The sequence below is a fragment of the Planomonospora parontospora genome, assembly GCA_014647935.1.
Taxonomy (GTDB): domain Bacteria; phylum Actinomycetota; class Actinomycetes; order Streptosporangiales; family Streptosporangiaceae; genus Planomonospora; species Planomonospora parontospora.
Map to the genome: position 1 here is coordinate 565407 of BMQD01000001.1, position 56708 is coordinate 622114.

Annotated in this window: 54 protein-coding genes (2 of these 54 cut by a window edge); 21 read left to right on the forward strand and 33 right to left on the reverse strand. The window is 72.9% G+C overall.

Annotation, left to right across the window (positions count from 1 at the left end; genetic code table 11):
* The 5 genes from polA to coaE form a co-directional block, all read left to right on the forward strand.
* Positions 1 to 1489, forward strand: partial view of a DNA polymerase I gene (polA, locus tag IEZ07_RS02560; protein WP_191893261.1) — the 3' portion only. Its footprint begins 1241 nt before the window's first position; 1489 of the gene's 2730 nt are visible here — the last part of the coding sequence; the start codon falls outside the window, past its left edge; its stop codon occupies positions 1487 to 1489.
* A gap of 150 nt (positions 1490 to 1639) precedes the next feature.
* Complete coding sequence (locus IEZ07_RS02565) at positions 1640 to 2731, forward strand: polysaccharide deacetylase family protein (RefSeq protein WP_191893262.1); 1092 nt, start codon at positions 1640 to 1642, stop codon at positions 2729 to 2731.
* A gap of 235 nt (positions 2732 to 2966) precedes the next feature.
* Positions 2967 to 4451, forward strand: coding sequence for a 30S ribosomal protein S1 (rpsA, locus tag IEZ07_RS02570; protein ID WP_068894090.1), 1485 nt, complete (start codon positions 2967 to 2969; stop codon positions 4449 to 4451).
* Positions 4452 to 4750: 299 nt separating this feature from the next.
* Positions 4751 to 5200, forward strand: coding sequence for a GNAT family N-acetyltransferase (locus IEZ07_RS02575; RefSeq protein ID WP_191893402.1), 450 nt, complete (start codon positions 4751 to 4753; stop codon positions 5198 to 5200).
* A 109-nt stretch (positions 5201 to 5309) separates the two neighbouring features.
* A complete protein-coding gene (coaE, locus tag IEZ07_RS02580) occupies positions 5310 to 5927 on the forward strand; it encodes a dephospho-CoA kinase (protein ID WP_191893263.1) in 618 nt (205 codons plus the stop codon).
* Positions 5928 to 6046: 119 nt separating this feature from the next.
* On the opposite strand, the gene IEZ07_RS02585 is transcribed toward coaE, so the two are convergent.
* The 4 genes from IEZ07_RS02585 to IEZ07_RS02600 form a co-directional block, all read right to left on the reverse strand.
* Positions 6047 to 6259 (reverse strand): hypothetical protein, encoded by a 213-nt coding sequence (locus tag IEZ07_RS02585; RefSeq protein WP_191893264.1) that lies wholly within the window; start codon positions 6257 to 6259, stop codon positions 6047 to 6049.
* A 294-nt stretch (positions 6260 to 6553) separates the two neighbouring features.
* Entirely contained in the window at positions 6554 to 7327 is a 774-nt protein-coding gene (locus tag IEZ07_RS02590; RefSeq protein ID WP_191893265.1) for a sporulation protein, read from the reverse strand.
* 71 nt (positions 7328 to 7398) lie between these two features.
* Positions 7399 to 8679, reverse strand: a complete 1281-nt coding sequence (locus tag IEZ07_RS02595; protein WP_191893266.1) for an SPFH domain-containing protein — start codon at positions 8677 to 8679, stop codon at positions 7399 to 7401.
* Positions 8680 to 8683: 4 nt separating this feature from the next.
* Positions 8684 to 10396, reverse strand: coding sequence for an SPFH domain-containing protein (locus IEZ07_RS02600; protein WP_191893267.1), 1713 nt, complete (start codon positions 10394 to 10396; stop codon positions 8684 to 8686).
* A 158-nt stretch (positions 10397 to 10554) separates the two neighbouring features.
* Between IEZ07_RS02600 and uvrB the strand changes: the two genes are divergently transcribed.
* Positions 10555 to 12669 (forward strand): excinuclease ABC subunit UvrB, encoded by a 2115-nt coding sequence (gene uvrB / locus IEZ07_RS02605; RefSeq protein ID WP_191893268.1) that lies wholly within the window; start codon positions 10555 to 10557, stop codon positions 12667 to 12669.
* A 59-nt stretch (positions 12670 to 12728) separates the two neighbouring features.
* Here uvrB and IEZ07_RS02610 read toward each other — a convergent pair whose 3' ends face one another.
* The 4 genes from IEZ07_RS02610 to IEZ07_RS02625 form a co-directional block, all read right to left on the reverse strand.
* Positions 12729 to 13310 carry a Uma2 family endonuclease gene (locus IEZ07_RS02610; RefSeq protein ID WP_191893269.1) on the reverse strand — a complete coding sequence of 194 codons (582 nt, stop codon included), beginning with the start codon at positions 13308 to 13310 and terminating at the stop codon, positions 12729 to 12731.
* A gap of 69 nt (positions 13311 to 13379) precedes the next feature.
* Complete coding sequence (locus IEZ07_RS02615) at positions 13380 to 14000, reverse strand: hypothetical protein (RefSeq protein WP_191893270.1); 621 nt, start codon at positions 13998 to 14000, stop codon at positions 13380 to 13382.
* The gene (locus IEZ07_RS02620) at positions 13984 to 14649 is read right to left on the reverse strand and encodes a DUF4126 domain-containing protein (RefSeq protein ID WP_239319321.1); all 666 of its coding nucleotides are present in this window, start codon (positions 14647 to 14649) and stop codon (positions 13984 to 13986) included. The genes IEZ07_RS02615 and IEZ07_RS02620 overlap by 17 nt, the downstream gene beginning before the upstream one ends.
* Positions 14633 to 15337 carry an acyltransferase gene (locus IEZ07_RS02625; RefSeq protein WP_239319323.1) on the reverse strand — a complete coding sequence of 235 codons (705 nt, stop codon included), beginning with the start codon at positions 15335 to 15337 and terminating at the stop codon, positions 14633 to 14635. The genes IEZ07_RS02620 and IEZ07_RS02625 overlap by 17 nt, the downstream gene beginning before the upstream one ends.
* 154 nt (positions 15338 to 15491) lie before the next feature.
* On the opposite strand from IEZ07_RS02625, the gene pyrG reads away from it, so the two are divergent.
* The 11 genes from pyrG to der all read left to right on the forward strand — a co-directional run bounded on the left by pyrG (position 15492) and on the right by der (position 27353).
* The gene (gene pyrG / locus IEZ07_RS02630) at positions 15492 to 17162 is read left to right on the forward strand and encodes a CTP synthase (protein ID WP_191893271.1); all 1671 of its coding nucleotides are present in this window, start codon (positions 15492 to 15494) and stop codon (positions 17160 to 17162) included.
* The gene (locus tag IEZ07_RS02635) at positions 17159 to 17788 is read left to right on the forward strand and encodes an NUDIX domain-containing protein (protein ID WP_191893272.1); all 630 of its coding nucleotides are present in this window, start codon (positions 17159 to 17161) and stop codon (positions 17786 to 17788) included. The genes pyrG and IEZ07_RS02635 overlap by 4 nt, the downstream gene beginning before the upstream one ends.
* 30 nt (positions 17789 to 17818) lie before the next feature.
* Entirely contained in the window at positions 17819 to 18721 is a 903-nt protein-coding gene (locus IEZ07_RS02640; RefSeq protein ID WP_239319326.1) for a tyrosine recombinase, read from the forward strand.
* A 356-nt stretch (positions 18722 to 19077) separates the two neighbouring features.
* A complete protein-coding gene (locus IEZ07_RS02645; RefSeq protein WP_068894433.1) occupies positions 19078 to 20022 on the forward strand; it encodes a ParA family protein in 945 nt (314 codons plus the stop codon).
* A gap of 110 nt (positions 20023 to 20132) precedes the next feature.
* On the forward strand, positions 20133 to 20963 hold the full coding sequence (locus IEZ07_RS02650) for a segregation and condensation protein A (protein ID WP_189236572.1): 831 nt from the start codon (positions 20133 to 20135) through the stop codon (positions 20961 to 20963).
* Positions 20956 to 21516: an SMC-Scp complex subunit ScpB gene (scpB, locus tag IEZ07_RS02655; RefSeq protein ID WP_191893273.1), complete on the forward strand. Its 561-nt coding sequence runs from the start codon at positions 20956 to 20958 to the stop codon at positions 21514 to 21516. The genes IEZ07_RS02650 and scpB overlap by 8 nt, the downstream gene beginning before the upstream one ends.
* Before the next feature lie 815 nt (positions 21517 to 22331).
* Positions 22332 to 23300 carry a pseudouridine synthase gene (locus tag IEZ07_RS35410; protein ID WP_239319329.1) on the forward strand — a complete coding sequence of 323 codons (969 nt, stop codon included), beginning with the start codon at positions 22332 to 22334 and terminating at the stop codon, positions 23298 to 23300.
* Between the two features lie 76 nt (positions 23301 to 23376).
* Positions 23377 to 23736, forward strand: a complete 360-nt coding sequence (gene aroH, locus IEZ07_RS02665; RefSeq protein ID WP_191893275.1) for a chorismate mutase — start codon at positions 23377 to 23379, stop codon at positions 23734 to 23736.
* Positions 23737 to 23770: 34 nt separating this feature from the next.
* Entirely contained in the window at positions 23771 to 24913 is a 1143-nt protein-coding gene (locus IEZ07_RS02670) for a prephenate dehydrogenase (RefSeq protein ID WP_191893276.1), read from the forward strand.
* 356 nt (positions 24914 to 25269) lie between these two features.
* Positions 25270 to 25935: a (d)CMP kinase gene (gene cmk, locus IEZ07_RS02675; RefSeq protein WP_191893277.1), complete on the forward strand. Its 666-nt coding sequence runs from the start codon at positions 25270 to 25272 to the stop codon at positions 25933 to 25935.
* Entirely contained in the window at positions 25932 to 27353 is a 1422-nt protein-coding gene (der, locus tag IEZ07_RS02680; protein ID WP_084007917.1) for a ribosome biogenesis GTPase Der, read from the forward strand. The genes cmk and der overlap by 4 nt, the downstream gene beginning before the upstream one ends.
* A 139-nt stretch (positions 27354 to 27492) precedes the next feature.
* On the opposite strand, the gene IEZ07_RS02685 is transcribed toward der, so the two are convergent.
* The 19 genes from IEZ07_RS02685 to IEZ07_RS02775 all read right to left on the reverse strand — a co-directional run bounded on the left by IEZ07_RS02685 (position 27493) and on the right by IEZ07_RS02775 (position 47370).
* Positions 27493 to 29196 carry an MFS transporter gene (locus IEZ07_RS02685; protein ID WP_191893278.1) on the reverse strand — a complete coding sequence of 568 codons (1704 nt, stop codon included), beginning with the start codon at positions 29194 to 29196 and terminating at the stop codon, positions 27493 to 27495.
* Between the two features lie 4 nt (positions 29197 to 29200).
* The gene (locus IEZ07_RS02690; RefSeq protein ID WP_191893279.1) at positions 29201 to 29875 is read right to left on the reverse strand and encodes an LppX_LprAFG lipoprotein; all 675 of its coding nucleotides are present in this window, start codon (positions 29873 to 29875) and stop codon (positions 29201 to 29203) included.
* A gap of 158 nt (positions 29876 to 30033) precedes the next feature.
* Positions 30034 to 30525, reverse strand: a complete 492-nt coding sequence (locus IEZ07_RS02695; protein WP_239319332.1) for a MarR family winged helix-turn-helix transcriptional regulator — start codon at positions 30523 to 30525, stop codon at positions 30034 to 30036.
* A gap of 163 nt (positions 30526 to 30688) precedes the next feature.
* Positions 30689 to 31342 carry a 4'-phosphopantetheinyl transferase superfamily protein gene (locus tag IEZ07_RS02700; RefSeq protein WP_068894073.1) on the reverse strand — a complete coding sequence of 218 codons (654 nt, stop codon included), beginning with the start codon at positions 31340 to 31342 and terminating at the stop codon, positions 30689 to 30691.
* Positions 31343 to 31391: 49 nt separating this feature from the next.
* On the reverse strand, positions 31392 to 32117 hold the full coding sequence (locus IEZ07_RS02705) for a hypothetical protein (protein WP_191893280.1): 726 nt from the start codon (positions 32115 to 32117) through the stop codon (positions 31392 to 31394).
* Entirely contained in the window at positions 32117 to 33484 is a 1368-nt protein-coding gene (locus IEZ07_RS02710; protein WP_191893281.1) for an MCE family protein, read from the reverse strand. Before IEZ07_RS02710 ends, IEZ07_RS02705 begins: the two co-directional genes overlap by 1 nt.
* Entirely contained in the window at positions 33481 to 34542 is a 1062-nt protein-coding gene (locus tag IEZ07_RS02715) for an MlaD family protein (protein WP_191893282.1), read from the reverse strand. The genes IEZ07_RS02710 and IEZ07_RS02715 overlap by 4 nt, the downstream gene beginning before the upstream one ends.
* The gene (locus IEZ07_RS02720) at positions 34539 to 35687 is read right to left on the reverse strand and encodes an MCE family protein (RefSeq protein ID WP_239319338.1); all 1149 of its coding nucleotides are present in this window, start codon (positions 35685 to 35687) and stop codon (positions 34539 to 34541) included. The genes IEZ07_RS02715 and IEZ07_RS02720 overlap by 4 nt, the downstream gene beginning before the upstream one ends.
* Entirely contained in the window at positions 35684 to 36706 is a 1023-nt protein-coding gene (locus IEZ07_RS02725; RefSeq protein WP_239319341.1) for an MlaD family protein, read from the reverse strand. The genes IEZ07_RS02720 and IEZ07_RS02725 overlap by 4 nt, the downstream gene beginning before the upstream one ends.
* Positions 36706 to 37764: an MCE family protein gene (locus IEZ07_RS02730; protein WP_191893283.1), complete on the reverse strand. Its 1059-nt coding sequence runs from the start codon at positions 37762 to 37764 to the stop codon at positions 36706 to 36708. The genes IEZ07_RS02725 and IEZ07_RS02730 overlap by 1 nt, the downstream gene beginning before the upstream one ends.
* 3 nt (positions 37765 to 37767) lie before the next feature.
* Complete coding sequence (locus IEZ07_RS02735) at positions 37768 to 38784, reverse strand: MCE family protein (RefSeq protein WP_191893284.1); 1017 nt, start codon at positions 38782 to 38784, stop codon at positions 37768 to 37770.
* 6 nt (positions 38785 to 38790) lie between these two features.
* Complete coding sequence (locus IEZ07_RS02740) at positions 38791 to 39657, reverse strand: ABC transporter permease (RefSeq protein ID WP_191893285.1); 867 nt, start codon at positions 39655 to 39657, stop codon at positions 38791 to 38793.
* Entirely contained in the window at positions 39654 to 40592 is a 939-nt protein-coding gene (locus IEZ07_RS02745) for an MlaE family ABC transporter permease (protein ID WP_444980668.1), read from the reverse strand. The genes IEZ07_RS02740 and IEZ07_RS02745 overlap by 4 nt, the downstream gene beginning before the upstream one ends.
* Before the next feature lie 172 nt (positions 40593 to 40764).
* Positions 40765 to 42183: an aminopeptidase P family protein gene (locus IEZ07_RS02750; RefSeq protein WP_191893286.1), complete on the reverse strand. Its 1419-nt coding sequence runs from the start codon at positions 42181 to 42183 to the stop codon at positions 40765 to 40767.
* Between the two features lie 175 nt (positions 42184 to 42358).
* Positions 42359 to 43633 (reverse strand): ABC transporter substrate-binding protein, encoded by a 1275-nt coding sequence (locus IEZ07_RS02755; protein WP_191893287.1) that lies wholly within the window; start codon positions 43631 to 43633, stop codon positions 42359 to 42361.
* 1 nt (position 43634) lies between these two features.
* The gene (locus tag IEZ07_RS02760; RefSeq protein ID WP_239319344.1) at positions 43635 to 44750 is read right to left on the reverse strand and encodes a branched-chain amino acid ABC transporter permease; all 1116 of its coding nucleotides are present in this window, start codon (positions 44748 to 44750) and stop codon (positions 43635 to 43637) included.
* On the reverse strand, positions 44743 to 45633 hold the full coding sequence (locus tag IEZ07_RS02765; protein WP_191893288.1) for a branched-chain amino acid ABC transporter permease: 891 nt from the start codon (positions 45631 to 45633) through the stop codon (positions 44743 to 44745). Before IEZ07_RS02765 ends, IEZ07_RS02760 begins: the two co-directional genes overlap by 8 nt.
* Positions 45630 to 46424 carry an ABC transporter ATP-binding protein gene (locus IEZ07_RS02770; protein WP_191893289.1) on the reverse strand — a complete coding sequence of 265 codons (795 nt, stop codon included), beginning with the start codon at positions 46422 to 46424 and terminating at the stop codon, positions 45630 to 45632. Before IEZ07_RS02770 ends, IEZ07_RS02765 begins: the two co-directional genes overlap by 4 nt.
* A gap of 112 nt (positions 46425 to 46536) precedes the next feature.
* Positions 46537 to 47370, reverse strand: a complete 834-nt coding sequence (locus tag IEZ07_RS02775; protein ID WP_191893290.1) for an ABC transporter ATP-binding protein — start codon at positions 47368 to 47370, stop codon at positions 46537 to 46539.
* Between the two features lie 184 nt (positions 47371 to 47554).
* On the opposite strand from IEZ07_RS02775, the gene IEZ07_RS02780 reads away from it, so the two are divergent.
* Complete coding sequence (locus IEZ07_RS02780) at positions 47555 to 48754, forward strand: PucR family transcriptional regulator (RefSeq protein ID WP_191893291.1); 1200 nt, start codon at positions 47555 to 47557, stop codon at positions 48752 to 48754.
* 89 nt (positions 48755 to 48843) lie between these two features.
* The gene (locus IEZ07_RS02785) at positions 48844 to 49278 is read left to right on the forward strand and encodes a CBS domain-containing protein (protein WP_068894061.1); all 435 of its coding nucleotides are present in this window, start codon (positions 48844 to 48846) and stop codon (positions 49276 to 49278) included.
* A 76-nt stretch (positions 49279 to 49354) separates the two neighbouring features.
* Here the strand turns inward: IEZ07_RS02785 and IEZ07_RS02790 are convergent, their stop codons facing one another.
* The 5 genes from IEZ07_RS02790 to IEZ07_RS02810 all read right to left on the reverse strand — a co-directional run bounded on the left by IEZ07_RS02790 (position 49355) and on the right by IEZ07_RS02810 (position 54926).
* Positions 49355 to 50011, reverse strand: coding sequence for an ABC transporter ATP-binding protein (locus IEZ07_RS02790; protein ID WP_191893292.1), 657 nt, complete (start codon positions 50009 to 50011; stop codon positions 49355 to 49357).
* A gap of 119 nt (positions 50012 to 50130) precedes the next feature.
* On the reverse strand, positions 50131 to 51090 hold the full coding sequence (locus tag IEZ07_RS02795) for an ABC transporter ATP-binding protein (protein WP_191893293.1): 960 nt from the start codon (positions 51088 to 51090) through the stop codon (positions 50131 to 50133).
* Positions 51091 to 51221: 131 nt separating this feature from the next.
* Positions 51222 to 52028 (reverse strand): ABC transporter permease, encoded by an 807-nt coding sequence (locus IEZ07_RS02800; RefSeq protein WP_239319347.1) that lies wholly within the window; start codon positions 52026 to 52028, stop codon positions 51222 to 51224.
* A gap of 187 nt (positions 52029 to 52215) precedes the next feature.
* On the reverse strand, positions 52216 to 53370 hold the full coding sequence (locus IEZ07_RS02805; RefSeq protein WP_191893295.1) for an ABC transporter permease: 1155 nt from the start codon (positions 53368 to 53370) through the stop codon (positions 52216 to 52218).
* The gene (locus tag IEZ07_RS02810) at positions 53367 to 54926 is read right to left on the reverse strand and encodes an ABC transporter substrate-binding protein (RefSeq protein WP_191893296.1); all 1560 of its coding nucleotides are present in this window, start codon (positions 54924 to 54926) and stop codon (positions 53367 to 53369) included. Before IEZ07_RS02810 ends, IEZ07_RS02805 begins: the two co-directional genes overlap by 4 nt.
* A gap of 125 nt (positions 54927 to 55051) precedes the next feature.
* On the opposite strand from IEZ07_RS02810, the gene IEZ07_RS02815 reads away from it, so the two are divergent.
* Positions 55052 to 55306 carry a Smr/MutS family protein gene (locus tag IEZ07_RS02815; protein WP_191893297.1) on the forward strand — a complete coding sequence of 85 codons (255 nt, stop codon included), beginning with the start codon at positions 55052 to 55054 and terminating at the stop codon, positions 55304 to 55306.
* 154 nt (positions 55307 to 55460) lie between these two features.
* Entirely contained in the window at positions 55461 to 56270 is an 810-nt protein-coding gene (locus IEZ07_RS02820; RefSeq protein ID WP_191893298.1) for a hypothetical protein, read from the forward strand.
* Between the two features lie 123 nt (positions 56271 to 56393).
* Here the strand turns inward: IEZ07_RS02820 and IEZ07_RS02825 are convergent, their stop codons facing one another.
* A protein-coding gene (locus IEZ07_RS02825) for a DUF421 domain-containing protein (RefSeq protein ID WP_191893299.1) crosses the window boundary here: on the reverse strand, positions 56394 to 56708 show its 3' portion. It continues 234 nt past the right edge of the window; only the last 315 of its 549 coding nucleotides appear in the window; its start codon lies beyond the right edge, outside the window; it ends in the stop codon at positions 56394 to 56396.

The window sequence follows — 56708 nt, forward strand, 5'->3', positions numbered from 1 at the left end:
GGCGCAGGGGCTGGAGCTGCGCGGGCTGTCCTGCGACACGGCGCTGGCCGCCTACCTGGCGGCCCCGGGGCAGCGCTCGTTCGTCCTGGAGGACCTGGTCCGGGTCTACCTCGGCCGCGAGCTGAAGGGCGAGGCCCCGGCGGACGGGCAGACCTCCCTGTTCGACGACCAGGAGGCCGACGCGGCCCGCGACCTCGCGCTGAGGGCCTCGGCCGTGCGCGACCTCGCGGGCGCGCTGGAGGCGTTCCTGGAGCCGCGGGCGGCCACCGGCCTGCTGCGGGACGTGGAGCTGCCGCTGGTGACCGTCCTGGCGGAGATGGAGCGGACGGGCATCGCCGCCGACCGCGACCACCTCGGCGGGCTGGAGGAGGAGTTCCGGGCCGCGGTGAAGCAGGCCGTCGAGGCGGCCCACGCGTCGGTGGGCGAGCAGTTCAACCTGGGCTCGCCCAAGCAGCTCCAGGAGATCCTCTTCGTCAGGCTGGGGCTGCCCAAGACAAAGAAGATCAAGACCGGCTACAGCACCGACGCCGACCAGCTGGCCTGGCTGGCCGCGCAGACCGAGCACGAGCTTCCGACGATCATGCTGCGCCACCGGGACCAGGAGAAGCTGCGGGTCACAGTCGAGGGGCTGATCAAGGAGATCTCCGACGACGGGCGGATCCACACGACGTTCGAGCAGACGGTGGCGGCCACCGGGCGGCTGAGCTCCAAACAGCCCAACCTGCAGAACATCCCGATCCGCACCGCCGAGGGCCGCCGCATCCGGCAGGGGTTCACGGTCGGCTCCGGCTACGAGACGCTGCTGACCGCCGACTACAGCCAGATCGAGCTGCGCATCATGGCGCACCTGTCCGGCGACGAGGCGCTGATCGCCGCGTTCGAGTCGGGGCACGACTTCCACCAGGCGACCGCGGCGCGGGTCTTCGGCACCGAGCCGGAGAAGGTCACCGGCGAGATGCGCGCCAAGATCAAGGCGATGAACTACGGGCTGGCCTACGGCCTGTCCGACTTCGGGCTGTCCGCGCAGCTCGGCATCCCGGTGCCGGAGGCCAGAGGCCTCAAGGAGGAGTACTTCGAGGAGTTCGGCGGCATCCGCGACTTCCTCAACGCGATCGTCGCCCGGGCCCGGCAGGACGGCTACACCGAGACCATCCTCGGCCGCCGCCGCTACCTGCCCGACCTCAACAGCGACAACCGCCAGCGCCGCGACATGGCCGAGCGGATGGCGCTCAACGCGCCGATCCAGGGCTCGGCGGCGGACATCATCAAGATCGCGATGCTGCGGGTGGGCGCCGCGCTGCGCGAGGCGGGCCTGGATTCGCGGATGCTGCTCCAGGTCCACGACGAGCTCGTGTTCGAGGTCGCGCCGGGTGAGCTGGAGACCCTGCGCGAGCTGGTCCGGACCCGGATGAACACCGCCTACGAGCTGCGCGTCCCGCTCGAGGTGTCGGTGGGCGTCGGGCGCACGTGGCAGGACGCCGGCCACTGACCGCCGGGCCGGTGGTGGGGGTGCTGCGAGGGCGCTGTGAGGTGTGTCCGGGCTTGTCCTGGTCTGTTCTAGGGTTGGACGGCAGGCCGACACCTCGACGGGCACGGGAGTCTTGTGCGCAGTCCAACCCCCCCTCTCACGCGGTTCATCATGCTGGCCAACGTCGTGGTCGTGGTCATCGCCACCGGGGTCCTGTTCCTGCTGCCCGACCCGCCCGGGACCGCCGGGCCGTCCGCCCCGGCCTCCGCGCCGGGGCGGCAGGCGCAGGGCGCCGTCCCGACGCCGGCGCCCACCCCGGAGCCGGACCTGCCCCCGGCCGACCTGCCCCAGCCGATCACCGCCACCCCGGAGTTCGCCCGGCAGGTGAAGGCCAACGAGGCCGGGATGGTCCCCGTGATCATGTACCACCGGATCGTGAAGAAGCGGCGGGCCTCCATCGACCGCACCCCCGACCAGGTGCGCAGGGAGATGGAACGGCTGGCCAGGGACGGCTACGTGCCGGTCACCGCCCGGGAGTTCGCCACCGGGCGGATGGACATCCCCGCGGGCAGGCACCCGGTGGTGCTCACCTTCGACGACGGCCACCCCAGCCACTTCGCGCTGGACGACGCGGGCATGCCGGTGAAGGACACCGCGGTCGGGATCATCTACCAGGTGGCGAAGAAGTACCCCGGCTTCCGGCCGGTCGCCACCTTCTGGGTCAACCGGCAGCCGTTCGGGCTGCAGAGCCGGGCCGACCAGGCACGCGCCGTGCGGTGGCTGTCCTCCCGCGGGTTCGAGGTGGCCAACCACACCTGGAGCCACCCGTACCTGCCGGGCCTGGCGAAGAAGGGCATCGCCGAGCAGCTGGTCCGCGTCGAGCGGATGCTGAAGGCGCTCGGCGCCGGCCCCTCGGAGACGCTGGCGCTGCCGTTCGGGGCGATGCCGCGCAAGCGGTCCACCGTGCAGAAGGGCTCCTGGGACGGGACGGGGTTCGCCTTCAAGGCCGTCTTCCTGGCCGGCGCCCAGCCGTCGGTGTCGCCCTTCGCCAAGGACTACGACTGGCGGGCCGTCCAGCGGATCCAGAGCAACGGCAAGAAGGGCGAGTGCCGCAAGTGGTGCTCGCAGTACTGGCTGGAGTGGCTGGACAGGCACCCGGGCGAGCGCTACACGGCCGACGGCGACCCCGAACGGATCTCCATCCCGAGGAAACTTCGGGGTAATATCAGCTCCAAGCGGAGGGGGCAGGTCAACGCCTATTAGGCGTCCCTGTCGCCGTTGCGGCCTTTACGTGCCTCCTGGTGCGGGGTCCTTCCGGATTGACCAGGCTGCTCTGGTCTCATATGCTGATCGCTGCGCTGTGGGCTCGCGCGTGTCTCGGACGGAGTGGGCTCGCGCTCGATCACGTCGATGCGAACTCCTGTCTCGGCTGAACGATAAGAAGCCTGCCGCGCGTTCGCCACATCGACATCTGTCCGCGTTCGGAGCAATTCCACACATGACGAGCAGCACTGAGGCCACCTCGAGCACCCCGCAGGTAGCGGTCAACGACATCGGCTCTGAGGAAGAGTTCCTCGCAGCGATCGACCTGACCATCAAGTACTTCAACGACGGCGACATCGTCGAGGGCACCGTCGTCAAGGTCGATCGAGATGAAGTTTTGCTCGACATCGGCTACAAGACCGAGGGTGTGATCCCCTCGCGTGAGCTCTCGATCAAGCATGATGTCGACCCGGCGGACGTCGTCGAGGTCGGTGAGCACGTCGAGGCCCTGGTCCTCCAGAAGGAGGACAAGGAAGGCCGTCTGATCCTGTCCAAGAAGCGCGCTCAGTACGAGCGGGCCTGGGGCACGATCGAGAAGATCAAGGACGAGGACGGCATCGTCACCGGCACGGTCATCGAGGTCGTCAAGGGTGGTCTCATCCTCGACATCGGCCTGCGCGGCTTCCTCCCGGCCTCCCTGGTCGAGATGCGCCGGGTCCGCGACCTCCAGCCGTACGTCGGCCGCGAGCTCGAGGCGAAGATCATCGAGCTGGACAAGAACCGCAACAACGTGGTTCTCTCCCGCCGCGCCTGGCTGGAGCAGACCCAGTCCGAGGTTCGCCAGACGTTCCTCAACACCCTGCAGAAGGGTCAGGTCCGCAAGGGCGTCGTCTCCTCGATCGTCAACTTCGGTGCGTTCGTGGACCTCGGCGGCGTCGACGGTCTGGTCCACGTCTCCGAGCTCTCCTGGAAGCACATCGACCACCCCTCCGAGGTCGTCGAGGTGGGCCAGGAGGTCACCGTCGAGGTTCTCGACGTGGACATGGAGCGCGAGCGCGTCTCCCTGTCGCTCAAGGCGACGCAGGAAGACCCGTGGCAGCAGTTCGCCCGCACCCACCAGATCGGCCAGGTCGTGCCGGGCCGCGTCACCAAGCTGGTGCCGTTCGGTGCGTTCGTCCGGGTCGAGGAGGGCATCGAGGGCCTGGTCCACATCTCCGAGCTGGCCGAGCGCCACGTCGAGATCCCCGAGCAGGTCGTCCAGGTCGGCGACGAGATCTTCGTGAAGATCATCGACATCGACCTCGACCGTCGCCGGATCTCGCTCTCGCTCAAGCAGGCCAACGAGGGTGCGATGGGCGCCGACGTCGAGTTCGACCCCACGCTGTACGGCATGGCGGCGACCTACGACGACCAGGGCAACTACATCTACCCCGAGGGCTTCGACCCGGAGACCGGCGAGTGGCTCGAGGGCTTCGACAAGCAGCGCGAGGAGTGGGAGCGGCAGTACGCCGAGGCCCAGACCCGCTTCGAGGCGCACAAGAAGCAGGTCGAGGAGGCCCGCAAGGCCGAGGCCGAGGCGGGCGAGGCGGCCCCCACGTCCTACTCCGGTGAGACCCCGTCGACCTCCTCCAGCGGCTCCTCCGCTCCGGCGGCCGGCGCCCTCGCCTCCGACGAGGCTCTCGCGGCTCTGCGCGAGAAGCTCGCGGGCGGCCAGAGCTGAGGCCTTGAGGCCGCGGTGAAGCAGCAGCAGTAAGCACGGTTCGCAGAAGGGCCCCGCTCCGGCGGGGCCCTTCCGCGTTCCGGGGCGGGGCCGGCCCGGGAGGCTCCGGGCCGTCCCGGGGCCAGAACGTCCCGGGACGCCCCAGGGCGGTCCTGGCTTGAGGACCTTGCGGACCCCGTGGGGGGCGAGCGTCCCGGACGTCCCGGGACGGCCCTCAGACGCCCGGAGCGGCCCTGCCGGGCGATGACGGTGGGGGAATGGCCCCGAGGGAAGTGCGCGGCTAAGGTGACGCCGTGACGATGATCGAGCGGGCGGAGCCCGCGGAGGCGGGGGAGATCCTCACCGTGCAGCGCGCGGCGTACGTGACCGAGGCCCAGCTCTACGGGGACCCGTTCATCCCGCCGCTGGTCGAGTCGGCCGAGCAGGTCCGCCGGGCCGTCGAGTCGGGCACCGTGCTCGTCGCCCGGGACGGCGGGCGGATCGTCGGCGCGGTCCGGGGTCAGACCTCGGAGACGACCTGCCGGGTCGGGCGGCTGGTGGTCGCGCCCGACGTGCAGGGCCGGGGGATCGGCGGGGCGCTGCTGGCGGCCCTGCACGAGGAGGTCGCCGAGGCGCTCGCGTTCGACCTGTTCACCGGGCACCTGTCGGAGGGCAACCTGCGGCTCTACCGCCGCCACGGCTACCGGGAGACCCGCCGGGAGCGGATGAGCGACCACCTCACCCTGGTGCACATGCGCCGCCTGCTCTGAGCCGCCCTCCCGCGCCCGCCGTGCGCACGGAGGTGAGCGGACGAGGGGTCCGGGCCCGCGCGCCGGGCCGGGAAGACCGCGGGGGAGCCGTGCCCGTATGCTGCGGACCATGCTGAAGGTCGGACTCACCGGCGGGATCGGGTCGGGTAAGAGCGAGGCGTCGCGGCGGCTCTCGGACCGGGGGGCCGTGGTCATCGACGCGGACAGGATCGCCCGTGAGGTGGTCGAACCGGGGACCGAGGGGCTGGCGGGGGTCGTCGCGGTCTTCGGAGACGAGGTGCTCCGCGCGGACGGCTCGCTCGACCGGGAGAGGCTGGGCGCCATCGTCTTCTCCGATTCCGAGAAGCTGGCCGCGCTCAACGGCATCGTCCACCCGCTGGTCGGCGCCCGGGTCGCCGAGCTGCAGAACCAGGCGGCCGAGGCCGACGAGGCCGCGATCGTGGTGTACGACGTGCCGCTGCTGGTGGAGAACAACCTCGCCCCGATGTACGACGTGGTGATCGTCGTGGACGCGGCCGACGAGGTGCGCCTGGACCGGCTGACCGGCGCGCGCGGCATGTCCGAGAAGGACGCGCGCGCCCGGATCGCCGCCCAGGCAGCCCGCGAGGACCGGCTGGCGGTCGCGGACATCGTGATCGGCAACGAGGGCTCACTGGAGGAGCTGGACGCCCGGGTGGACGAGGTGTGGGCGGAGCTGTCCGCCCGGCGGGCGAGCCGGGCGCGGTAGCGACCGGCTCACCCGGGCCCGTCTCCCGGTCGGGTTCCGGGCGGCCCGCCGACGGCATCGGGCCCGGTCACGGCCCCGGAGACGCCAGCCCCGGCACCGGGGCCGTCACCGAGGCCGGGTCACGCGTAGAGGAACCAGTAGCCGTACTGGGGGGTGCACGTGTACGACGTCCACCACCCGTCCTGGATGCCGAGGTTCCCGACCCGGTGGCAGTCCCAGTCGTAGTAGTAGACGTTGCGGAGCGTGGCCGCCTGCGCGGGCGCCGCTCCGACGGACAGCGCCAGTCCGGTGGCCAGGACGGCAGAGGCGAGCAGAGTCCCTGTCCTGCGCATCGATCCTCCTGTGGGGGGCGGAGAACGTCGCCGTACGGCGGGCGGCCCTGCGGGCGCCGGCCGGCCGGGGCCTGAAGTATCACACCGGCGGCGTCTCCGGAGGGAGACCGGCCGCCCGTCCCGTTTCCCGGGGCGCCGTGACCTGGCACGGAGGCGGGGAGGGCCGCGGCGGGCGTGAAACGTTCATCGGCGGCCGGAGAGCGGCCCGGCGGGCCGTACGGCCCGCATCCGGAGAGGATGCGGGCCGTACGGGAGGCGGCCGCGCCGGGATGCGGGCCGCAGGCGGGGAGGGGCTCAGAACCAGCCGCGCTTCTGGGCCATCGCGTGCAGCCCGGCGCGCAGGGACTGCTCCACCTGACCGGGGTGGTCGGTGTAGTGGACGGTGAAGCGGTTGTAGGTGTCGTGGCTGGAGTTCAGGAAGCCGCCGCGGGTGTCGGCCTCCAGGATGACGTCCATCGCGCTCGGACCGGAGATGAAGGTCAGTTCCAGCTCGTTGAAGTGCCGGCTGTACTCGGGGCCCGCGTAATACTCGATCTCCTGGAAGAACGGCATGCGCGAGCCGTGCAGGGTGCCGCGCTCCAGGTCGGCCTTCTTGAAGCGGAAGCCCATCCGGTCGAGGGCGGCCAGGACGTTCTCCTGGGCGGGCAGCGGGTTGACGAACAGCGGGTCGAGGTCGCCCTTGTCGAGCGCGCCGGCCAGGGCGAGCTCGGTGGAGACGCCCAGCTTCATGCCGTGCAGCGGGTGGCCGCCGATGGCGCTGATCGGGGTCTCCCACGGGACGGGGATCTCGAAGGGGACCGACTGACCCGCGCCCGCCGCCAGGTGGAACGGTCCGGAGGCCTGGTGGCGCAGGAAGCTGTAGGTCGTCTTGTACTCCTCGTCGCCGCTCTCCACCTCCACCACCGCGGTGAAGTCGATGAAGATGCCCTCGACCTGGTAGTCGTTGCTGCTGCTGCGGAAGTTGACCTGCCCGCGCAGGATCTCGCCGGGGCGGACGTTGGAGTTCTGCAGGATCGTGTCGACCTCGACACCTGCACCGAATGCGGCCTTCAGCTTGCGGAACACCATCAGGAGACTCCCTGGGTAGATGACGTGCGTGTTCTCAGTGTCGCCCGGCGGACGTCCGCCGGGCGGACGTTTCAGTGCGCGGTGCCGGCGGGGCCGCCGGCGTCGCCAGTGTGGTCAACGGACGGCCTGGGCCGGCCGTTCCCGGTGCCGAGCTGCGGCAGGATCTGCGCCATGAGCAGGGTGGACAGCGCGGAGGAGTCCCCGGCCCCGCCCGTGGTCCGGACGACGACGGGCCGGGGGGCGCTCTCGGCGAGCCGGGCCCCCACGTCCAGGCGGCGGCGGGCCAGCTCGTAGTGGAGCACGGCGCGGTTGTCGCGGTAGGACTCGGCCAGGCGGCGCAGCGCCTTGGCCTCGTTCTCGGCGGAGGTGAGCTCGGCCCGGCCCCGCGCCTCGATCTCCCAGCGCACCCGCTGGGCCTCGGTCTCGTGCTCCTCCAGCATGCGGGCGACGTCCTTGCGCGCCGTGTTGGCGGCCGCCCGCACCTCGACGATGCGCGCGTCCCGCGTCTTCTTCGCCCGCTCGATCTCCATGAGCAGCGTGTCGATCCGCCGCTTGCGGGTCAGCTCCCACTCGCGCTCGAAGGCCGACATCTCCTTGGCGACCTTCTCCCGGGTGGCCAGGTGCTGCTGGTAGGCGTCGGGGAGCTGCACGTCGGGGATGTTGGCGCCGGTGACCCGCACGCCGTACCGGCCGAGCTGGCGGTTGAGGGCCTCCTGCATGTCGCCCACGTCGGAGCCGCGCAGGTCGTAGGCGCGCTCGGTGTGCACCCTGCGGCTGCGCTGGCGGATGGCGTCCTGCACGGCGCTGCTCAGCACGAGGTCGAAGTTGCCCGCCCCGATCGTCCGGACGAAGGCCACCGGGTCGACGATGCGGAACTTCAGGAAGAACTCGATGGACTTCAGCGGCACGTTCTCGGCCGTCGGGCAGGCCACGATCGGCGCGGAGTACGGGATCTCGGTGGAGGTGTCGACCACCGCGTCGACCCGGTCCCAGGGCAGCCAGAGGTAGTGGCGGCCCGGCGGCAGAGTGCCGGTGACGGCGCCCCAGCGGCTGCGCACGCCGGTGGTGCCCTCCTCGATCTCGATGATCGCCCGGCGCCAGAGCCAGACCGCGGCCACGAGCACGAGGAGCACCGAACCGAGCGCGGCCAGGAAGCCGAACGGTCCGCCGGCGAACACCGCCGTCCCGGCCAGGTAGAGGGCCAGGAACAGCAGCGCCACCCAGGCGAAGCCCCGGCGGTCCTTGGGGATGACCACCGGGACGAGCTGGCCGGACTCGCCGCCGCGCAGCAGCTGGCGGATCTCCGACCAGGCCGCCAGGGATTCCTTGATCTTGGAGAACTCTCGGCTCATGTGCTCAGGCCTCTTCCTGGGCGCGCGGCGCGGCGTCCTGCGCGGCGTTCGGGGCGGTGCTCGGGGCGGTGCTCGGGGCGGTGCCCGACGGGGCGGCGTCCGGGGCGCCGTTCCGCGCCGCGGTCCCGACGGCGACGGGGGCGGCGGGATCGGCGGGCGGGTTGAGCAGGGCGGAGATCTCCGCCTCCCGCTCGCCGACGCGACGGCCGATCTCGGTGATGCGGGCGCGGATCGCGGCCATGTCCTCGGCGGAGAACAGCGCCGTCTCGCGCCCGCCGACGAGCTGCTGGGCCAGGGCCAGCAGGTCGATGTCGACGTGCTCGCCGACCTGGACCACGCGGGGCAGGTGGGCGGCGACCGACTCCAGCTTGTCGAGCAGGTCCTGCTGGAAGCGGTAGTCGAGGATCTCCGGCGCCTCGGCGGCGCTCAGCGCCCGGATGTCCAGCGCCTGCGCCTCCAGCAGCGCGGCGTTGGCCTTGGCGGTGGACTCAGCCTCGACCAGCCGCTGACCCGCCTGGGCCTTGGCCTGGTGGGTGGCGCGCTCCAGCGCGGTGTCCATCCGGGCCTGGTAGCCGGCGATCTCGGCGTGGATGGCCGAGAGCTGCTCCTGCAGCCCGGCGAGCTCCCGCACCAGGTCGCCCTCGTTCTGCTCCTTGCGCAGCTGGAGTTCGTACTCGTAGGTGTAGGCCTCCTTGGCCACCCGGATCATCTCCGGGGCGGCCAGGTCCATCCGGTACTCCTGGCTGGACGGCTCGGCGTGGGTGATGTTCACGTCGGTCAGCCGTACGGCGGGCAGGAACTGCTGGTTGAGGCTCTCCAGCATGCCGAGCGTGCTCTCGCCCACCAGGTCGTAGATGTCCTCGGCGCGCTGGGCGTAGATGAGGGAGCGGGTGACCTCGCTGATCGCGTTCTGCAGCTTGGCCTGGAAGCCGCCGACCGAGCCGAGCACGAAGATGAACTCTGCCGGGTCCTCGATCCGGAACTGCAGGAACAGGTCCACGCTGGCCTTGACGCCCTGCTGGGTCGGGGCCTCGCGGATGGGCGCGTTGAACGGGTACTCGCGGGTGGTGTTGACGATGTAGCTGACCCGCTTCCACGGGTTGAGCAGCGTCACCCGGCCGGGCTCGGCGATCTGCACGAGCTTGCCGAACTTGGTGATCAGCGCCTTGCAGCCCTCGGGGACCATGACCACGCTCCGGCGCCACCACAGGAACGCGGCGGCCAGCGCGAGCACCGCCCAGTAGTGCACGCCGAACAGCACCCGGGCGCCGTCCGGCAGCCCGGTGGCGACCAGGCCGGCCAGGCCGAGCGCGGCCAGCAGGACCAGCGGGAGGACCACCCGGGCCGTGGTGCCCTTGGGGATCACCACGGGGGAGATGACGTGGACGGCCTCGCCGTTCGGGCCGCGCTCGCTGAAGCTGCGGTTGACGATCTCCCCGGCCTCGTTCAGCGACGAGCCGCGGGCCTCGATGACGGTGCCCACGGACGTGCCCTGGTCGCGGGCCGCCGCGAAGTCGGAGGGGTTGAGCGAGAAACCCCGCTCCCCGGACCCCTGCTCGGCGCCCTGGCCCGGGCCCTGACCGGCCGCCCTGCCCGCGAACTGGCCGGCGAACTGGCCCGCGACCTGACCGGCGACCTGGCGCGGGTCGCCTCCCTGCCCGATCGCCTGGGCCGCCGCCATGGCAGCCTGCCTGGCGGCCTCTCTTGGCCGGGACATCACACCTCCGAGGGGATCACATACTAAAAACCGGACATATCGCTTACATCATGCCTTGTGGGCGTGAGCCCGCAGGACAGTGAACGGCACCCGGCTTGCGGTCCGCTTGCCGGACGGTTGAACAAGGATTGTCGGTGCTGCCGCCTACAGTGGGACAGGTGAGGCCGGTAACAGATTTGCAGCGCAAGGCGGCTCCCTTCAAGGTCGTCACGGACATGATCCCGTCGGGTGACCAGCCCGCCGCGATCGCCGAGCTGGAGCGACGCGTGAAGGCGGGTGAGAAGGACAACGTCCTGCTGGGCGCCACGGGCACGGGCAAGACCGCCACGGTCGCCTGGCTGATCGAGCGGCTCCAGCGCCCCACCCTGGTCATGCAGCCCAACAAGACGCTCGCCGCGCAGTTCGCCAACGAGCTGCGGGAGATGATGCCGCACAACGCGGTCGAGTACTTCGTCTCCTACTACGACTACTACCAGCCCGAGGCGTACGTCCCGCAGAGCGACACCTACATCGAGAAGGACTCGTCGATCAACGACGAGGTCGAGCGGCTGCGCCACTCGGCGACCAACTCGCTGCTGACCCGCCGCGACGTGATCGTGGTCGCCTCGGTCTCCTGCATCTACGGCCTGGGCACCCCCCAGGAGTACGTCGACCGGATGACCCCGCTCCGGGTCGGCATGGAGGTCGAGCGCGACCGGCTGCTGCGCCGCCTGGTCGACATGCAGTACACCCGCAACGACCTCGCCTTCACCCGGGGCACGTTCCGGGTGCGCGGCGACACCATCGAGATCATCCCGAAGTACGAGGAGCTCGCCGTCCGGATCGAGATGTTCGGCGACGAGATCGAGAAGCTCTCGACCATGCACCCGCTGACCGGCGAGGTGATCTCCGAGGACGACGAGCTGTTCATCTTCCCCGCCTCCCACTACGTCGCCGGCCCCGAGCGGATGGCCACCGCGGTCCGGGGCATCGAGGCGGAGCTGGCCGAGCGGCTGGAGGCGCTGGAGCGGCAGGGCAAGCTCCTGGAGGCCCAGCGGCTGCGCATGCGCACCACCTACGACCTGGAGATGATGCAGCAGATCGGCACCTGCTCCGGCATCGAGAACTACTCGCGGCACATGGACGGCCGGGCCCCGGGCAGCGCGCCCAACACCCTGCTCGACTACTTCCCCGAGGACTTCCTGCTGGTCCTGGACGAGTCGCACCAGACCGTCCCGCAGATCGGCGCGATGTACGAAGGGGACGCCTCCCGCAAGCGCACCCTGGTCGACCACGGCTTCCGGCTGCCCTCGGCGCTGGACAACCGCCCGCTGAAGTGGGAGGAGTTCCTGGAGCGGATCGGCCAGACCGTCTACCTGTCCGCCACCCCGGGACCGTACGAACTGGGCAGGGCGAAGGGCGAGGTGGTCGAGCAGGTCATCCGCCCGACCGGGCTGGTGGACCCCGAGGTGATCGTCAAGCCGACGAAGTCGCAGATCGACGACCTGGTCCACGAGATCCGCACCCGCACCGAGAAGGACGAGCGGGTCCTGGTCACCACGCTGACCAAGAAGATGTCCGAGGACCTCACCGACTACCTGCTGGAGCTCGGCATCCGGGTCCGCTACCTGCACAGCGAGGTCGACACCCTGCGCCGCATCGAGCTCCTGCGCGAGCTGCGGATGGGCGAGTTCGACGTGCTGGTCGGCATCAACCTGCTCCGCGAGGGCCTGGACCTGCCCGAGGTGTCGCTGGTGGCGATCCTCGACGCCGACAAGGAGGGCTTCCTGCGCTCGGAGACCTCGCTCATCCAGACCATCGGCCGCGCCGCCCGCAACGTCTCCGGCCAGGTCCACATGTACGCCGACCGGATCACCCCGTCCATGGAGCGGGCGATCGAGGAGACCAACCGGCGCCGGGCCAAGCAGACGGCCTACAACGAGGCGCACGGCATCGACCCGCAGCCGCTCCGCAAGAAGATCGCCGACATCCTCGACTCGCTCAACCGGGAGGACGCCGACACCGCCCAGCTCCTCGGTGGCGGCGGCCGCCAGCAGTCCCGCGGCAAGGCGCCGGTCCCGGGCTTCGGCAGCAGGCAGGCGGCGGGCCAGCACGCCAAGGCGATCGCTGGGGAGATGCCCCGGGCCCAGCTGGAGGAACTGGTCGCCTCGCTCACCGAGCAGATGCACCAGGCCGCCGCCGACCTCCAGTTCGAGGTCGCCGCCCGGCTCCGCGACGAGATCAAGGAACTCAAGCGCGAGGTCCGCGACATGCGCGAGGCCGGGGTCTCCTGACCGGGACGCCGCCGCGCGGGTGAGGGCCCACCCGCGCGGCGGCCCCGGCGGGCATGGCCTCAGCTGCGGATGAACGTGCTCAGATCGAGGTCGATGTCCACGTCGAAGCCGATGTTCGTCCGTAGTCGCCCCCGATGGATCCCGGTGGGGACGTAGGCCTTCACGGCCGGTTCGAGCTCGAAGGCATAGACGACGGCGCTCTTCTCGTCCTGCTCCACCCGCCAGAAGAATTTGATGCCGGCGTCGGAGTATTTGATTGGTTTGGTGGTCCTGTCGCGCTCTTCGGACTCGGGAGACACGACTTCGACCGTCAGGAGCACGTCTTCAGGCTTGAAGGTCGTCGTCCTCATGTTCGCCAGCGCCGAGCTGCGCACCACCATGATGTCGGGTTCAGGGCGTTGCCTGACTCCCAGGGTCACCGTCATTTCGCGGACGACGGCGAAGTCGTCCGGGGGCACGAGTTGCTGTTCGAAGCGTCTGAGCACGAACATGTGGAAAGCCGCCTGGGGCGACATCATGATGAGCGCTCCATCGATCAGTTCGACGTGCCGGGGCGCGTCGGCGGGGAGATGGTCGAGCATGTCGGCCGTCCATCCGCCGGGCGGGCCCGGATAGAACCACTCGGGAAGCGCCGTGGTCATCCTCGGCCTCCTTGGTGACGTGAACGGAGATCAACGCGACGTGTTCATCATGCCACAGCAGGTGACATTTCAGCGGGGCTCCTCCGGGCGGGCCCGGTCGATCATCGTGCGGTTGTAGAGCTCGTCGATCTGGTCCAGCGGGTCGAGGACGGGGGCCTGGCGGCGGGCCTCGATCTCCAGGTCGGTGCGGCTCCGGATCTCCTCGATGCCGCCGGCGGAGTGCGCCATCTGGTCGTTGAGCAGGTCGGCGCGGATGCGGGCGCAGGCCGTGGTCAGCTTGGCGTGGTGCTCGCGCAGGCGGGCCAGCGCGGCGTGGTCGACGTAGGGGGAGACGCGGCTCTGCTGGGCGTACATGCCCAGCTGGGCGTCGAGCTGCTCGGCGTGCGCGCCGATCTCGGCCATCAGCTGGGGAAGCTCGCCCAGGCCCCAGCCGCCCTGCAGCGCGTGGTCCACCGCCTGCCGGGTGATGGAGACCTCGCGGCGCAGGTCCAGGCGCATCCGCTCGGCCTCGCCGGCCTCGCCGGGGTCCATCGCGGCCACGTGGGAGACGACCCGGGTCGTCACCTTGCGGGCCTTCTTCGTTGCCTTCTTGCCGACCTTGACCAGCAGGTAGATCCCGGCCGCCCCCAGGGCAAGGAGGAACAGCAGGATCACCAGGACGACGACGAGAAACTCACCGATCGGAGTCACCTCCCTGCGAGAGTGTTCGGATGTTTCGAGGATAGCCCGCGCGGCCGGGTGCGCGGCGGCGGCGCCGTACCGCGCGGACCACCCGCCAGGAGAGCAGGGCCAGGGCCGCCACCACCGCGAGGACGAGGACGGGGAGGAAGACCGCGATCAGGCTGATGCCGAGGGACCCGGCGTCCTCTACCGTGCTCACCACCGGCGCGCCCACTCCGGCGGTGGAGGCGTTGACCGCGGGCCGGGCGGCCGACTTCATCACGTGCACCGCCAGTGCGATCCCGATGCCCAGCACCCAGCCGGCCCAGGGGTTCGCGCCCATCCAGTCGGAGCCGTCGAGCCGGGCCGCGGCCTCGGTGGCGCTGAACACCACCCCGCCGGAGGCCGGCCGGACCACCGTCTGGACCATGTCGTTGACGCTGTCGACCACCGGGACCTTGTCGAGCACGACCTCGGCCAGGAACAGCACGCCGATGATCGCCAGCACCCAGCCGTTCGACAGCCAGGCGAACTCCTCGGGCAGCCGCACGTGGTCGGTGAGGTTGGCCAGCAGGCCGACGACGAGCAGCGGTATGTAGGCGTTCAGCCCGGCCGCCGTGGAAAGGCCCAGACCGGTCAGCGCCGCGAGCATCACACCTCCGTCATAGCTCCTGTGCATCCTCCAACGCTCCGGGGCCGGGAATGGATCCCGGCAGCCGCAGAGCCGCGCGGATCTGCGGCGGCTGCCAGCCCTCGCCCGGGGTGTACTCCCGGACGACCCGGGCCGGGACGCCCGCGATGACGCTGTGGTCGGGGAAGGCGCCGCGGACCACCGCGCCGCCGGCGACCACGCACTGGCGGCCGATCCGGGTGCCCGGCAGGATGATCGCGCCGGTGCCCAGCCAGGAGCCCGGACCGATGGAGACCGGGTTGTTGCGCGGCCACTGGCGGCCGATCGGCGTCCCGGGGTCGTCGTAGACGTGGTTCTGGTCGGTGATGTACACGTACGGGCCGGTGAACACGTGGTCGCCGATGTCGATCGACTGGTGGCCCACGATGTGGCTGCCCCGGCCGATCGAGCAGCCGCCGCCGATCCGCACGATCGAGTCCGGGCCCAGGTCCACCCCGGGGCCCATGCCCGCCGAGATGGACACGCGCTCGCCGACGAGGGTGTGCTCGCCGATCTCGATCCAGGCCTCACCGAAGATCGCTCCGACCGGGAACGCGATGCAGACGCCCTCGCCGAGACGGCGGAAGCGGTAGCCGGCCGGGTTGGCCGGGCTGACCGTGCCGGCCGCGCGGATCGCGTCCCAGCCACGGTGGATGAGGGTCCCGGCGGCACGCCGTACCACGTCTCGAAGCGACATAAGAGGCAAAATTACCGCTTGGTCACTTGCGGGTGGAACGGAGAGGGGCCGCGCGGGCGTCCTGGGAACGGGCTTTGATATTCTGAGAGCCCGTGGACCTGTAGGCCTCCCAAGAGGGTGTGCCGACTGATCTGTCACGACCACGGGAGACTCCTTGCGCAGCGCCGCACACACCAAGCATCTGTTCGTCACCGGCGGTGTCGCCTCCAGTCTGGGGAAGGGACTGACGGCCTCCAGCCTGGGACGCCTCCTCAAGCTGCGCGGCCTCCGGGTCACCATGCAGAAACTCGACCCCTACCTCAACGTCGACCCCGGGACGATGAACCCGTTCCAGCACGGTGAGGTCTTCGTCACCGACGACGGGGCCGAGACCGACCTCGACGTCGGCCACTACGAGCGGTTCCTCGACACCGAGCTGCACGGCTCGGCGAACGTGACCACCGGCCAGGTCTACTCCAACGTGATCGCCAAGGAGCGCCGCGGCGAGTACCTCGGCGACACCGTCCAGGTCATCCCGCACATCACCAACGAGATCAAGGACCGGATCCGGTCCATGGCCGGCCCCGACGTCGACGTGGTCATCACCGAGGTCGGCGGCACCGTCGGCGACATCGAGTCGCTGCCCTTCCTGGAGGCCGTCCGCCAGGTCCGCCACGAGGTCGGCCGCGACAACGTGTTCTTCCTGCACGTCTCGCTGCTGCCGTACATCGGGCCGAGCGGCGAGCTGAAGACCAAGCCGACGCAGCACTCGGTCGCCGCGCTGCGCAGCATCGGCATCCAGCCCGACGCGATCGTGCTCCGCTCCGACCGGCCGGTCAGCACCTCGATCAAGCGCAAGATCAGCCTCATGTGCGACGTCGACGAGGACGCCGTCGTCTCCGCGGTCGACGCGGCGAGCATCTACGACATCCCCAAGGTGCTGCACTCCGAGGGACTGGACGCCTACGTCGTGCGCCGCCTGGGCCTGCCCTTCCGCGACGTGGTGTGGAAGGAGTGGGAGCAGCTCCTGCGCCGGGTGCACCACCCGGCCAAGGAGGTCACCATCGCGCTCGTCGGCAAGTACATCGACCTGCCCGACGCCTACCTGTCGGTGACCGAGGCGCTGCGCGCGGGCGGCTTCGCCAACGACGCCCGGGTCAACATCCGCTGGGTCAAGAGCGACGACTGCGAGACCCCCGAGGGCGCCGAGCGCGAGCTCGACGGCGTCGACGGCGTGCTCATCCCCGGCGGCTTCGGCGTGCGCGGCATCGAGGGCAAGCTCGGCGCGGTCCGCCACGCCCGCGAGAACCGCGTCCCGCTGCTCGGCATCTGCCTGGGCATGCAGTGCATGGTCATCGAGGCCGCCCGCACCCTGGCCGGCATCGAGGACGCCGGCAGCACCGAGTTCGACCCCGAGACCACCCACCCGGTCATCTCCACCATGGCCGACCAGGAGGACGTCGTCGCCGGCGAGCGCGACATGGGCGGCACCATGCGCCTGGGCCTCTACCCCGCCAAGCTCGCCGAGGGCTCCCTGGCCCGCCAGCTGTACGGCAAGGCCAAGGTGGACGAGCGCCACCGGCACCGCTACGAGGTCAACAACACCTACCGCGAGCAGCTGGAGAAGGTCGGCATGGTCTTCTCCGGGCTCTCGCCCGACGGCCGCCTGGTGGAGTACGCAGAGCTCCCGACCGACGTGCACCCGTTCTTCATCGGCACCCAGGCCCACCCGGAGTTCCGCTCCCGGCCCACCCGCGCGCACCCGCTGTTCAAGGGCCTGATCGGCGCGGCCCTCGTCTACGCCGACGGCCGCGGCACCGTGGCCAGGGCGGGGCGCGGCAAGTGAGCGGCCCGGGGTTCGGGGACGTCGAGGACGTCCCCGAGGAGTGGAAGGTCGTCTCCACCGTCCGGCACTTCAGCGCCCGGGTGATCACCGGCGTGACGGACGCCGTGGTCATGCCCGACGGGGAGGTGGTCGACCGGGACTACGTCGTCCACCCCGGGTCGGTGGCCGTGGTCGCGCTGGACGACCAGGAGCGGGTGCTGCTGCTGCGCCAGTACCGCCATCCCGCCCGGCGCCTGCTCTGGGAGCTGCCCGCCGGGCTGCGGGACGTCGAGGGCGAGCCCCTGCACCTCGGCGCCGCCCGCGAGCTGGCCGAGGAGACGGGGCACCGGGCCGGGATCTGGCACACCCTCGTCGACACGTTCGTCTCGCCGGGGATGTCGGACGAGCGGACCCGGATCTTCCTCGCCCGGGACGTGAGCCCGATCCCCGCCGGGGAGCTGGACTTCGTCCGCAGGCACGAGGAGGCCGACATGCCGGTGGTCTGGGTCCCGCTGACCGAAGCCGTCCGGCGCGCCCTGGGAGGAATGATCCACAATTCCCAGGCCGTCACCGGTATCCTCGCCGCATACGCCGCCTCGGCGGACGGCTTCGCCTCACTGCGGCCCGCCGACGCGCCGGAGGCATGACGGGAGGACACCCTGAGCGAGACGGAGGCCGTGCTCTCCAGCTACCTCGTCCACCTGGCGGTGGAGCGGGGACTGGCCGCCAACACCCTGGCCTCCTACCGCCGTGACCTCCTGCGCTACGTGGGTCATCTGAGGGACCGCGGCCGCGTCACCTTCGGCGAGGTCGCCGAGGCCGACGTGACGGCGTTCCTGACCGCGCTGAGCGAGGGCGACGGGGAGCACCGCGCCCTCGCCGCCGGTTCGGCGGCGCGGGCCGTCTCCGCGGTGCGGGGCCTGCACCGCTTCGCGCTGCGCGAGGGCGTCTCCGGGCACGACCCCGCCGGCCGGGTCCGGCCGCCGCGCCGGCTGCGGCCCCGGCCCCGGGCGATGGACGTCGGCGAGGTGGAGCGGCTGATCGCCGCCTCCGGTCCCGCCGGCGCCCCGCTCACACTGCGCAACCGGGCCCTGCTGGAACTGCTGTACGGCACCGGCGCGCGGATCTCCGAGGCCGTTGGCCTCACCGTGGACGACGTCGACCTGGTCCCGGACGCCTCGCAGGCCAGGCTCCGCGGCAAGGACGGGCGGACCCGCGCGGTGCCGCTCGGCCGCCCCGGCGCGGACGCGGTGGAGGCCTACCTCACCGCGGCCCGGCCGGGCATCGCGGCCCACGGGCGGGGCGGGCGGAGCCTGCTCCTCAACGCCCGCGGCGGCGGACTCACCCGGCAGGGCGCCTGGGAGGTCCTCCAGGCCGCCGCCGAGCGGGCCGGGCTGGCCGGGGTCTCGCCGCACGTGCTGCGGCACTCGTTCGCCGCCCACCTGCTGGCCGGGGGCGCGGACGCCGGGACGGTGCACGAACTGCTCGGACACGCTCCGGCCGCCGCGCGGACGCGCGCACTGGCCGCGGCGGAACGGCTGCGGGAGGTGTACACCGCCGCGCACCCGCGTGCGAGGTGAGGGCGGGACGGGCGCGAAACCGGGAACGGGGCGGCTGCGCGGCCGACAACGGACGGGTGTGCGGCCGAGACCGGGCCGGGGCGGACGGGTGTGCGGCCGGTAACGGGACGGGAGGCGCGTAGTAGTGCGACGAGCGGCGCCTCCTGAGATACTGTCTCGAGTGTCGCCGCGGCCGCGGTGGCGCGCACAGCGGGAACCGGCTCCCCCATCCCGGGTGGGGGCAGGGCATCATCAAGGTCCGAGCCGTGACCTGTCAAGGCGGACGCGGGAAAGACCTGGACTTTTCAGCCCAGGGGGTTCATGCCATAGTGTCCGTCCGGACGGTCCGGTCCGAGGCCGTCAGGGAGGTTCGACTGGTGACTGCGACCACCGACGGTTCCATCCGGGCGACGCCCGGAACCCCCGAGAACCCTTGGGGTGACACCAAGACCGCCGGGACCCCCGGCGTGGGGGGAGTGCTCGGCCCTACCGGGCGCCCCCGGCCGGTGTTCCCCGACCCACGCCCGCGGACGGTCCACGGACCGGCCCGCGTCGTCGCCATGGTCAACCAGAAGGGCGGCGTCGGCAAGACCACCACCACCATCAACCTCGGCGCGGCCCTGGCCGAGGCCGGCCTGAAGGTGCTGCTGGTCGACTTCGACCCGCAGGGCGCCCTCTCCGTGGGCCTCGGGATCAACCCCCTCCAGCTGGACCTGACGGTCTACAACCTGCTCATGGACCGCCAGGTCACCGCCGAGGACGTGCTGCTGGAGACCGGCGTCGAGGGCATGGACCTGCTGCCCAGCAACATCGACCTGTCCGCGGCCGAGGTCCAGCTCGTCACGGAGGTCGCCCGGGAGCAGGTGCTCGGCCGGGTGATCAAGCCCCTGCTGCCCGACTACGACGTGTGCCTGATCGACTGCCAGCCCTCCCTGGGACTGCTCACGATCAACGCGCTGGCCTGCGCGCACGGCGTCATGGTGCCGCTGGAGTGCGAGTTCTTCGCGCTGCGCGGCGTCGCGCTGCTGATGGACACCATCACCAAGGTTCAGGAGCGCATCAACGAGGAGCTGGTGATCGAGGGCCTGCTCGCCACGATGTACGACGCGCGCACCCTGCACGGTCGCGAGGTGCTGGCGCGGGTGGTCGAGGCGTTCGACGACAAGGTCTACCACACGGTGATCAACCGGACGGTCCGCTTCCCCGACGCGACCGTGGCCGGCGAGCCCATCACCAGCTTCGACTCCTCGTCGCTCGGTGCGAGCGCCTACCGCGAGCTGGCCAGGGAGGTCCTCGCCCGCTGGGACGCGGCGGAGGGCTGAGGCGCGTCCCGGCACGGGACAGGCGACGGGGACGCGTGGGGCGGGCGCCACGGGCCGGTGAGGTGCGCGGCACGGACCGGTGACGCGGGGCGGTGCGGGACAATGGCCGGATGACCGAGCAGTCGCAGACCGCCGAGGACGACGGCGCCTTCAGGGTGCACCTGGAGGTCTTCGAGGGCCCCTTCGACCTGCTGCTCGGCCTGATCTCCAAACACAAGCTCGACATCACCGAGGTCTCGCTCAGCAAGGTCACCGATGAGTTCATCGCCTACATCCGGGCCAGGGGCCCGGAGTGGGACCTGGACCAGACGAGTCACTTCCTGCTCGTCGCCGCGACGCTGCTCGACCTCAAGGCCGCCCGGCTGCTGCCCTCCGGGGAGGTGGACGACGAGGAGGACCTCGCCCTGCTGGAGGCCCGCGACCTGCTGTTCGCCCGCCTCCTGCAGTACCGCGCCTACAAGGAGGTCGCGAAGGTCCTCTCCGGGCGGATGGCGGAGGAGGCCCTGCGCTTCCCCCGGACCGTGCCGATGGAGGCCCGGTTCGCGGGTCTCCTGCCCGAGCTGGTCCTCGGCATCGGCCCCGACCGCCTCGCCGAGATCGCCCGGCGGGCCTTCGCACCCAAGACCCCGCCGTCGGTCTCGGTGGCCCACATCTACCAACCGCTCGCCAACGTCCGGGAACAGGCGGTTATCCTTGTCGAGCGGTTGCGACGGCTGCGCCGGGCGACCTTCCGGGCGCTCACCTCCGACTGCGCCGGCACCTTCGAGGTCGTCGCACGGTTCCTGGCCGTCCTGGAGCTCTTCCGGGAGGCGGCGGTCTCCTTCGAGCAGGTGGAGCCTCTCGGGGAGCTGTACGTGACCTGGACGGGCAGCGACGAGGGAGACGTCGCCGTGGCCGACGACTACGACGACCGGACGAGGAAAGAGCCCGCAGATGGCTGACGCGCCGCCTGGACCCGGCCTGCGCACCGCGCTGGAGGCGATCCTGCTCGTGGTCGACGAGCCGGTGGCCGAGGTGACGCTCGCGCAGGTGCTGGAGTGCCCCGTCCCCGAGGTCTCCGCCGCGCTCCGCGAGCTGTCGGCGGAATACACGGAGGCGGGCCGGGGTTTCGACCTGAGAGAGGTCGCGGGCGGCTGGCGGTTCTACACGCGGGCCGAGTGCGCCTCCGTGGTGGAGCGGTTCGTCCGCGACGGCCAGCAGACGCGGCTCACCCAGGCCGCGCTGGAGACCCTGGCCGTGGTCGCCTACCGGCAGCCCGTGAGCCGGGCGCGGGTGGCGGCGATCCGGGGCGTCAGCAGCGACGGCGTCATGCGCACCCTGGTGGCCAGGGGGCTGGTCGAGGAGGCCGGCACCGAACCGGAGAGCCAGGCCGTGCTCTACCGGACGACTTCATATTTTCTCGAGCGGATGGGCCTGCGGGATCTCGACGAGCTCCCCGAGCTGGCCCTCTTCCTGCCCGACGACGTGGAAACCCTAGAGGAGCAGAAGCAGTGAACAACAGGCGTGGTACCCCGTCCGGTGAGGGACGCGGTCAGAGCCGTGGCGGCGCCCCGCGCGGCGGCAACCCCCGCGGCGGTTCCCGGGGCGGTTCGTCCTCCGGCGGGTTCCGGGCGGGCCGGGGCGGGTTCCGCTCCGAGGCTCCGCGTCGGGACGACCGGGGCGGGTTCCGTCCGGAGCGGCGTGACGACCGTGAGGGCCCCCGTTCCGGGGCTCCGCGTCGGGACGACCGGGGTGGGTTCGGCGCGCGGGAGGAGCGCGGCGGGTTCGGAGCCGACCGGGGCGGTTCGCGCAGCCGGTACGGCAGGCCCGCCGAGGGTGAGCGGGGCGGTTTCCGCTCCGACGCTCCGCGTCGTGACGACCGGCAGGGATTCGAGTCCCGTGGTGAGCGGGGCGGGTTCCGTTCCGAGGCCCCGCGTCGTGATGACCGGGGCGGTTCGCGCAGCCGGTACGGCAGGCCCGCCGAGGGTGAGCGGGGCGGGTTCCGTTCCGAGGCTCCGCGTCGTGACGACCGGCAGGAGTTCGGGTTCCGGGCGGGTCGGGGCGGGTTCCGTTCCGAGGCTCCGCGTCGTGATGACCGGGGCGGGTTCCGTCCGGAGCGGCGTGACGAGCGTGAGGTTCCGCGTCGTGACGACCGCGGCGGGTTCCGGGATGACCGGGGCGGCTTCCGCGAGCAGCGCGGCGGGTTCCGTGACGACCGGGGCGGCTCCGGACGCCGTGACGACCGTGAGGGCCCCCGTTCCGGGGCCCCGCGCCGGGACGACCGGGGCGGTTCGCGCGGCGGGTCCGGCAGGCCCGGCCGTCGCGACGAGGTGCAGACGATCGGCGGATCCCGCACCGACCGGTACGGCCAGGGCCGTCCCTCCCAGGGCGGTCCGTCCCAGGGCCGTCCGTCCCAGGGTGGTCGCACCGTTCCCGGCCGGGCCTCCGCTCCGAAGGCCGGGCGCAGGCCCGGCACGATCGAGAACGACAGGTTCAAGACCGCCCGCCAGCCCAAGCGGGACTCGGACTTCTACGACCGCGACTACGTCGACGAGCGCGACACCACCGAGGTCCCGGGCGGCGTCCGGCTGCAGAAGGTGCTCGCCCAGGCCGGGGTGGCCAGCCGCCGCGCCTGCGAGGAGCTGATCGGCGACGGCCGGGTGACGGTCGACGGCCAGGTGGTCCGCCGCTTCGGCGCCCGCGTCGACCCGGCCAAGCAGGTCATCCACGTCGACGGCAAGCGGCTGCCGACCATGCCCGACCTGGTCTACTTCGCGATCAACAAGCCGATCGGCGTCGTCAGCACCATGTCGGACCCGGACGGGCGGCCGTCGCTCGCCGACTACGTGGCCGACCGCACCGAGCGCCTGTTCCACGTGGGCCGCCTCGACACCGAGACGGAGGGCCTGATCATCCTCACCAACGACGGTGAGCTGGCCAACCGCCTCACCCACCCCAGCTACGGCGTGCAGAAGAAGTACTGGGCGAAGGTCCCCGGCCGGATCAGGCCCGACCTCGCCCGCCGCCTGAAGAAGGGCATCGAACTGGAGGACGGCCTCGCCAAGGCCGACTCCTTCGCCTTGGTCCAGGAGCACGGACAGCAGGCCCTGGTCGAGATCGTCCTGCACGAGGGGCGCAAGCACATCGTCCGGCGCATGCTGGAGGAGGTCGGGCACCCGGTCATCGACCTGGCACGCATCGAGTTCGGCCCGGTCAAGCTGGGCCGGCTCAAGCCGGGCACGGTCCGCGCGCTGACCGTCAAGGAGGTCGGCGAACTGTACGCCGCCGTCGGACTGTAACCTTCCTGAATACGCACGTTCGGGACACGCCGGATCGCGACGGGCGATCCGGCGTGAACAGTACGGAGGAACGACGATGGTGCGGGCGATCCGCGGTGCGATCCAGGTCGAGGGCAACGACCGGGACGCCATTCTGTCCGGGGTCACCGAGCTGGTCACCGAGGTGATGGAGCGCAACGCGCTCACCACCGACGACGTGATCAGCGTGATCTTCACGGCGACGCCCGACCTGACCGCGGAGTTCCCCGCCCTCGCGGCGCGCAAGCTCGGCTTCCACGACGTGCCGCTCATCTGCGCCTCCGAGATCGACGTCCCGGGGGCGCTGCCGCACGTCGTGCGGCTGATGGCCCACGTGGAGACCGACAAGCCCCGCCAGGAGATCCAGCACGTCTACCTGCGTGGCGCGGTGGCGCTGCGGGTGGACATCGCCCAATGATTCCCTCATGCGGCACCACGTCCAGGGAGGGAACATGAGCGGTCCGGAGTCCGTCCTCGTCGTCGGCACGGGCCTGGTCGGCACCTCGGTCGCCCTGGCCCTGCGGGAGCACGGCGTGACCGTCTACCTGACCGACCGGGATCCGGCGGCCCTGCGGCTGGCCCGGGAGCTCGGCGCGGGCGTCGAGTGGAGCCCCGGGCGGCCCGCGGACCTGGACCCGGACGTCGAGTGGCATCCGGGGCGGCCGGTGGACCTGGCGGTCATCGCGGTCCCGCCGCACCTGGTCGCCGGGCAGCTGGCGGAGCTCCAGCGGGCCGGGGCCGCGCGGTTCTACACCGACGTGGCCAGCGTCAAGGCCCTGCCGATCCGCGGGGCCCGGGAGCTCGGTTGCGACCTGTCCTCCTACGCCGCCGGGCACCCCCTGGCCGGCCGGGAGCGCTCCGGGCCCGCCGCGGCCCGTGCCGACCTGTTCCTCGGCCGTCCCTGGGCACTGTGCCCGGTGGAGGAGACCTCGCCCGACGCGCTGGAGATGCTGTGCGGGCTGATCAAGCTCTGCGGCGGCGAGGCCGTCGAGGTGGACGCCGCCCAGCACGACAGGGCCGTGGCGCTCGTCTCGCACGCGCCGCACGTGGCCTCCGCCGCGGTGGCCGCGCGGCTCGCCGACGCCCCCGCCACCGCGCTCGGCCTGGCCGGGCAGGGGGTCCGCGACGTCACGCGCATCGCGGCGAGCGATCCGGGCCTGTGGACCGGGATCCTGTCGGGCAACGCGCTCCCGGTGGCGGACGTCCTGGAGGCGGTGGCGGCCGACCTGGCCGCCGCGGCCGCCTCCCTGCGGGCCTGCGCCGCGCGGGACGGTGCGGACGAGGCGGCGGCGGCGGAGGCGATGGGCACGGTCACCGACCTGCTCCACCGCGGCGTCGCCGGCACCGGCCGGATCCCCGGCAAGCACGGCGGCCCCGCGCGCACCTACGCAACCGTCCAGGTCATCATCGGCGACCGCCCGGGCGAGCTGGCCCGGCTGTTCCAGGTGGCGGAGGCGTCCGGGGTCAACATCGAGGACGTCCGCCTGGAGCACGCTCCCGGCCTGCCGCTGGGCGCCGCCGACCTGTTCGTGCAGCCCGAGGCGGCGGCCGCGCTCTCGGAGGCGCTGCGGGCCCACGGATGGCACCTGCCCTGATCCTGCGGGTCCACGGCCGGCACCTGCCCTGATCCTGCGGGTCCACGGCCGGCACCTGCCCTGATCCTGCGGGTCCACGGCCGGCACCTGCCCTGACCCCATGGGCCGCAGGGCGGGCCCGGAGGGCGCGGCCGGAGCCCGCCCCGATCCGCCCGCCCCGCCGGTGCCGGTCCGGAGCCCACCGCGATCCGTCCGGCGCCCGCCCGCGCCCGGCACGGCCGCCGCCGTCGATGCGTGGTTCCCTCCCCGCTCCCGGTAACCTCGTACGGACAACTCAAGCGGGCGGCAAACCGCCCCGTCGGCGCCGGGGGCCAAGGCCGGGCGCGCGGGGCGTCCACGAGCGGAGCGAGCCACAGATGAACACGGTGACCGGGCTGGTCGTCGCCATGGACGGGCCTTCGGGATCGGGCAAGTCGAGCGCGTCGCGCGGGGTCGCGCGGGCACTGGGTCTGCGCTATCTCGACACCGGGGCGATGTACCGGGCGATCACCTGGTGGATGCTCCGGCAGGAGGTCGACCTGGCCGACCCGGCGGCGATCGCGGCCAGGGCGCTGGATCCGGTCCTGGTGATGGGGACCGACCCCGACGCGCCGGCGGTGACCGTGGACGGCGCCGACGCCGCCGCGCCCATCCGCACGGCCGAGGTCACCGCCGCCGTCTCCGCGGTCAGTGCCGTGCCCGAGGTGCGGCGCAGGCTCGTCGCCGAGCAGCGGGAGATCATCGGCGCGGGCGGCATCGTGGTCGAGGGCCGCGACATCGGCACCGTGGTGGCGCCGGAGGCCCCGGTCAAGATCTACCTGACCGCGAGCGCGGACGCCCGGGCGGCCCGCCGTACGGCCGAGCTGGCGGGCACCACGGTGGAGGCGCAGAAGGCCGCGATGGCCAGGCGTGACACCCTGGACTCGACGCGGAAGACCGACCCGCTGGCGATGGCGTCCGACGCCGTCGAACTCGACACCACGGCGCTGAACCTCGAAGAGGTCATCGCCGAGGTACTGCGTTTGATCAAGGAAAAAGTGTGACGGAACACGAAGAAGACCGCGGCTGGATCGACGCCGAGCTCGCCGATCTGGGTACCGACGACAGCTCGCGGGAAGAGGCGCCGGACTCCGGCCCGCTCCCGGTGGTGGCCGTGGTGGGCCGCCCCAACGTGGGCAAGTCCACGCTGGTCAACAGGATCATCGGCCGCCGCGAGGCGGTCGTGGAGGACGTGCCCGGGGTGACCCGCGACCGGGTGACGTACGAGGCCACCTGGCGCGGGCGCCGGTTCACGGTGGTCGACACCGGCGGGTGGGACCCGGACGCGACCGGCATGGCCCTGCGGATCGCCGAGCAGGCGCAGATCGCGGCCGAGCTGGCCGACGTCATCCTGTTCGTGGTGGACGCCACGGTCGGGGTGACCGACTCCGACGAGATCGTCGGCCACGTGCTGCGCGGCTCCGGCAAGCCGGTCATCCTGGCCGCGAACAAGGTCGACAACCAGCAGATGGAGCTGGAGGCCGCCGCGCTGTGGTCGCTGGGCCTGGGCGAGCCCCAGCCGGTCTCCGCCCTGCACGGCCGCTCCAGCGGCGACCTGCTCGACGTGGTACTCGACAAGCTGCCCGAGACGCCTCCGCAGCGCTTCGGCGCCGAGCGGGGCCCGCGCCGGGTCGCGCTGCTGGGCAAGCCCAACGTGGGCAAGTCCTCGCTGCTGAACCAGCTCGCGGGGGAGGAGCGCGTGCTCGTCGACCCGATGGCCGGCACCACGCGCGACCCGGTCGACGAGCTGATCCAGCTGGGCGGGAGGACCTGGCGCTTCGTGGACACCGCCGGCATCCGCCGCCGCGACCGCGAGCTCAAGGGCGCCGACTTCTACGCCAGCATGCGCACCAGGAGCGCCCTGGAGCGCTCGGAGATCGCGATCGTGCTCATCGACGCGAGCGAGGTGCTGACCGAGCAGGACCTGCGGATCATCTCGCTGGTGATCGAGTCCGGCCGGGCCATGGTCGTGGCGTTCAACAAGTGGGACCTGCTCGACGAGGACCGCCGCTACTACCTGGAGAAGGAGATCGACCGGCAGCTCGTCCGGGTGCCGTGGGCGCTGCGGGTGAACATCTCCGCCAAGACCGGCTGGCACGTCGACCGGCTGGTCCCGGCCATCGAGAAGGCGCTGGACTCCTGGTCCACCCGCGTCCCGACGGCCCGGCTCAACGCCTTCCTGACCGACCTGGTGGCGGCCACCCCGCCGCCGGTGCGCGGCGGCAAGCAGCCCAAGATCCTCTTCGCCACGCAGGCGGCGACCGAACCGCCGAAGTTCGTGCTGTTCACCTCGGGCTTCCTGGAGGAGACCTACCGGCGCTTCATCGAGCGCCGGATCCGGGAGGAGTTCGGGTTCGCCGGTTCCCCCATCGACGTCACGATGCGGATCCGCGAGAAGAAGCAGGCGCAGAAGAAGAAGTAGCGGCGTCCCGCGGGACACCTGCCACCGTACGGCCCGGCCTCCCGCCGGGCCGTACGGCTTTCCCGGGCGTGTCCGCGTCCCAGGGCGCAGGGCGGCCGTGAGCGGGCCGTGCACACGGGACGTCCTCGGCCGCCGCCCGTCAGGGGGCGGCCGCGGGCCGGCGCGGCAGGAACAGCGCGGCCACCACGCCCAGGGCGCACAGGACCGCGGTGAGCAGGAAGATCTCGCTGTACTCGGTGTGCAGGGCGGCCTTCACCGCAGCCTCGTACGCGGCGAGCCGCTCGGCGTAGACGTCGGCCTCCACCCCGAAGGGGAGCGGAGTGTCCAGGTCGGCGGTGAGCGACTGGAACCGGTGGAAGCCCCAGGCGGACAGGCCCGCCACGCCCAGCAGCATGCCCATCATCCGGGCCACCACCACCGCCGCCGACGCCACGCCGTGCCGGTCGGACGGTACGGCGCGCAGCACCGCCGAGGAGATCGGGGCGATCACCACGCCGAGCCCCAGGCCGGCCGTGACCAGGTCGGCGTCCATCCGGTACCCGGCGGCGGCCAGGTCGAGCGGCCACTGGCCGATCCGGACGTAGCCGACCGCGGCGACCGCCAGCCCGAGCGCCGCGACCGGGCGCTCGCCGTACCGGCGGGCCATGACCCCGCCCAGCAGGGCGGCCACGGAGAGCGCGACGAGGAAGCGGGAGAGCACCAGCGCGCCGTCCAAGGTCCCCAGGCCGAGGAGTGTCTGCGCCGACAGCTGCACGTCCACGAGGGTGACCAGCAGCGCGGCGCCGGCCAGGAAGCTGACCGCGAGGGTGGCGAAGAACGGGCCGCGCGCCACCCCGGCCAGGTCGATCACCCGCGTGCGGGCGCGCACCTCCCACACCGCGAACGCGACGCCCGCCGCGACCCCGGCGGCGATCGCCGGTGGCCCCCAGGGCGGGAGCACGGACGTGCTCGGGTCGGGGTTGTAGAGCCCGGCGACGAGCAGGCCGAGGGAGAGGGCCAGCAGCAGGCCGCCGAACAGGTCGACGCGTGCCGGCGGCTCCGCCCGGTTCTCCGCCTGGGTCCCCGCCCGGTTCTCCGTCGAGGGCTGCGCGGAGGCGGTGACCGGGGTCTCCGCCGGGTCCGCCCGCCGGAGCGGCGGCACCGAGCGCTGCACGGCGACCGCGGCGACGGCGACCAGGGGGAGGTTCAGCCAGAAGATCGAGCGCCAGCCGCCGAGCGGGACGGCGCCGAGGTGCAGGGAAGTCGGGACCAGGGCGGCCAGGCCCGCGCCGTACAGGGGTCCGAGGACGCTGCCGAGCTCCTGGGCGGCGCCGACCGCGCCGAGCGCCAGCGGGCGCCCCCGCTCGTCCCACAGGTCGCCGACCAGCGCCATGGTGATGGGCAGCAGTGCGCCGCCCGCGACGCCCTGGAGCGTACGCCCGGCGACCAGCCAGGGCACGGTGTCACCGAGCGCGGTGACGACCGAGCCGATCGCGAAGCCCGCCAGGCACAGCTGGATCAGCGGACGCCTGCCGTACCGGTCGGAGAGCTGTCCGAGGAGCGGCATGGCCGCGACGTAGCCGAGCAGGAAGCCGGTGACGATCGGGGTGGCCCGCTCCAGGTGGTTGAGGGGGACGCCGACGTCCTCGGCGATGTCGACGAGGACGGTGACCACGACGTAGGCGTCCAGGGCGGCGAGCAGCACCGCTGTGCCGCCGACGCCGAGGGCGACGCGCCGCCGGGCGGCCCGGCCGCCGCGGGGGACACCCCCGCCGGGGGCGCCGTCGGAAGCACTGCCAGGGACGCCGCCGGGAGCACTGCCGGGGGCGTCACGGCCGGGATCGGGGAGGGACGGGGAGGGCATGCCGTCACCCCGCCGGAGCGGTCACCTGGACCGGCACGTCGTAGTCGTCGAAGGTGACGGTGACCTTGCCCTCGGCCATCGGCAGGTCGGCCTTGAGGAGGCGGCCGCTGGCCTTGTCGATCCAGAGGGTGCCCTCCACGCTCTGCGCGATCCCCGGCACCAGCGCGGCGAGGACCTGCTGGGAGAGCGTGGCCGAGAGCCGGTAGGCGTCGGCGCCGTCCAGTTTCTCCTCCGCCTGGGTCTTCGGGTCCAGCGCGTTGCCCAGGAGCCGGACGACCCCCCGCTCGGGGTCGAGGATGGCGGACGGGTCGTAGACGGCGGCCAGCTCGCTGCGCGACATCTTCTGGAAGCCGCCGGTGACGCCCTTGAAGTGCACGGTCTCCCCGGCCAGTACGAAGCTGATCTCCTGGAGGCTGCCGGCGAAGTCGAGCTGGATCGTGCCGTCGGCGTCTCCGTTGGCGCTGAGGCGGCCGGAGGCCTTCTTGACCTGGAGCCTCGGCGTGTTCTCGGCCTCCATCGTGAAGGAGGCCGAGGTGACGGTCCGCATCGCCTCCGCGGACCGCTTGACCAGGTCGGGGCCGCTGGGCAGGGCGCTCCCGGAGTCGGAACCGCCGGTGCAGGCGGTGATCAGGGAGAGCGCGGCGGCCAGCGCGGCGACGAAGATCCGGCGAGCAGACATGGCCGGATCGTAGCGACCGCCCGGTCGCGGGTGGGGGCCCGGCCGGTATCGGTTTCGCTTCACCGGCGCCCGTGATGTCCCCCGGGCCCGTGGTGTCAGAGGCGTCCGAGGCGTCCGTGGCGCTACCGGCGGGACCGCCCGGGTTTCACGGCCGCCGTTCATCGCAGGTTCTTGAGGTGGTCCACCACGGGGTCGTAGGCGGCGGCCAGCTCGCGGAGCTGGTCGTCGGTGAGCAGGTCGATGAAGTGCCGCCGCACGCCTGCCACGTGCTCCGGCGCCACCTTCTGGATGGTGGCCCAGCCGTGCTCGGTCAGCACGGCGAAGGTGCCGCGCCGGTCGTCGGGGCAGGTCTCCCGGGCGACCAGGTCGGCGGCCTCCATCCGGGAGATCTGGTGGGACAGTCGGCTGCGGGACTGGATGGTGGCGTCGGCCAGGTCGCTCATGCGCATGCGGTGGCCGGGACTCTCCGAGAGGTTGACCAGGATCTCGTAGTCGTTCAGGGAGAGGCCGAAGGCCTGCAGCTCCCGGTCGAGCCGGTGCTCCAGGAGCTTGTGGGCGGCCAGATGGGTGCGCCAGGCCCGCTGCTCGATCGAGGTGAGCCAGCGAGGCGCCTCGCCGTTCACCGGTCGTTCACCGCTCTGCCCGCGCACCGCTCTCCTCGCCGCAGCTCCTCCGCCATGCCGGGGACGCCCGTCCTACCGGGTCCCGTCCCCGGTGCATGAACAGAACCTACCTCAGGCGGCGGGAGAGGCCCGGCACGGGTACGGGGGACGGTCCCGCGGGGCGGAGGCCGGGGCTCAGGGGTCCCGGCGCTCAGCCGAGCGTGGCGGGGTGGTCGGAGACGACGCAGACCGCGATCTCCCGGCCGTCCTCACCGGCCCGCCACTCGAGCAGGTGCCGGCCCTGCCAGCGCAGGGCGTGCCGGCCGCCCGGCGGGAGGTCCAGGGGGAGGGCGGACAGGTCGGCGGTGCGCAGGCCGTCCAGGGTCAGCTCGCCGCGCTTGACGAGCGCCTCCTTGCGCGTCCAGAGCCGGATCAGCTCCTCGTTGCCCCGGACCAGCTCCCGCTCCGCAGGGGCGAGCACCTGCCCGGCCAGGGACTCGTCCAGGGGACCCGGCGGGACCTGCTCGGCGTCCACGCCGACCAGGCCGGGACCCGCCGCGGCGCACACGTACCCGCGGGTGTGGCTGAGGCTGACGCCCAGCCGGGGGATCTCCGCGATGTACGGCCTGCCGTGCCCCGGCCCGTGGTGCTCGCAGACCTGGAGCAGGGTCAGCCGGTCCTCCGGCACCCCGGCCACCTTGGCCGCGCACCGCCGTACGAGCACGTGGGCCGCGACGAAGTCGCGCCGGTCGGACTCCCGGACGAACGCCGCCGCGCGCCCGCGCTCCACCTCGGTGAGCAGGTCCATCGCGGCCGGGGAGCAGATCTCGTCGGTGGGGCCGGCCAGCACCAGGCAATCGCGCATTCGCTCAGATTAGGGCTTTCGGGAGGAATGGGGGGTTATATCGCCCGAGTCACTCGTTCTTCCCGGTCGGGCTCGGGGCGGGGCCGGGCTCGACGGCCTTGCCGTCGGGGTCGGTCACGAGCTCGTCGGCGGCGCCCATCACGGTCGCGTCGTTCACCCTCCACTGGCCGCCGACCTTGACCAGGCCCAGCTCCATGTGGGCACCGAGCATGCGCCGGGTGCCCGCGGTGCTCTTCACCTGGGAGTCCACGACCGTGATGGCCCTGGCCCTGCCGTCGGCGACCTCGGAGACGTAGACGTCGCGGACGGAGGCGGTGGAGGACGCCTTCATCGCGCTGATCACGCTCTCCAGCGGGCTGAACGCCTCGTCGTAGGTCTTCTCGAAGTCCTCGCCCGACAGGCCGAAGACCCGGTCGCGGTAGGCCTGCAGATCGGTGTGGTCGTAGGTCTGCAGTGCCACGGCGAACTCCCCGGCCCTGGTGGAGACCGCGAGCCGCTCGCTCCGCTCGGTCGCGAGCCGGTCGGCCAGCCGCTCGGCGGAGACCCACTGCACCGTGCCGAAGGCCGCCGTCCCCGTGAGGAGCGCTCCCGCGACCGCCCAGACCAGCCTCCTGCGCCACGCCGCGGCGGGCGTCCCCGGCTCCCCGGGCTGCCCGAGCTCTCCGGCGGCGGTGTCGACGGCGGCGGTGTCGACGGCGGTGCTGTCGGCGGCGGTGCTGTCGGCGGCGGGGGCCTCTTCGGCGGGATCCGCTGACTTCTGGGAGGTGGGACTCATCAGTGCTCCTGTTCACGGCGGCGGGCCGCCCGGCCGACGGCGATCCAGCCGAGCACGCCGCCGGAGACGGCGACGGCGGCGAGGACCGCGATGATGAGGGGGGTGAGGTCCTGCGGCGCGGGACCGGCGGCGTCCCTCGCCTCCCCGGCCCCGGCCGGGCCGCCGGGTTCGCCGGGGCCGGTGGGATCGCCGTCCGCGGACGCCGCCTCGCCGTCCGGGGCCCCGGTGCTCGCCGCGGTCTCGTCCGCCGGACCGGCGGCTCCGTCCGGATGGGGACCGGTGTCCGGGTCGTCGTCGCCGCGCCCGGTGCTATCGGGCACGGCCCGCTCCGGGCAGGAACCGGCCTCCGGCACCGACGGGCCCGCCAGCGGGCTGCGGTACTCCTCGGCCACCTCGGGACCGCCCGGGACGCTGAAGACGAACGTGACCCTGCCGTACAGCCCTCCGGAGTGCTTCTCGGTCACGTCGGCCAGCAGGACCTGGGCGGTCGGGACCGTCCGCAGCAGGTTCGTGACGTGCGCCCGCGCCCGCGGGGTGAACACCACGCCCGGGTTCCGGCCCGCGGCGGTCAGCACGCAGGACAGGCCGGGGCGGGCGGTGCCGAGCAGGTGGTCGACCTGCCGGAAGAAGGAGGGGCCGTGTTCGAGGGCGGCGTACAGCTCCTTGCGGGACTCGCGGAGCGACCGGGTCACGGCCGCCAGGTCGGTCACGCCCTCCGCCAGCTCCTCCCGCCGGCCGGCGAGCGTGCCGGTCAGCCGGGTCAGGTTCACCGAGAGCTCGTCCAGCAGTCCGGCGTTCCCGGCGAGTGTGGCGGTGACGTCGTGCGCGTTGTCCACGAGTTCGCGGATCGACGCCGTACGGCCGTCCAGCCCGGCGGCCAGCTCGCCCACGATGGTCCGCGCGTCCTCGGGGGGCACCGCGTCCAGCAGCCTGCCGACCCCGTCGAACAGCTCCCGGTAGTCCAGCGGGACCGACGTGGCGGCCAGTGGGATGGTGGCGCCGGGTGCCAGGACGCCGTCCGGGGCCCCGGCCTCCGGCGGGGAGATCTCCACGTACGGCTCGCCGATCGCGGACTTGCGGCGCACCTCGGCTCCGGCCCCGCGGGGGATCCGCACCCCGCGGTCGATGTCCAGCGCCACCGTGATCCTGCCGGGGGCGAGCGCCACGCCGTCGATCCGGCCGATCCGCACGCCGAGGTAGGCCACGTCGAAACCGGGCACCAGGCCGGGGGAGGAGGCGAACTCCGCGTTGATCCGGTACGGCCGCTCGATGACGTCCAGCCTGATGACGCTGGTGAACGCCCAGACGGTCATCACGACGCCGAGCACCGCGAAGAAGCCGAGGTTGACCAGGACGCGGTTCCTCATCGCGGCGGCTCCAGCAGCAGCCGGAGGTCGCCGGCCGGGTCGGGCCGCCGGGGCCGGTCGCCGTCTCCCGGCCCCGGCAGCAGCAGGCCCTTCATCCAGACGTAGGCCAGCAGCTGGCCGTTCACCACGATCGGCGGCTGGTCGACGAAGTACTGCACCCGGTCGAGGAGGAGCTTCAGGTCCTCCTTGCCGCGCACGGTCGCCGCGGAGACGGCGTCGAGCCGCCGCAGCAGGGTGCGCAGCCGGGCCGCGTGCCGGGGGTAGACGGTGGTGTTGACCTCGCGGGCCAGCGCCGTCAGCTCCTTCAGGGTCTTCTTGACGTGCTTGCGGCCGTGGTTCAGCCGGGCGGCGGCGGCCTGGAGGCTGCCGGGCAGCCGGTCCAGCTCGCCGGAGCCCGCGGCCAGGTCGTCGCCCAGCTCCGCCAGGCCGTCGATCGTGCGGGCCAGTTCCGCGCGGGACCCGGCGTAGGCGGCGGCGACGTCGGCGGTCTGCCGCAGCAGGCGGTTGAGGTCGCGGCCCTTCCCGCCGATCCCGGTCGCCGCCGCGTCCAGGATCGCGTTCACGTCCTGCGCGCCGAGCGCGTCGATCAGCGGCCCGGCCCGCTCGGTGACCTGCTCGATGTCCGGTTCCACCGACGTCTCGGCGATCTCCGCGCCGTCGGCGAGGAAGGGGCCGGTGGACATGTCCGCGGCCCCGTCGCCCTCGGGCAGCCTCAGCTCTACGTAGTTCTCGCCCAGTATGGAGGTCTTGGCGACGACCGCGGAGGTGCCCTCGGGCACCCGGTGCCCGTCCTCGACGGACAGGGTGACCCTGGCGCGGTAGCCCTCCAGCCGGATGTCGGTCACGCTCCCGATCCGCACGTCGGCGACCTGCACGCTGTGCCCGGCCACCAGGCTCTGCACATCGTCGAAGACCGCCGTGAGGGTCAGCTCGCCGGACGGCGCCCCCAGGGTCTGCAGCGAGCAGGCCGCGCTGGTGGCGAGGACCAGGGTGAGAGCCAGGACGCGGGCCGGGGCTCTCCCGGCCGGTCGGGCGGCCGTCCGGCTCCACCGGGTCATCGGTTCCTCCTCCGCTCCCACGGGCAGTTGCTCAGCTCCCCGGGCAGGCACGGCACCTCGCCCAGCTCCAGGGCGTCGAAGAGCGGCGCCAGCCAGGCCCGGGTCAGCGCGTTGAGCACCAGGCGGAACGTGAGCACGTGGCGCTTGCGGTCCCAGGCCATCACCACGCCGTCGACGAAGCCGCGTGCCCCGGCGATGGCCCGGGCCGCGGACTCGCTGTTCGCCTTCAGGGTGAGCACCACCTCGGCGAGGTTCGCCACGCCCCGGGGCAGCCGCTCCTGGTAGGCCTCCAGCAGCACGTCGCCGCGCCGTACCAGCCCGGCCAGGCCGGTGATGAAGCGGCGGGTGCGCCGCCGCTCGTCGGCCAGCGCGGCACTGGCCTCGGCGAAGGCGTCGATGGTGGTCTCGACCTGCTTCTCGCGCCGGTTGAGGCTGCCCGCGAGCCGGTTCAGGCCGTCGGCCAGCTCGATCAGCTTCTCGTCCTGCCCGGCGAGGGTGCGGCTCAGCGAGGCCGCGTCGGCCAGCGCCCGGTTGATCTGCTCACCGCGGCCCCGGACGGTGTCGGCCAGGTTCCCGGCCACGTCGCCCATCCGATCGGTGTCGAGGGCGTCGGTGAGCCTGGTGAACGCCGCCAGCGCGTCGTCGATCTCCACGGGCAGGTCGGTGCGCTCCAGGGGGATCACCGCCCCCGGGGCGAGCCGCGGCCGGCCCGGCTTCCACGGCGGGTGCAGCACCACGCTCCGCTCACCCAGCGTGTTCTGCGGGGCCACCACCGCCCGCACGTCGGCCGGGAGCGGCACGTCCCCGTCGACGAGCAGGTCGGCGCGGACCCGCTCGCCCTCGATGGTCAGCCGCTCCACCGTGCCCGCGTCCAGGCCCAGCACCTTCACCTTGGCCTGCTCGTACAGGGAGGGCGCGGCGCCGAAGTAGGCGGTCAGCCGGTACGGCGCCGCCCCGCCGGGCAGCAGCGAGCAGCCTCCCGCCGAGGCCGCCAGCGCCAGGACCAGCAGCGCCGCGACCAGCCGGCGCACTCCGGAGCCCGCCGCGGCCGGGCCCGGCGGCCGGGCACCCGGCGCGCGGCCCGCCCCCCGTGGGCCGGGACGCGTCACCGGTTCGGGGCGGGGCACGAGGCCGGGGCGGGTCACCTGTCCCTCCTGTCCTTGCGGATGGCGCCGAGCACCTCGGGGTTGATCGGGCCGAGCCCGGTGGCGATGACGTCGATCCACGGACCCTGCCCGCCGGTGGCGGCCAGCCCGGAGAAGGTGGGCCCGGCCCAGGCGAGGACCGAGCCGAGGCCGCGGGCCGAGTCGAGGCGGCCCGCGATCGCGGACGCGTCGTCCACCACCGCGACCAGGTTCCTCTCGTGCTCGGCGATCAGGGTGCCGATCGCGTTCACCAGGTCGCTGCCGTCGCCGAGCAGGGTCTTCAGCTCGGCCCGGCGGCGGCGCAGCTCGTCGAGCATCACCTCGACGGAGTCGACGAGGCGGCCGAGCTGGGCGTCCTTGGCGTCCAGTAACTTCATGACCCGGTCGCCGGCGTCGAGCAGCCGCTGCAGTTCGGGCTCGCTCTCGCCGATGACCTCCGACAGTTCGCCGATGTCGTCCAGCAGCCGGCTCACCCGGCCCCGGGGCGCGGGTTCCAGCTCGGACAGCTCCCGCAGGAGCCTGTCGACCGCGTCGGTGTCGAGCCGCTGCACCAGCCGGGTCGCGTCCTTGAGCGCGTCGGGGATCAACGTCGGGGTGCCGGTCCGCTCCATCGGGATGAGCCGCTCCGACTCGGGCAGCTCGTCCATGTAGGGCCGGGTGACCGGCCCGGTGAGCCTGATGTAGCGCCCGCCCAGCAGATTGGAGAGGGCGACCTCGGCGCGGGTCCGCGGGCCGAGCCTGACCCCGTCGTCGACCTTCCAGGTCACCACCACGTGGCCCCGGCCGTAGTCGGCGCGGACCTCGGTGACCTCGCCGACGGGCACACCCGCCACCCGCACGTCGTTGCCCGCGCGCAGGCCCGCGGCGTCCGGCAGGATCGCCGACATCGTGTAGCCGCCCTCCAGCAGGCCGAGGTTGCCGACCAGGAAGGTCACGACCAGCACGGCGGCGAGCACCGCCGCCGAGACCGCGCCGACGACCCTGCGGTCGCGGTCGCGGAAGGACTTGAGCGCCATCATCACGGCCCCACCAGGACGCGCCGCAGATCGCCCGTGGACGTGAGCTTGAGGCCGCCGCGCAGCGGCGGCGGGTTCCGCATGGGGTAGGGGCAGGGCAGCGGGCCGAGCGCGACACAGGGCACCGCCGTGGTCACGAAGTGGCCCCGGCCGGTCACCTGGAACGAGCGCTGCAGCGGCGGGGTGAGCGTGCCCAGCAGCTTCTCCACGCCGTCGAGGTTGCGGCGCACCCCGCCGGTGAGGCGGGCCATGCGGTCCACCACCCGGCCGAACTCCCGGGCGTTGTCGCCGAGCACCCGGTCGGTGACGCGGGCGGTGGCCGACAGCTCCACCAGCGCCTCGTCGACCAGCCTGCGGTTGCGGGCGAACGCGCCGGTCAGCTCGACCAGGTCGTCCACCAGCCGGGCGATCTGCCCGTCCCGGCGGGCGATCACCTCGGTCACCGTGGCGTAGTCCTCCAGCAGTCCCTTGACGACCTCCTTTCGCCCGGCCACGGTGGCGGTCAGCTCGCCGAGGTCGTCCACCAGGCGCGGGATTTCCTCCTGGTTGCCGTCCAGTGCCTCGCCCGCCGCGGTGAGCAGCCGGTTGATCTGCTCGGGGTCGAGGCTGCGGGTGAGCGGGCCGAGGTCGGCGACCAGGTCGCCGATGTCCACCACCGAGCTGGTCCGCTCCACCCGCGCGCCGTCGGCCAGCATGTCCTTCGCGGTGCCCGGCTCCAGGTACACCACCCGCTGGCCGACCGCGTCGCGCCAGCGGACCGCCGCGGAGCTGTCGGAGGGCACCCGCACCGAGGTGCGCACGCCCAGCACCACCTCGGCCCTGCCGTCGACCACCTCGATCGACTCGACCCGGCCGACCGGAGCTCCCGCGATCTTCACCTGGTCGCCCGTGCGGAGCCCGGAGACGTCGTCGAAGACGCCGGTCAGGCGGTAGGTGTCACCGGTCCCCACCCGGGCGATCTGCGCTCCGATCGCGACGATCAGCGTGATCGTGACGAGCAGGAACAGCGCGAGCTTGACCAGGGTGCGGCGCCGCCGGACGAGGTCTCCCGATCGGGCCACGGCTCACCCGCCGTCCGCGGCGCGGCAGGCACCGGCGAAGAGCACGCAGGGGTCGGTGTGCACGTAGGCGGCCATCTTCAACTGGTTCGCGCGGCCCGGCCCCTTGCCGCCGATCAGGTCGTTCAACCCGGCGAGCAGGCCGTTGAGCCCCCGGACGCCGTCGCCGGCGACGCCGAGCTGCGCGGCGAGCAGGGCCGCGGCGCGCTCGCCCGCGTTCCCCGCCGCCTTGAGGTCCCGGCGATGGGCGCGCAGGCCGTGGGCGGTCAGCGCGGACAGCTCGTCGAACTCCCGCAGCAGCGCCCGCACCTTGCCGGCCCGCTCCACCAGGCCGGGGGCGAGCGCGTTGACGTCGGCGGCGATGCCCGTCAGCTCGTCGCCCCGGTCGGCCAGGGCGCCGCTCAGCGCCGCGGCGTCGCCGATGAAGCGGGTGAACTCCGCGCGCCGCCGGTGCGCGACGCCGACGACCGTCCGCGCTCCGTCGACGATCCCGCGCAGCTGCGGGCCCTTGCCGTCCAGGCCGCGGCCCAGGGTGTGCACGATGGCCGTGACGTCGGCCGGGTCCACCGCGCCGAGCCCGTCGTAGGCGTCGGCCAGGGAGTCCGACAGGTCCACCGGGTCCTCGGTCCTGGTGATCACCGCGCCGTCGCCGAGGTAGGGGCCGCGCGCCTCCCCGCCGCCGGGGACCAGGTCGACGAACTTGGGGCCGAAGATGGAGCTCGGCTCGATCACGGCGGTGACGGTCTCGGGCACCCGCACACCGGGTTCGACGTACATGGACACCACGGCCCGGCCCGCGCCGTCCAGCGTCACCGCGCTGACCCCGCCCACCGTGACCCCCCGGATCTTGACGGGGGAGTTGGGGTCGAGCCCCTGCCCGGCCCGGCCGAAGGCCGCCGACAGGCGCGTGCCGTTCACGCTCGCCGCACCCCGTACGGCGAGCACCAGGGCCGCGGTGACGGCCGCGACCAGGACCAGCGAGATCGCCAGCCGGACCGGCAGGGGGAGGACGCCGCGGGCCACGGCCGCTCACCCCGTCAGCGGCGTGCTGCTGCCGCCGCCCCAGAACAGGTAGGAGAGCAGGAGGTTGAGCAGGACGACCGTGACGATCGACTGGCGGATCGCCCGCCCGGCCGCGGTGCCCACGCCGACGGGGCCGCCGGTGGCGTTGAACCCGTAGTGGCAGTGGATGCTGATCACGGCGAAGGCGAAGACCAGCACCTTGATCACGCTGTAGAGGATGTCGACCGCCGGCAGGCCGAGGTAGAAGTAGTGGTCGTACACGCCCGGCGCCATGCCGAACAGGACCGTGCACATCAGCCGGGTGGCGAAGAAGCTGGCGAACAGCGCGATCAGGTAGACGGGGATCAGCGCGGCCATCGCGGCCACCACCCGGGTGCAGATCAGGTAGGTGAAGGCGTTGATGCCCATCACCTCCAGCGCGTCGATCTCCTCGGAGATGCGCATCGCGCCGAGCTCCGCGGTGAACGACGAGCCGACCTGGGCGGCCAGCGCGACCGCCGCGATGATCGGCGTGATCTCCCGGACGTTGGCGAAGCTGCCCACCAGGCCGATGAACGACTCGGCGCCGATCGCCTGCAGGCCCTGGTAGCCCTGGAGCCCGACGGTGGCGCCCACCGCGAAGGCCATGGTGAAGGCCACGAAGACCATGCCGCCGCCGATGACGGTCGCGCCCACGCCCACCACGACGTCGCTGATCTGGCGGAGCACGACCTTGGTGAACCTGGCCCGCAGGACGATGTCCCGGACCGAGTAGAAGACGACCTTCGCCAGGAAGACCGGCCAGTCGGAGAGCGAGGCCAGCCGTTCCGCCCCGTCGAGGAGCACGTCGTAGGCGCGCCTGCCGGCGGTGCGCGCCCCCGGGACCGCCGTCACGGCGTCCTCGGCGGGTAGGCGAGGAAGTAGATCATCGTGATCACGTAGTTGACGGCGAAGACCAGCATGAAGGTCACGACCGTGGACCGGTTCACCGCGCGGCCCACGCCGACCGGGCTGGTCTGGCAGGTCATGCCGTGGTAGCAGGACATGATCGCCGCGATGAAGCCGAAGATCCACGCCTTCAGCAGGGTCACCAGCAGGTCGCTGGTGACCAGCAGGGAGGTCGCGCCGTCGAAGTAGGCGCCGGAGGTGACGCCCTGCACGACGACGTTGAAGAAGTAGCCGCCCGCCGCCCCGGCCACGATGACCAGCGGGACCAGCAGCACCGCCACGGTGCTGGCCGCCCACAGGCGGGGGGTGACCAGGCGGTGGATCGGGTTGACCGCCATGACCTCCATGGCGGCCAGCTCGTCGCGGATGTTGCGGGCGCCGATGTCGGAGGTCATCGCCGACCCGCCCGCCCCGGCGATGAGCAGCGCCGAGGCCATCGGGGCGACCTCGCGGACCAGCCCGACCACGACCGCGCCGCCGGTGGCGGAGGAGGCGCCCAGCTGCCAGGCCAGGTCGCCCACCTGCAGGGCGACGGTGGCCCCGAGGGGGAGCGAGACGAGGAGCACCGGCAGGCTGGTGACGCGGGCCAGGAACCAGCACTGCTGGACGAACTCCCAGAACCAGGTCCGCACGTCCCAGCTGCGCCGGAAGCCCTCCAGGGCGATCACCGACATGTCGCCGACCCGGTCGAGCGCGCCGGAGGCGGTGCGCACGAGGAGGCCGGCGACCCTGCTCCCGGTGCTCCCGGTGCTCCCGGTGCTCCCGGTGCTCCCGGCGGTCCGGCCGCCCGCGGCGCCTCCGGGGGTTCCGGCGGTCCGGGCGGTCCGGGCGGTCCCGGTGCCCCCGCCGTCCCCGGCGCTGCTCGGCATGGCGTCCGCCATCGGTCACCTCGGATTCCGCGGCTACGACCTTGGAGCAGTCACGCTAATGACGGTCCGTCCGGTAAGTCGATGCCTGCCGGGGAATTTGCGCGAAAGGGATGAGGCCCCGAGCGCGACTTGTCAGGGCCTCACACTTTCCCGCCGGTCCGGCCGGACCGGCGGTCCCTCCGGGTCAGCCCGCCAGGCCGGCCATCCAGCTCTCGACCTCGTCGGGGTGGCGCGGCAGCCCGGCCGACATGAGGCGGGCGCCGTCGGCGGTGACGACGAGGTCGTCCTCGATGCGCACGCCGATGCCGCGCAGCTCCGGCGGGAGGGTCAGGTCGTCCCGCTGCAGGTACAGGCCGGGCTCGACGGTGAGCACCTGGCCCTCCTCCAGCACGCCGTCCAGGTAGACCTCCGCGCGGGCCCGGGCGCAGTCGTGCACGTCCATGCCGAGCATGTGGCCGCTGCTGCACAGGGTGTAGCGGCGGTACAGGCCGCTGCCGGGCTCCATCGCCTCGTCGGGGCTGATCTTCAGCACGCCCCAGTCGTGCAGCCCCTCGGCGATGACCCGCATGGCGGCCTGGTGGAAGTCGCGGAAGCGCGCGCCCGGCCGGAGCGTGGCGATGGCCGCGTTCTGCGCCTCGTAGACCAGCTCGTAGACCTGGCGCTGGACGGGGCTGAAGCGGCCCGACAGCGGCAGGGTCCGGGTGATGTCGGCGGTGTAGAGGTTGTCGGTCTCCACACCGGCGTCCAGCAGCAGCAGGTCGCCGGAGTCCAGGCGGCCGTCGTTGCGGATCCAGTGCAGCACGCACGCGTGGGCGCCGGAGGCCACGATGCTGTCGTAGCCGCCTCCGTTGCCCTCCAGGCGGGCGCGCAGGCCGAAGACGCCCTCCAGGTAGCGCTCGCCGCGCGGGTGGGGCAGGGCGGCGGGCAGCGCCCGCACCACGTCCTCGAACCCGCGGACGGTGGCGTCCACCGAGAACTGCAGCTCGGCGACCTCCCAGTCGTCCTTGATCAGCCGCATCTCCGACAGGAACGCCTCCAGCTCGGCGTCGCCGTCGTGCGGCGCGACCCGGGCGTCGACGGAGGCGTCCACCCCGCGCAGTACCCGGGCGGGCCCGCCCAGCGCCTCGTCGAGCCGGTCGATCGGCGCGCAGCCGACCTGGTAGAGCGCCTCGGCCTCGGCCAGGTCGAGGCGGCGGCCCACCCAGAACTCGCCGTAGCGGCGGTCCCGGTAGAACTCCTGCCCGGCCGCCCCCGGCGCCGAGCGCGGCGAGCGCGGGCGCAGGAAGAGCCGCGCCTCCCCGGACGGCTCGACGACCAGGACGTCGTCGGGTTCCTGGTCGCCGGTCAGGTAGGTGAACGCGCTGTGCGACCGGAAGCGGTAGTCGCTGTCGTTGCTGCGGACCTTCAGGGTTCCCGAGGGGATGACGAGCCGCTCGCCGGGGAAGCGGGCGGCGAGCGCCGCGCGCCGCTTGGCCGTGTAGGCCGCGAGCGGCAGCGGGGCCAGGTCGCCGCGGCGGGTGTCGGCCCACCCGGTCTCCATGAAGGCCGCCAGGGCGTCGGAGACCGGCAGGTCGTGGCTGCCGGTGTTCAACTTGTCGGTCATTTCCGAAGGATACGGCCCGCGCCGCTCCGGGGAGGGCGGCGCGGGCCGTACGGTGTCCGGGCCGCGAGCAGGTGACCGGTCCGGGAGCCGGTGGCAGGCGGCCGCTCCGGGGAGGGCGGCGTGGGCCGTGCGGTGGCCGTGCGATGGCCGGGGCGGCGGCCCGCCCCGGGCCGGGTCAGCCGCCGGAGGGGACCTGGTAGTCCTTGACGATGTCGGCCGTGAACGGCTCCTTGACGACGACCGCGCCGCCCAGGGCCTCCTTGTCCGGCTTGACCACGTAGGACCGCAGGGAGGCGGGCTTGTCGAACACGGTGAAGTCCATGACCCCGCCGTACTGCTCGCCCCAGGCGTTCTGACCGCGGTGCGCGGCGACCACGCCGGCCCGGGTCAGGTCCTTGCCCTCGCAGGCCTTCTTGAGCGCGTCGACCACGATGCCCGCGGCGGTGTAGCCCGCGGAGACGCCGCTGTCGACGGCGTCGCCCGGGTACTTGGCCTTGTAGTCCTCGCCGAGCTTCTTGATGGCGGGCAGGTCCGAGCTCATCGGGGCGCCCGCGGTCACGTACTCGAAGGCGGCCAGCAGCGCCGGGCCCGCCGGGGTGGGCAGCAGCTGCGGGGAGTAGGCCGAGTTGCTGCCGAGGAACGGCACCTTCATGCCGCCGGCCAGGGCGACGCCGACGAGGGAGGCGGTCTGCCGGGGGCCGACGGAGACGAGGATCGCCTTGACCCCGGCCTTCTTGAACGCCGCGACCTGGGCGGTCATGTCCTGGTCGGTCGCCTTGATCTTCTGCTCCACGAGCTTCAGGCCGAGCTTGTCGGCGGCGAACTTGGAGCCGTTGAGCGCGGTCTCGCCGTAGTCGCCCTCGAAGTACAGGTGCCCGATGGAGTCGCCGGACTTGACGCCCTTCTCCTTCACCAGGTACTCGACACCGTTGATCATGTCGATGTCGTAGGTGGTCCCGGTGACCTGGATCGGCTTGCTGCCGAGCAGGTGGGTGGCCCACGCCTGCGGGATGGTGAGCATCTGGTCGGTCTCGATGCGCTGCTTGACCGCGTTGACCATGGGGGAGCCGACGACGTGGGCGAGCGCGACCGACTTCGGGCCGATCTCGGTGTAGGCGGCCACGGCCTTCTGCACGTCGTAGCCGTGGTCGCGGACGATCGACTCCAGCTTCCGGCCGCAGATGCCGCCGGCCTGGTTGACCTGCTCGAAGTAGAGCTGCTGGGCGTTGGTCAGGCTCTTGCCGAACGAGGCGTAGGGGCCGGTCAGGTCGGTGATCATGCCGATCGTGATGGCGTCGGCGGTCACGCCCGGTCCGGTCTTCACCCCGTCGGCGGAGGCGGCGGCGCCGCTCCCGCCTCCGCCGGTGGCCTTCTCGCTGGCGCACGCGGTGACGGCCAGCGCCAGGACCGCCGCGGCGGCGAGTCCTCGGGTGCTCCGTGGGATTCTCATGTCAGTTCCTCGTCTCGGGGGTGGGCGTGAGAGCGTGCTTGACGGGCGCGGCGGGCGCCGAGCGCCGGGCGAGGCGGAGGCGGGCCTTGGTGAACAGGCCGAACAATCCGCCGGGCAGGAAGAGGACCACGACGACGACGGCGAGGCCGTACAGGATCTGGGCGGCCTCCGCGGCCCCGATCCCCTCCTGGCCGGTGGGCGCGACCAGGGGCAGCGCGTCGCTGTAGCGGGTGAACAGCGAGGGCAGCATGGACACGAAGAACGCGCCGATCACCGCTCCCGCGACCGAGCCCAGTCCGCCGATGATGATCATCGCGAGGTAGGACAGGGCCAGGATGAGGCCGAAGTAGTCCGGCACGGTCTGCCGGAAGACCAGGGCGATCAGCACGCCGGCGAGCCCGCCGTACATCGACGAGAGCACGAACACGCCGGCGCGGTAGCGGGTCACCGGGACGCCCATCACCCCGGCGGCGATCTCGTGGTCGCGGATGGTGTTCATGGCCCGCCCCGGGCGGCCCCGCAGCACGCCGCGGGCGAACAGCCCCGCGCCGACCAGCAGGACGACGCCCAGGAACCAGAGCCGCTCCAGCGCGCCGAACGGCACTCCGGCGATCACCAGGGGCTCGGGCGTGTCGGTGAAGGCGAACCCGAACAGCTCCATCGGCGGCACCGGCCGGCCGTTGTGGCCGCCGGTCACCGGGGTGGCGTTGGACATCGCGAAGTGGCCGATGAAGATCAGCGCCAGGGTGGCGATGCCGAGGTAGGCGCCCTTGAGGCGGCCGGCGATGGGGCTGAACAGGCCACCCGCGACGCCCGCCAGCAGCACCGCGAGCACCGCCGCCAGGGGGGTGGGCAGGCCCAGCCCGTCCAGCTCGCCGTCGCCCGAGGGCGCGGAGGCGAAGTAGACGTAGCCGAAGGCGCCAACCGCCAGGAAGAACGCGTGGCCCATGGAGAGCTGGCCGGTGGCGCCGGTCAGCAGGTTGAGGCCGATGGCGCCGATCGCCGCCGCCATCGCGAAGAGGCCGTCCTGCAGCCAGATGCCGTCCAGGTAGAACGGCGCGACGACGACGCCGGCGGCCACCAGGACCCACCAGAGGGGGGTGACGATCCTAGACACGGGCCAGCTCCTTCGTCCCGAACAGCCCCGCGGGGCGGATGAGCAGGACGATGATCATCACCAGGAAGGGGGCGACGTCGCCGAGGCCCCGGCCCAGGAAGGACAGCTCCTCCTGGTAGCCGCCGACCAGCGACTCGGTGATGCCGATGATGAACCCGCCGGCGAGCGCGCCGCCGGTGGAGTCCAGGCCGCCGAGGATCGCCGCGGGGAAGGCCTTCATCGCCACGGCGGTCACGTTGCGGTCCAGGCCGGGCGTGGGGAAGACGCACATGAACAGCGCGGCGACGGCGGCGAGCGCCCCGGCGACCGCCCAGGCCCCCATCGAGACCCGGCCGCGCCGTACGCCCATCAGGGCGGCGGTCTCGGAGTCCTCCGCGGTGGCGCGCATCGCCACCCCCCAGCTGGTGTACTTGAAGGCCAGCAGGAAGGCCGTGATCACGACGGCCGCCGAGACGAGCGCGGCGATCCGGGTGGCCGGGACGTTGACCGACCCCAGCTGCAGGACGTCGCTGCCCCACGGGTCGCCGAGCGCGAGCACCTCGGTGCCGATCTGCCGGGTCAGCTCGGTGACCAGGATCAGGTCGACGCCGATCGTCACGATCGCCAGCACGCTGTGCGACAGGACGTTCGCCCGGCGGATGACCGCGAACTCGATCAGGGCGCCCAGGGCGGCCGCCCCGGCGACGCCGAGCAGCAGGGCGGCCCAGAACCCGACCAGCGGGTGCGTCTTGGCGATGACGAAGCCGCCGACCAGCAGCAGCGAGGCGTGCGCGAAGTTCACCACCTCGGTCGCCTTGAAGATGACGACGAACCCGAGGGCGATCAGCGCGTACACCGCGCCCACCGAGATCCCGCCCACCAGCAGTTCGATGAAAGTGCTCACGAAGCGGCCTCCTCGGTCTCGCTCGTCGCGCCCAGGTACGCCCGGATGACCTCCGGGTCGTTCTGGACCTTCTCCGGGGGGCCGTCGGCGATGAGCCTGCCGAAGTCCAGGACCGTCACGGCGTCGGCCAGGCGCATCACCATCCCCATGTCGTGCTCCACGAGCAGGATCGAGATCCCGAGGCTCTCGCGGACGGCCGTGATCAGCTCGGCCATGTCGCGCCGCTCGCCGCCGTTCATGCCGGCCACCGGCTCGTCGAGCATCAGCAGCCTGGGCTCCATGCACAGCGCCCGGGCCAGCTCGACGCGCTTCTGCACGCCGTACGGCAGCAGGCCCACGGGCACGTCCAGGCGCTCGGTGAGGCCCACGAACGCGGCGATCTCCTCCACCCGGGCGTTGTGCCGGGCGGCCTCCCGGCGGGCGGACGGCAGGCGCAGCCCGGCCGAGACGAATCCGGCGCGGGTCAGCCGGTGGCGCCCGAGCATCAGGTTGTCGCGCACCGACAGGTGCGGCGAGAGCGCGATGTTCTGGAAGGTGCGGGCCAGGCCCAGCCCGGCGATGCGGTGGGGGGCCATGGCGGTCAGCTCGGCGTCGCCGAAGCGCACGCTGCCGGAGGTGGCCCGGTAGACGCCGGAAAGGACGTTGAAGCAGGTCGACTTGCCCGCGCCGTTGGGGCCGATGACCGCGTGCACGCTGCCCGGCTCGACGCTGAAGCCGACCGCGTCGAGCGCGGTGAGCCCGGCGAAGCGCACGGTGACGTCGCGGACCTCCAGTCGGGGGACGGAGGTCATACCGTCCGGTTGGTATGTGTCGCTCATGCGGACCGCCCGAGGGGTGCCGTGGAGAGGGGCGCGGAGGGGGACGCGGAGGGGGACGCGGAGGGGGACGCGGAGGGGGCCCGGGTCATGCCGACCACCTGCTCAGCGCGGGGCGCCGGACGGCCGCGCCGTCCGGGCGGACCGGCGGGTCCCCGGCGTCCCCGCCGACGCCCAGGTAGCGGCGGCGCACCTCGTCGCTGGCGGCGAGTTCGGCGGCCGGGCCGGACAGGGCGATCTCGCCGACCTCCAGCACGTAGGCGTGGGAGGCCAGGGACAGGGCCATGGCGGCGTTCTGCTCCACCAGGAGCACCGTCGTGCCCTGGGCGTTGATCTCCCGCACGGTCTCGGCGATCCGGGCCGCCATCAGCGGCGCCAGGCCGAGCGTGGGCTCGTCGAGCAGGAGCACCTCCGGGCAGGCCATCATCGCCCGGCCCATGGCGAGCATCTGCTGCTCGCCGCCGGACAGCAGGCCGGCGCGCTGGCGGGCCCGTTCGGCGAGCACCGGGAAGAGCTCCAGCACGCGCTCCCGGGCCTCGGCGGCGGACCTGCGGTCCCGCGCCCCGAGCGCGCCGGCCCGCAGGTTCTCCTCCACGGTCATCCGCGCGAAGACCCTGCGGCCCTCGGGGACCTGCACGACGCCGCGTGCGACGACGGCCGAGGTGGCCGCACCGGACAGCTTCACGCCGTCGAGGGTCACCTCGCCCGAGGTGATCCCGCCGCGTTGGAAGCGGAGCGTTCCCGAGACGGCGCGCAGCAGTGTGGACTTGCCCGCGCCGTTGCCGCCGAGCACCGTCACGACCGCCCCGCGCGGCACGTCCAGGGAGATCCCGCGCAGGGCCGTGACAGGCCCGTAGTTCACCGCCAGATCCCTGACCGAGAGCCCGGAGGCTCCAGGCGGCCGGGGGTCGTGGACGTTCATATGCATGCCTCCTGACAACCGATGAACGCACCCAACCCACGCGGTCCACCGGCGTCCAGAGGGCCGGGTGAAGTCGGGGCGGCCGCCCACGGAGGGCCGGTGCGGGTTGTGCTCCAGCACAACACGGGATCACGAAACGAAACAGAACCTTGTTCCGCTCCATGTGCGCTGACACGATGGCCAGATGGGGATCCGGTCCGCCGACGACGACGAGGTGCGCAGGATCATGCGCCTGGCCGCGAGCCGGCTGCTGGAGCGGCTCCCCGAGCTCACCGACGAGCTCGTGGCCAGGACCCGCGACACCGACGAGGCCTATCGCAGGATGGTGCCAACCGACGACCACTGGCAGAGCGTGTACGAGGCCATGGAGACGGGCATCGGCGCGATCCTGCTGCCCCGGCCGGAGCGGCGGGACCTGCAGCAGGCGGAGCGCACGGCCCGCCGCCGCGCCGAGCAGGGCCTGCCGATGGACTCGCTGCTGCGCAGCTACCGGGTCTCCGCGCAGGTGATGTGGGACGGGCTGGTCGGGGTCGTCGCCGAGGAGGAGCCCGACAGCCTCCCGGTGCTCATCCGCAGCGCCACGAAGGTCTGGAACGCCGTCGACCGGCAGGCCGTCGCGGCCGCCGAGTCCTACCGCAGGAGGGAGGCCGAGATGTTCGGCCGCACCGCCGAGCGGGTCCAGGCACTGCTCGACGCCCTCCTGGAGGACCGGGCCGACGCCGCGCTGGTGCGCAGCGCCGCCGCGGCCCTGGACCTGCCGGAGCTCGGCCGCTACGCGGTCGTCATCACCCGGCTGCCCGGCCGCGGCGGGCACGCCGACGACGGCTCCCGTCCGGCGGCCCTGGGCGGCGTCCGGCTGCTGTGGCGGATGCGCCCCGACTACGAGGTGGCCGTCGCCCTGCTCCACGACGAGGACGTGGAGGAGCTGACCGAGGCCCTGCGCCCGCACGTCCTCGGCTGCGCCGGGATCAGCCCGGTGGTCGAGGGCCTGGCCGAGCTCGCCCAGGCCCGCAGGCTCGCCGAGCTCGCCCTGCGGACCTGCACGGGGGAGGGCCCCGAGATCGCCAGGCTGGAGGACCGGCTCCCCGCCGCGCTGGTGGTCAGCCAGCCCGAGCTCGCCGGCCACCTCAGCGCCGCGGTGCTCCGGCCCGTCCTGGCCCTGGACCCGGCCGACCGCGAGGTGCTGCTCGGCACCCTGGAGGCGTGGCTGCGCTGCGAGGGGTCGGCGATGCGCGCCGCCGGGCAGCTCTACTGCCACCGCAACACCGTCTTCAACCGCATCCGCAGGATCGAGCAGCTCACCGGTCGTTCGCTGGCCAGGCCGCTGGACATCGTCGAACTGGCCCTGGCCCTGGACGCGGTCCGGCTGCTCCCGGTCGTCTGAGGTTTGCCGCCGCGGGCGCTTAGCCGTGAGCGAGGCGGGGCAATGTAAGGGGATACCCCCCGAGCGAGGCTGAAACCGAGGTGGTGCCAATGCTGATCGGCAGGATACTCCAGGGCAAGGGAACCAGCGTGGCGACCGTCCATCCGGACACGACCGTCACCCAGCTGCTGGGCGTCCTGGCGGACAACAACATCGGCGCCGCGGTGGTCTCCCCGGACGGCTCGTCGATCGCGGGCATCGTCTCCGAGCGCGACATCGTCCGGCGGCTCCACGACCGCGGCGCGCAGGTGCTCGACGGGCCCGTGTCGGCCATCATGACGACCGAGGTGCGCACCTGCTCCCCGGAGGACAACGCCGACGACCTCCGCCGGACCATGACCGACCACCGCATCCGGCACATCCCGGTGGTCTCCGGGGGCCGGATGGTGGGGCTGGTCAGCATCGGCGACGTGGTCAAGAGCAGCATCGACGAGCTCGAGACGGAGAAGGCCTCCCTGGTCGACTACCTGCACCGCCGGTCGTAGGGCGCCCGCCGCCCGGTTCGGGAGGCGTACGGCGCGGCGGGACCGGGACCCGCTCACGGGCGCGGGGGCCGGGGGTTCAGCTCTCGAGGCCCTCGAAGCCTCCGAGGCGCACCCGGTGGTGCGCCCAGCGGGCCAGCAGCGCGTCGTCGTGGCTGACGGCGAGCACGCCCGCCCCGCTGCGCTCCCGGTAGGCCTCGACGACCGCGACCAGGTGCGCCTGGGTCGAGGCGTCCAGCATGGTGGTCATCTCGTCGCAGACCAGGTAGCGCGGCTCCAGGGAGAGCGCCCGTGCCACGCACGCCCGCTGCAGCTGCCCGTCGGACACCTCGTGCGGGCGGCGGCCGAGCAGGTCGCCGGTGAGACCCGCCTCGGCGGCCAGCGCGGCCACCCGGCCGGGGTCCGCCCGGCCCGCCGCGGCCAGCGGTTCGGCGATGATCTCGGTCAGGGTCAGGCGCGGGTCCACCGCCAGGCGCGGTTGCTGGTAGAGCAGGGCGACCGCGGTGCGCAGACCGCGCGGGGCGCGCTGCCGCCAGCGCCGTACGGCCGCCCCGTCCACCGTCACCGTGCCGGCGGCGGGCCGGAGCATCAGCGCCAGCACCCGGGCCAGGGTCGACTTGCCGCAGCCGCTGGGACCGGCCAGGCCGGTCACCCGGCCGGGTTCGACGGTGAGCGAGACACCGTCGAGCACGACCTGCCGGCCGTACCGCACGGTGACGTCACGGGCCTCAAGCACGGCGGTCCTCCGGGGCGCGGCGGGCGGCGGCACGGATCTCAGGCACGGTCGTCCTCCGGGGCGCGGCGGCCGGCACCTCACGCACGGTCGTCCTCCGGGGGAAGGCGGCGGCCGGCACCTCACGCACGGTCGTCCTCCAGGGGATGGTGGCAGGCGACGCCGTCCGCCAGGGGCGGCGGCGCCGTACAGGCCCCGTCCGCCGACGGGCAGCGGGGTGCGAAGGCGCAGTCGTCCGGCAGGCGGGTCAGCTCGGGCGGCATGCCGGGGATCGGGACGAACGCCCGGTCGGGCCGGGCGTTCACCAGCCCCGCGGCGTAGGGGTGGCGCGGCCGGTCCAGCACCCGCCCGGCGGGGCCGGTCTCGACCAGGCGGCCGGCGTACATCACGGCGAGGTCGTCGGCGACCCGCTCGGCCGCCCGCAGGTCATGGGTGATCAGCAGGATGGCCCGGCCCTCGTCGCACAGCCCCCGCAGCGCCGCCATCGCCCGGTCGACCAGCGGCCGGTCCAGCCCGCCGGTCGGCTCGTCGGCCAGGATCAGCCACGGGTCCCCGGCCAGCGCCATCGCGTTGGCCACCCGCTGCGCCATGCCGCCGGACAGCTCGTGCGGATAGCGGTCGAGGTCGGCCGGGTGAAGACCCTGCCGCAGCGCGAGCTCGTCGGCGCGTTCCCGCGGCCGTGCGCGCCCGAGCTCCCGCAGCGCCTCCTCCAGCTGCGCCCGCGCGGTGCGCACCGGGGTCAGGTGGGTGGCCGGGCTCTGCGGGATCAGCCCGACCGCCCGTCCGCGCACCCGCCGGGCCAGTACGGCCTCCGGAGCGCCGAGCAGCTCCAGCGGGCCGTCCGCGTGCTCCAGCCGCGCCCGCCCGGCGACCTCGGCGTTGCCGGGCAGCAGCCCGAGCAGCGCGTGGGCGAGCACGGACTTGCCGCAGCCCGACTCGCCCACCAGGGCCAGGCACCGCCCGGGGCGCACCTCGAAGGAGACATCGGTGACCGCCCGCACGGTGGCGCCGGGCAGCCGGAAGGAGACGGTCAGCCCTTCCACCCTGAGCCGGTTCCCCCCGGCCGCGGCGGGTCCGTCCACCGGGGAGTCCCCGTCCGGGACGGGTCCGTCCGCCGAGGGGTCCCCGCCCGGGGACGGCCCGGCCGCCCCGGGACTCCCGGCCGTCAGGGGTCCGCCCGGTGGGAGGTCCTCGCCGGGGGAGACGCTCGTGCTCAAAGGGACAGCTCCGATCGCAGCCGGGGGGTGAGCCGGTCGCGCCAGTGCTGGGCGAGCACGCCCAGCGCCAGCGTCGGCACCAGGATGAACAGGCCGGGCACCAGACTTGACCACCAGTCTCCGGCGAGCAGGGACCGCTGGCCGTCGTTGATCATGTTGCCCAGCGAGGCCAGGTGCGGGGGGAGGCCGAGGCCGAGGAAGCTCAGCGCGGTCTCGTGCCAGACCGCGTGCGGGACCATCAGCACCGCGGCCAGCAGCAGGTGCGGCGCCAGGTGGGGCAGCAGGTGGCGGCGGACCACCCGGGACCGGCTCGCGCCGCCGGAGATCGCCGCCTCCACGAAGGGCCGCGAGCGCAGCGAGAGCACCTCGGAGCGGACGATCCGGGCCGCCGTCGTCCAGTGCGTGACGCCCACCGAGACGACCACCGCGACCGGGCTCGGGGCGAACAGGGCCACGATGAAGATGCCGAGCAGCAGGTGCGGCACCGAGGTGAAGCCGTCGACGAGCCGCATCAGCAGACGGTCGGGCATGCCTCCGAGGCTGCCCGCGGCCAGCCCCACGAGGCCGCCGACGACCATGCTCGCCGATGCGGCCACCAGGCCCACCAGGAAGGACACCCGCAGGCCGTAGACCGAGCGGAGCAGCACGTCCCGGCCGACCTGGTCGGTGCCCAGCGGGTGCGCCAGGGAGGGCGGCAGCCCCGCCGAGCGCAGGTCAACCAGCTGCTGGTCGAGCTGGGCCAGCGGGGGGACGAGCAGGACGGCCAGGCCTAGGGCGGCCAGGGCGGCCGCGGCGGCGCGCACCGGCCATCGGGATCCGGGCCGGGGCCGCCGGCGCTGCCGGGCCGGGGGCGACACCGAGGATGGTGAGGATGCCGAGGACGCGGGGGACTCCGGCGACACCGAGGACGCGGGGGACGCCGGATCCGGTGCCGGGGCCGACGACCGCACCGGGGGAGCCGGTGACTGCGGGGGGACGGCGGCGGTCATGTCAGCCCACTCCCAGGGTGCGCACGCGGGGATCGGCGATCGTGTAGGCGATGTCGGCGAGGAGGTTGCCGCCCACCACGGCCAGGGTGCCGAGCAGGGTGAGCGCGGCGAGCAGCGGGAAGTCCACGGCGAGGGCCGCCTGCACCGAGGCCGAGGCGACGCCCGGCCAGGAGAAGACGGTCTCCACCAGGATCGCGCCGGTGACCAGCTCCGGGATCCGCGCGCCCAGGAGGGTGAGGAAGGGCAGCAGCGCCGAGCGGAGCGCGTGCCGGACGAGCACCGTCCGCTCCCGCAGGCCGCGGGCGCGGGCGCCGGTGACGAAGTCCTCCCGCAGGACGCCGACGACCGATTCGCGGACGTACAGCACGAGCCAGGACGACTGGGAGACCGCCAGCACCGTGACGGGGAGCACCATGTGCGCGGCCAGGTCGCCGAACTCCACGGTGGCGGAGGCGGCGTCGGTCAGGCCGCCGGCCGGCAGCCAGCCCAGCCGCACCGAGAAGACCGAGATCGCCAGGAGGCCGAGCCAGAACACCGGGGCCGCCTCGTTCGCCAGCGCGCCTCCGGTGATGAGCCGGTCCAGCAGGGATCCGCGCCGCCGGGCGGCGACCGTCCCGGCGACGAGGCTCCCGGCCAGCATCAGCACGATCGCCGCCGAGGTGGCGAGCAGTGTCCACGGCAGCCGCTCGGCGATCACCTGGCCGACCGGCAGGTGCAGCGACCGCGAGTCGCCCAGGTCGCCCCGGAGGAGGTTGCCGAGCCACGTGGCGTACTGCTCCAGGACCGGCCGGTCGAGGCCCCAGTTCGCCCGGATCCGCTCGGCCACGACCGGATCGGTGACCACCGCCCGGTCCCCGAGGTACTGCCGGACCGGGTCGAAGGGGGAGGCCTTGGCCAGGGCGAACATGCCGGCCGTCACCGCCAGCAGCAGCGGTGCGGCGAACGCCGCCCGCCAGGCCACCAGGCGGGCGATCGCGCGGCCGAGCCCGTCGGACGGGCGGCGGGGCGGGCGCGTGCCGGGGGCCGCCCGCTTCACGCCGCCGCTCTCGGGGCCGGTCTCGGGGCCGGGCGGCGTGCCGGGAGCCGTGGGGCCGAGGCCCGGCCGGCCGCGGTCCGGGGCGGGGAGCGTGCCGCCGGTGTCCGGTGCGGGTCTCATGCGGCCGGCTTCCAGGTGTGGATGTCGCGGAACAGGCCGCCGGTGGCGTGCTCGTGGGCGTCCACGCCGGGCCGTACGCCCTCGTACGCGCCGCGGACGACGTAGACGTGCTTGAGGAAGACCAGGTAGGTCCAGACCTCCTCGTCATGGACGATCTTCTGGAAGTCCAGGTAGGCCTGCCGCCGGACCGCCGGGTCCCCGGACCGCCGTCCGGTCTCCAGAAGCCGGTCCACCTCGGGGTCGTCGTAGCCGCCCGGGTTGAAGAAGCCCCGGCGCGCATAAGAGCTGTGGAACAGCTCGTAGTTGACGTAGTCGGGATCGTACGGGCTGCCGTATCCCATGATCAGGGCATCGGTGGACATGCGCGGCTCGATCGCGTCCCAGTCGAGCCCGGCGAGCCGGACGTCCACCCCGATCGCCCTGGCGTCGGAGGCCACCGCCAGCGCCAGCTCCTTGCGCAGGGAGTCGCCCGCCGGATACATCAGCGTGAACGCGGCGCGGACCCCGTCCTTGACCCGGACGCCGTCCTCGCCGGGGATCCAGCCGCCCTCCTGCAGGAGCCGGCGCGCGGCCTCGGGGTCACCTGCCGGGGCACCGGTCACCGCCGGGTTGTGCCAGGTGGTGTCGGGGGAGACGGGACCGAAGGCGGGGGCGCCCGCTCCGGCGAGGACGACGTCCACCATCGCCTGGCGGTCGACGGCCAGGCCGAGCGCGCGGCGGACCGTCCGGTCGCCGGTGACCGGACGGCCGAGGGGGAACATGATGCCCCGGTAGTCGGCACTGGGCACCTTGTGCACCGTGACGCCCGGCTGCCCCTCGAACCGGGCGGCGGCCTTGGGCGGCAGGATCGCGGCGTCGAACTCCCCGGCGGACATCCGCGTCGCACGGACGTTGTCGTCCTCGGCGAAGGCCAGCACCAGCCGGGCGAGGGCGGGCGGGCCCGTCCGGTAGTCCCGGTTCGCCTCCAGCACGATCTTGTCCCCGGGCGTCCTGGAGACGAACCGGTACGGTCCCGAGCCGACGGGCCGGTCGCCGGTCAGCGGGTCTCCGGCGGGCACGATGCCCAGGGTGGCGCGCTGGGCCAGCGGGGCGTAGGGGTGGGCGAGAGTGAACACGACGGTCCGCGGGTCGGGGGCGTCCACCTTCTCGATCGCGGCGTAGTCGCCCCGGATCGGGGAGTTGTTGGCCCCGTCCAGCACGGCCTCGTAGGTGTATTCGACGTCGGCGCCGGTCACGGGCCTGCCGTCGTGGAACCTCAGTCCGTCGCGGAGGGTGAAGGAGACGGTCAGGCCGTCCGCCGAGACGGTCGGCGGGGCGGCGGCGACCGCGGGGGTGAGCGACAGGTCGGTCCCCCGGCTCATCAACCCCTCGTAGATGAGGGAACCGCCGTCGGGGGCGTAGCCCATCACCGGACTGAGGGTGTCGAACTCGGAGCCGAGGCCGATCACGAACGTGCCGTCGGAGGGCGCGGCCGGACCGGCGGAGGGGGCCGAGCAGGCGCCGGCCAGCAGGCCGGACGTCACGAACAGGGCGGCCAGGCGCCGGGCCAGCCTCATGTATCCCTCCCGGGGTCGGTGGAGCGCCCCGACAGTAGCCTTGTTGCGAATCACTTGCAACTGAGAAATAGATGCATGGGGTCGCCGCGCGTAGACTGGCCGGACGCGACGCCCGGGAGGCCCGTTTGAAGCTCAAGCTGGATCTGCACCCCATCTACAACAGGGGCGGGGAGATCGACAAAGCGCTGCGGGAGATCATCGACGAGGCCATCAGGAAGCGGGCGACCGAGGTCGAGATCATCCCCGGGAAGGGGTCGGGTCAGCTCAAGAAGAAGGTCCTGCGCTTCCTGGACCAGAAGGAGATCAAGGCCCTGTACCACCGCATCGACAAGGACGCCAAGAACCACGGCCGCCTGTTCGTCTACTTCCGGTACAAGTAGGGCAGCGACGCTCTGATCAGGTCGTGTACCCCTGCTGATCTTGCCTGCGGCGCATCGGGGCACACGGCCCGGCCGGAGAGAAGGCGTCCACGGCCCTGCGGGCGCGGTCGGCGGCGTTGGGCATCGGACGGGTGCAGGTGGCGAGGAGGACGACATGGGCGCATGGACCGGGCCTGCCGATTTCCCACTCGAGGGTCCGATGTTGGCGGTGCTGCACGGTGAGCTGGAACCGCACCCCTGGCGGGACCCATCGGCAGCCGCCGATGCGTACGGACTCTTCTACGCCAGGTCGGAGGCGTTGGGATGGCTCACACCGGCCCATGGATGCGCCCCGCAGGGCGGCTGGGCGATGAACGATGCGGGGCGGCCCGAGGACCCGAGTGCGTGGCTGCCACAGATCGCGTGGTTTCAGGTTCAGGTCACCCATCCGCTGCACCCGGAGCGCCCGCTGCCGACTCAGGCGTTCCTGAACTGCATCGATGATGTGATGGCCCGCATGGGGAGGCTGAACCTCAAGGCCGTGCAACTGCTGCTGCCCCTGCCGAATCTGGGCGACCCGGCCCGGCACTCTTCCGTCGAAGCCCTTGGAGTGCTTCTGCAGGGCGCTGGCTGGCTGACCGATGGTCCGCCGAGCAGAAGCACGCACGTCTGGGTGACCCTCGACAGCGGACAGGATCCGGCCATTATCACCGCAGCGCCCCACATGCGGGAGTACATGCAGGAATTACGGCAGGACGCCTTCCTGATGAGTTCCGCCGCCGGAACAGAACAGGACGCGCCGGTCCTGGAGCCTGCCGTCTGGGACGACGCGTGGCCTGGGCCTTCCAAGCATCGGGCCGCCTTTCACGGCGCCCTGGCGGAGTGGTCACTGGACGCCGTGGGATGGCTGGCCGGCCTCCTGTCCGAAGTCGCAGCCCGCCAGGGTGTGCACACGCCCCTGTTGTTCACCGCCGTCAAGGCCTGATACCCGGAGGGCGCACTCCGGTTGAACTCGCAGGGTCCGTGTGGGCTGCGGTGTCGTGCGGCCTTCGCGGTAGGGCGGAAGCGGTCCCGGAGGGCCCGCCGACCCGATCGTCCCGTCCGGTACTCACGCGGGGCGGCGCTGCAGGTGCTCGGCGGCCAGCAGTTCTCGTCCGCGCACGTCGGAGACGAGTTCGGGGTCGATGGTCTCGCCTCGCCGGAGCACACTGACCGCACCGGTCCGTTCTAGGATCACGACCGCGACGTCGTCGTATCGGTGGACGGCTGCGAGCCGCAGCTTCTGCCGCAGCTCGTCCTCGACGATCTGGGCCTTGCGCAGGTTGTCGTGCAGGACGGTGCCGTTGACCATGAGCAGCAGCGGAAGGGTGTTCAGCGAGTGGTCCAGCCGCCTGTTGCGGCGGATGAGCCCGAACGTCGTCTG

Coding starts and splice junctions, on each gene's coding strand:
- IEZ07_RS02565 (WP_191893262.1), top strand. CDS start 1,640: ATGCTGGCCAACGTCGTGGTCGTGGTCATCGCCACCGGGGTCCTGTTC.
- rpsA (WP_068894090.1), top strand. CDS start 2,967: ATGACGAGCAGCACTGAGGCCACCTCGAGCACCCCGCAGGTAGCGGTC.
- IEZ07_RS02575 (WP_191893402.1), top strand. CDS start 4,751: ATGATCGAGCGGGCGGAGCCCGCGGAGGCGGGGGAGATCCTCACCGTG.
- coaE (WP_191893263.1), top strand. CDS start 5,310: ATGCTGAAGGTCGGACTCACCGGCGGGATCGGGTCGGGTAAGAGCGAG.
- IEZ07_RS02585 (WP_191893264.1), bottom strand. CDS start 6,259: ATGCGCAGGACAGGGACTCTGCTCGCCTCTGCCGTCCTGGCCACCGGA.
- IEZ07_RS02590 (WP_191893265.1), bottom strand. CDS start 7,327: ATGGTGTTCCGCAAGCTGAAGGCCGCATTCGGTGCAGGTGTCGAGGTC.
- IEZ07_RS02595 (WP_191893266.1), bottom strand. CDS start 8,679: ATGAGCCGAGAGTTCTCCAAGATCAAGGAATCCCTGGCGGCCTGGTCG.
- IEZ07_RS02600 (WP_191893267.1), bottom strand. CDS start 10,396: ATGTCCCGGCCAAGAGAGGCCGCCAGGCAGGCTGCCATGGCGGCGGCC.
- IEZ07_RS02610 (WP_191893269.1), bottom strand. CDS start 13,310: ATGACCACGGCGCTTCCCGAGTGGTTCTATCCGGGCCCGCCCGGCGGA.
- IEZ07_RS02620 (WP_239319321.1), bottom strand. CDS start 14,649: ATGCACAGGAGCTATGACGGAGGTGTGATGCTCGCGGCGCTGACCGGT.
- IEZ07_RS02625 (WP_239319323.1), bottom strand. CDS start 15,337: ATGTCGCTTCGAGACGTGGTACGGCGTGCCGCCGGGACCCTCATCCAC.
- IEZ07_RS02650 (WP_189236572.1), top strand. CDS start 20,133: ATGACCGAGCAGTCGCAGACCGCCGAGGACGACGGCGCCTTCAGGGTG.
- scpB (WP_191893273.1), top strand. CDS start 20,956: ATGGCTGACGCGCCGCCTGGACCCGGCCTGCGCACCGCGCTGGAGGCG.
- aroH (WP_191893275.1), top strand. CDS start 23,377: ATGGTGCGGGCGATCCGCGGTGCGATCCAGGTCGAGGGCAACGACCGG.
- IEZ07_RS02670 (WP_191893276.1), top strand. CDS start 23,771: ATGAGCGGTCCGGAGTCCGTCCTCGTCGTCGGCACGGGCCTGGTCGGC.
- cmk (WP_191893277.1), top strand. CDS start 25,270: ATGAACACGGTGACCGGGCTGGTCGTCGCCATGGACGGGCCTTCGGGA.
- IEZ07_RS02685 (WP_191893278.1), bottom strand. CDS start 29,196: ATGCCCTCCCCGTCCCTCCCCGATCCCGGCCGTGACGCCCCCGGCAGT.
- IEZ07_RS02690 (WP_191893279.1), bottom strand. CDS start 29,875: ATGTCTGCTCGCCGGATCTTCGTCGCCGCGCTGGCCGCCGCGCTCTCC.
- IEZ07_RS02700 (WP_068894073.1), bottom strand. CDS start 31,342: ATGCGCGATTGCCTGGTGCTGGCCGGCCCCACCGACGAGATCTGCTCC.
- IEZ07_RS02705 (WP_191893280.1), bottom strand. CDS start 32,117: ATGAGTCCCACCTCCCAGAAGTCAGCGGATCCCGCCGAAGAGGCCCCC.
- IEZ07_RS02710 (WP_191893281.1), bottom strand. CDS start 33,484: ATGAGGAACCGCGTCCTGGTCAACCTCGGCTTCTTCGCGGTGCTCGGC.
- IEZ07_RS02715 (WP_191893282.1), bottom strand. CDS start 34,542: ATGACCCGGTGGAGCCGGACGGCCGCCCGACCGGCCGGGAGAGCCCCG.
- IEZ07_RS02725 (WP_239319341.1), bottom strand. CDS start 36,706: ATGATGGCGCTCAAGTCCTTCCGCGACCGCGACCGCAGGGTCGTCGGC.
- IEZ07_RS02745 (WP_444980668.1), bottom strand. CDS start 40,592: ATGGCGGACGCCATGCCGAGCAGCGCCGGGGACGGCGGGGGCACCGGG.
- IEZ07_RS02750 (WP_191893286.1), bottom strand. CDS start 42,183: ATGACCGACAAGTTGAACACCGGCAGCCACGACCTGCCGGTCTCCGAC.
- IEZ07_RS02755 (WP_191893287.1), bottom strand. CDS start 43,633: ATGAGAATCCCACGGAGCACCCGAGGACTCGCCGCCGCGGCGGTCCTG.
- IEZ07_RS02770 (WP_191893289.1), bottom strand. CDS start 46,424: ATGACCTCCGTCCCCCGACTGGAGGTCCGCGACGTCACCGTGCGCTTC.
- IEZ07_RS02775 (WP_191893290.1), bottom strand. CDS start 47,370: ATGAACGTCCACGACCCCCGGCCGCCTGGAGCCTCCGGGCTCTCGGTC.
- IEZ07_RS02780 (WP_191893291.1), top strand. CDS start 47,555: ATGGGGATCCGGTCCGCCGACGACGACGAGGTGCGCAGGATCATGCGC.
- IEZ07_RS02785 (WP_068894061.1), top strand. CDS start 48,844: ATGCTGATCGGCAGGATACTCCAGGGCAAGGGAACCAGCGTGGCGACC.
- IEZ07_RS02805 (WP_191893295.1), bottom strand. CDS start 53,370: ATGAGACCCGCACCGGACACCGGCGGCACGCTCCCCGCCCCGGACCGC.
- IEZ07_RS02810 (WP_191893296.1), bottom strand. CDS start 54,926: ATGAGGCTGGCCCGGCGCCTGGCCGCCCTGTTCGTGACGTCCGGCCTG.
- IEZ07_RS02820 (WP_191893298.1), top strand. CDS start 55,461: ATGGGCGCATGGACCGGGCCTGCCGATTTCCCACTCGAGGGTCCGATG.